The sequence below is a fragment of the Streptomyces sp. A 4/2 genome (assembly GCF_940670765.1).
Classification (GTDB): domain Bacteria; phylum Actinomycetota; class Actinomycetes; order Streptomycetales; family Streptomycetaceae; genus Streptomyces.
The window spans coordinates 1-47,458 of the sequence record NZ_CALNVW010000058.1 but is presented as its reverse complement, the minus strand read 5'-3'; the positions used below and the strand labels follow the sequence as shown (position 1 = coordinate 47,458).

The window sequence follows — 47,458 nt, the reverse complement described above, 5'->3', positions numbered from 1 at the left end:
CCGCCACGCCCAGCAGCTGGATGCCGAGATCACTCTGGTCGGTCTCTCCGAGGAGGTCTCGTTTGTCATGTCCGCAACGGGGTTCCTGGACTTCTTCAGGATCGCCGAGGACCTGGACGCCGAGCTGGAACGCACGGGCCGATGAGCACACAGGACATCCGGGAGCGCATCGACGCCTTTCCGACGCATCGGATCGGCCCGTACCGGGTCAGGGCCGGCCGGCCCTTCCCGTACGGCGCCACCCCGGTGCCCGGCGGAGTCAACTTCTCGGTCTACTCCGACGGCGCGACCACGATGAGCCTGGTGCTCTTCGAAAAGGGCGCCACACGGCCCAGCGCCGAACTGGAGTTCCCACCGGAGTTCCGCATCGGCAGCGTGTACGCCATGACGGTCTTCGAGCTCGACACGGAGAACCTGGAGTACGGGTTCCGCGCCGACGGGCCCTTCGACCCGGAGCGCGGCGACCGCTTCGACGCCGGTCAGGTGCTCAGCGACCCCTACGCGCGGCTGATCTCCGGGCGCGAGGTGTGGGGCCGGGAGCCGGACTGGGACAACGTCTACCACTACCGCGCGCAGGTGCTGAACGACGACTTCGACTGGGACGGCGACCGGCCGCTGCGCATTCCCGCCGAGGATCTCGTGATCTACGAGACGCACGTCCGCGGCTTCACCCGGCACACCTCCTCGAAGGTGTCGGCGCCGGGCACGTACGCCGGAATGCGGGAGAAGATCCCGTACCTGCGCGAGCTGGGCATCAACTGCCTCGAACTGCTCCCCGTGTTCGAGTTCGACGAGCTGGACAACCCGCGCACCGATCCGGTGACCGGTGAGCGGCTGTACAACTACTGGGGCTACAACACGGTCTCGTTCTTCGCCCCCAAGGCGGGCTACGCCGCCACCGGCCCGTTCGGCATGCAGGCCGACGAGTTCAAGTCGCTGGTCAAGGAGTTGCACAAGGCCGGGATCGAAGTCGTGCTCGACGTGGTCTTCAACCACACGGCCGAAGGCAACGAACAGGGCCCGACCATCTCGTTCCGCGGCCTCGACAACGCCACGTACTACATGCTCACGCCACGCGGCGAGTACTACAACTTCAGTGGCACCGGCAACACCGTCAACTGCAACCACCCCGTGGTCCGGGACTTCGTGCTCTCCTGCCTGCGGCACTGGGTCGCCGAGTACCACATCGACGGATTCCGATTCGACCTGGCGGCCATCCTCGACCGGGCCCCGGACGGCACCCCGCTGCCCAACCCACCGCTGCTCGAACAACTGGCGTACGACCCGGTCCTGCGTCACACGAAGCTGATCGCCGAGGCGTGGGACGCGGCCGGGCTCTACCAGGTGGGCAACTTTCCCAACTACGGCCGCTGGTCGGAGTGGAACGGGAAGTACCGCGACGCGGTCCGGCGCTTCGTCAAGGGCGAGCCGGGCCTGGTCGGTGAGCTGGCGACCCGGATGGCCGGCTCGCCGGACCTGTACCAGGGACGGACCTCGTCCGCGTCGGTCAACTTCATCACCGCTCACGACGGTTTCACCCTGGCCGACCTGGTCTCGTACAACGACAAGCACAACGAGGCCAACGGCGAGGACAACAACGACGGGGCCAACGACAACAACAGCTGGAACTGCGGCGAGGAGGGGCCCAGCGCCTCCGCGCACGTCCGTGAGCTGCGCATGCGGCAGATGAAGAATCTGCTGACGATCCTGCTGACGAGTCAGGGCATTCCGATGATCCTGGCCGGCGACGAGGTCGGCCGCACCCAGCTCGGCAACAACAACACCTACTGCCAGGACAACGACCTGTCCTGGTTCGACTGGGAACTCGTCAAGGCCAACGCCGACCTCCTGGATTTCGCACGGGCGCTGATCGCCTTCCGGCACGCGCACCCGGTGCTGCGTTCGAGCGACCACCCGACCGGTACGGACCGGGTCGGCAGCGGCTATCCCGACGTCAGCTGGCACGGGGTGCGCGCATGGGCTCCGGACTGGGCCGGCCACGGCAGGGTGCTCGCGATGATGCGATGCGGCAGGCACGCCAAGGGCGGAAGCGTGGCCGACGACCACGTGTACGTCGCCGTGAACGCGCACTGGGAGTCGCACGACCTGGAGCTGCCGACGCTGCCCGACGGGCAGCGTTGGCACCTTTTCGCAGACACGGGCACTGCCGTTCACCGCCTCGGCGGCGAGCCGGAGCTCGAACACCCCGGGCGCTTCCATCTGGGAGCCCACTCCTCGGTCGTCCTCGTGGGCCGCGCGGCTCACCGGACGACCCCATGACCGGAAGGAGAACCATCGTGGCTTTCGACGTGACGCTGAGGATCAACGACAAGGTCGCCACCATCCAACTCACGGGTGAGCTGGATGCCTCGACGGCGGGCGAGTTCCACGCGACGGTCGGCCGGGCGGCCGGGGAGGGCGCCGTCGAACTGGTCATCCGCGCCGAGCAGCTCGACTACTTGTCCAGCGCGGGCCTGCGGTCCCTGGTCTTCGCCCGCCAGAAGATGGGCGACGAGGTGCGCATCGCCATCGTGGGCGCGTCCGAGCCGGTGGCGCGGACCATCCGGCTCGCCGGATTCGACCACAGCATCGATCTCGTGGACGCCTGAAGGGACGAACCGAGATGACGTTCGAATTCGAGGCCGGGGGCACCGGCAGGGCAGCGGGCATCGTGCAGGCGCCCGAGTGCGGGAAGGCGAACGCACTCTGTGTTCCCGCGACGATCGATTCACTGGAACCGGTGACCGGATTCGTTCTCGGTCTGGGCAAGCAGGCCCGCCTCACGGACAGTTCGCTGTACCGATTCCGCCTCGCCGCCGACGAACTGGTCACGAACATCGTCGTGCACGGATACCGCGGTGAGCCGGGCCAGATCACCGTGGACGGCGGGATCGACCCGGGTGACGTATGGGTCCGCTTCCAGGACGACGCCCCGGCGTTCGACCCGAGACAGGGCATGCGCGAGCCTGCGCTCGACGTGCCGCTCGCGGAGCGGCAGATCGGCGGCCTGGGCGTTTTCCTGGCGTTCACAGCGGTGGACACCTTCGAGTACGAGCTCGTCGCGGGGCGCAATGTGAGCACCCTCGTGATGCGCCGGCCGGCAGTGGAGTAGACGTGACGGAGATCGCGCAGACGAGAGTGCTGATACTGGACGAGCGGCGGGACGTTCCAGCAGGGCTGTCCAAGGCACTGGACGCCGTGGGTGCCGAGACGCACACCTGCACACCGGGCGATGTACTCGCGGCGTCGCGCGGTCGGATGCCGGCGGTGACCGCTCTGCTCGCGAACGCGACGCTGTCGCCCCACACCGTCAGGTCGGTGGCCCGAAGGCTGGCGGACGAGGGGCAGCAGCCCACCGTGGTGGCGTACGCGGAGCACGACCTGCACCTCCTCGACGGCCATGTGCGCGCGGGCTCCGACTATCTGCTGCCGCCGTTCCACCCCGTCCTGGTGGAAGCACGGCTGCGCGACTGCCATCAGCACGCCGAACTCAACCGGAACATGGAGGAGGTCGCCGCACACGCCGAACTGCTCAGCTATGAGCGGGAGTTGGAGATAGGCCGGGAGATCCAGCTGGGGTTCCTGCCGGACTCGCTACCCAGTCCCGACAACTGGGACATCCAGGTGCGCTTCAGACCGGCGCGCACCGTGGCCGGGGACTTCTACGACGTCTTCGAACTGGTCAACCGGCGCCGTCTCGCCCTCGTCGTGGCCGATGTGTGCGACAAGGGGGTCGGCGCGGCCCTGTTCATGGCCCTCATCCGCTCGCTGCTGCGACACACCGCGGAGCAGAGCGGCCTCCAGAACCTCATCGCGGCGGACCTCATGGGAGAGGAGTCCGGCGGAGCCGAGCACACGCGGGCCATCCCGGTCGTCGGCGCGACCCCGCTGCTGAACGCGGTCGTGGGCACCAACAGCTACCTGACCCGCAACCACATCAAGCAGGGCTACTTCGCCACCATGTTCTTCGGCGTCCTGGACCCGGTCACCGGCAACCTCGTCTACATCAACGGTGGGCACAACCCACCCGTCCTCGTGAGCGGAAGCGGCCACGAACCGGTGCTGCTCCAGCCGACGGGGCCGGTCGTGGGCGTCATGCCGGACTGCACCTTCTCGCTGGGCTACGCGCAGATCAGCCCCGGGGACACACTCTTCATCTACACCGACGGGGTCACCGAGGCCCGCTCGGAGACCGGGCACTTCTTCGGGGAGGACTTCCTCGTCCAGCAGCTGACCGAGGCCAGCGTGCGCGGCGAGGAGCTGCTCGACCACATGGACGGCGCGCTCAGCGATTTCGTAGGCCTGGCCGAACAGTCCGACGACATCACGATGCTGGCCGTGCACTGGCAGGCACCGACCGGGGGCGCCGACTGACCGGGCCGATCACCGGCCGACGCGCCAACTCCCAGAAACCGTCAGGTGGAGAATATGTCGCAGATCATCACGGTGCACTCCTACCGAGGGGGCACCGGCAAATCCAGCACGGCCGCCAACCTCGGGTTGCTGCTGGCCTCCTCGGGCCTGCGGGTCGCTCTCGTGGATACCGACATTCAGACGCCTGCTCTGGACGTCATGTTCGACGACGTGGTGGTCCCCGCGCGGCGTTCGCTCACCGACTACCTCATCGGCCACTGCGAGATCGAGGAGGCGGCGTACGCCGTCGACCAGAGCGCCGGGCACGACGGGTTCTTCCTGGTTCCGGCCAGGAGCCAGGCCACGGGGGTCAGTGAAATCATGGGCCTCGGCTACGACGTGGGCCTGCTGCGCGAGGGCTTCGACCGGCTCATCGACACCCTGGCCCTCGACGTTCTGCTGCTCGACACGCACGCGGGGTTCAACAACGAGACCGTGACCGCGATGGCGAGTTCGGACGCGCTCGTCGTCGTGACCCGGGCGGACCGCCTGGACCTCGCGGGTGCCAAGGAGACGATGGCACTGGCGAGCCGGCTCGGGTTCGGAGCCATGAGCATTGCCGTGAACATGGCGCCCGACGGTGCCGTCGGCGACCGGCTGCGCGGCAAGGTCGAGACCGCGTACAACACCCGCATCACCACGGTGCTGCCGTACGCACCCGAGATGGCGTCGCTCGCAGGGGAACGGGTGTTCTCCAAGGCGTATCCGCAGCATCCGCTGGTGTCGGGATACCGCCGGATCATCTCCGAAGTCAGCAACGGGACCACCGCGATCCGGCGCTGACCGACGCGAACCGCTCGCACCACCGAGCACCTAATCATCCGCAACCGCACCCCGGTGCAAGGAGGCACGAGCACTATGGAGGGCAAGCTCATGCAGCGCGATGCGACGTCGCGCCCGACCGCCGCACCACCGACCGGCGGACCGACCGGCCGACAGGGGTCCGGGCCGGGTGTGGGCCGTATCCCTGTCGTGGACGTGTCGCCCCGGGTGGACGGCGCCCGCACCCCCGCCCGCGCCGTACCCGGGGAAGAGTTCGAGGTCTCGGCCACCGTCTTCCTGGAAGGACATGACGCGGTCGGCGCCGGTGTGGTGCTCACCGACCCCCACGGCCATGCGGGCGACCGGATCCCGATGCGCCTCACGGCCCCCGGGACGGACCGCTACACCGCGTGGGTCAGCGCCGCACGGGAGGGCGAGTGGACCTACCGGGTGGAAGCGTGGACGGACCCCTGGGCAACGTGGTGCCAGGTCGCGGAAATCAAGATTCCGGCCGGGTCCGAGTCCGAACTGGTCCTGGAGGAAGGCGCGTTGCTCTTGGAGCAGGCGGCCGGAGCGGCCCCGGCCGACGCCGCGGAGCAGCTGGCCTGGGGAGCCGGGATGCTGCGCGACGAGCGCCTCGACGCGCAGGGGCGGCTCGCCGCGGTCACCGGTTCCCCCGTGACCGCCCTGCTCGCCGCCCACCCGCTGCACAGGCTGCTCACCCGCTCGCCGGAACTGCCGCTGCGGGTGGACCGGGAACGGGCGCTGTACGGCGCGTGGTACGAGTTCTTCCCCCGGTCCGAGGGGGCCGTCGTCACCGGGGCGGTGAACGGTGTGGTGGAGCCACCGCGGCCGGGCACGCTGCGGACCGCGGCCAAGCGGCTGGAAGCCGTGGCGGACATGGGCTTCGACGTGGTCTATCTGCCACCGGTCCACCCGATCGGCACCACCCACCGCAAGGGCGCCGGCAACGCGCTCGAAGCGGGCCCGCACGATCCCGGATCGCCCTGGGCGATCGGATCGGCCGCGGGCGGACACGACGCGATCCACCCGGACCTGGGCACGCTGGAGGACTTCGACCACTTCGTGGCGCGCGCCGGTGAACTGGGCCTCGAAGTGGCCCTGGACTTCGCCCTCCAGTGCTCCCCCGACCATCCGTGGGTCGCACAGCACCCGGAGTGGTTCCGCCACCGGGCCGACGGCTCGATCGCGTTCGCCGAGAACCCGCCGAAGAAGTACCAGGACATCTACCCGATCGACTTCGACACCGATCCGGACGGGCTGCACACGGAGTGCCTGCGCGTGCTGCGGCACTGGATGGACCACGGCGTACGGATCTTCCGCGTCGACAATCCGCACACCAAGCCCGTCGCATTCTGGGAACGGCTGATCGAAGCGGTGCACGCGAGCGACCCCGATGTCCTCTTCCTCGCCGAGGCGTTCACCCGCCCGGCCATGCTGCACGCCCTGGCACGCGCGGGGTTCCACCAGTCGTACACGTACTTCACCTGGCGCAACTCCAAGGACGAGGTGGAGAGCTATCTCTCCGAACTGGCCGGCCTCGGCGGCGAGGAGAGCTCGGCCTACCTGCGGCCCAATCTCTTCGTCAACACACCCGACATCCTCAACGCCTACCTCCAGTACGGCGGCCGGGCGGCCTTCGCGGTTCGTGCGGTACTCGCCGCCATGGCCGGTCCGGCGTGGGGCGTGTACGCCGGGTACGAGCTGTACGAGAACGTGCCCATGGGACCCGGGAGCGAGGAGTACCTGGACTCCGAGAAGTTCCAGCTGCGTCCTCGCGACTGGGCGGGCGCGGAGACCGCGGGCAACTCCCTGACCCCCCTGATCCGCGCGCTCAACGACATCAGGCGCACCCATCCGGCCCTGCACCAGCTGCGCAACCTTCGCTTCCACCGCACCGACAACGACGCGGTGATGTGCTTCTCCAAGCGTGCCGCCGGGGGCGACTGGGTCCTCGTCGTGCTCAATCTCGACCCGCACGAAACGCGCGAGGCGACGGTCACCGTCGATCTGCCCGCCCTCGGCCTGGAGCGCTCGGAGACCTTCGAGGTACGCGACGCCCTGTCCGGCGAGAGCTACCGCTGGGGCCGCGACAACTACGTACGCCTCGATCCGCACCATCGAGTGGCCCACATTCTCACGGACGGGACTTCTCAGTCGTGACGACCACACAGCTTCCAACGGCCCTGCCCGCCACCCGTCTCAAGCGGCTCACCACGGGAGAGCTCAGCGATCCGCACGCGCTGCTCGGCCCGCACCGGTCCGCCGGGGCCACGACCGTGCGGGTGCTGAGGCCGCTCGCCGACCAGGTGTGGCTGACCACGTCGTCGGGCGAGCCGCTGGGCGAGCTGGAGCACCAGGGCGAGGGGGTGTTCGCGGGCAGGCTGGCGGGCACGGCCGTTCCCGACTACCGGGTGCGCGTCCGCTACGGCGCCGACCTCTTCGACTACGACGATCCCTACCGCTTCCTGCCCACCCTCGGTGAACTCGACCTGCACCTGATTCACGAGGGCCGGCACGAGCAGCTGTGGCAGGTGCTCGGAGCGCGGGTGTGCGAGCACGAGTCCGGCTGGGGCACGTCCGCCGGTACGGCGTTCGCCGTGTGGGCCCCGAACGCGCGGGCCGTGCGCGTGGTCGGCGACTTCAACCACTGGGACGGCAGGACCCACCCGATGCGCTCACTCGGCGCGAGCGGGGTGTGGGAGCTGTTCGTCCCCGGCGTCGGCGAGGGCTGCCGGTACAAGTACGAGATCCTCACCCCGGACGGCCGCTGGATTCAGAAGGCGGACCCCTTGGCCGCCTCGGCCGAGGCGGCTCCGGGCACTGCCTCCATCGTCTTCCGCTCCCGTCACGACTGGGGTGACGACGACTGGACGGCCCGGCGCGGCGAACGCATCGCGGACCGGTCCGCGATGAGCGTCTACGAGGTGCACCTGGGATCGTGGCGTCCCGGCCTCGGCTACCGCGAGCTCGCGGTCGAACTGCCCGCCTACGTCAAGGCGTTGGGCTTCACCCATGTCGAGCTCATGCCGGTGGCGGAGCATCCCTTCGGGGGCTCCTGGGGCTATCAGGTGTCCTCGTACTACGCCCCGGCGGCAGGCCTCGGGAGCCCCGACGACTTCCGGGCCCTCGTCGACGCGCTGCACAGGGCGGGCATAGGCGTCATCGTGGACTGGGTCCCCGCCCACTTCCCCAAGGACGAGTGGGCCCTGGCCCGCTTCGACGGGACCACTCTGTACGAACACCCGGATCCGCGCCGCGGGGAGCACCCCGACTGGGGGACGCTCGTCTTCGACTACGGGCGGAACGAGGTGCGCAACTTCCTCGTCGCGAACGCGGTGTACTGGTGCGAGGAGTTCCACATCGACGGCCTGCGCGTCGATGCCGTCGCCTCCATGCTCTACCTCGACTACTCACGCCCCGACGGCGCATGGCTGCCGAACGTGTACGGAGGCCGCGAGAACCTGGAAGCGGTGGAGTTCCTCCAGGAGATGAACGCCACGGTGCCCCGGCGCTGCCCCGGTGTCCTGACCATCGCGGAGGAGTCCACGGCCTGGGACGGCGTCACCCGGCGCACCGACCAGGGCGGGCTCGGCTTCACCCTGAAGTGGAACATGGGCTGGATGCACGACTCGCTGTCGTACATGGCCGAGGACCCGGTGCACCGGCAGTACCGCCACCACTCCATGACGTTCCCGATGGTGTACGCGTACGCGGAGAACTACACCCTGCCGATCAGCCATGACGAAGTCGTGCACGGCAAGGGCTCGCTGCTCACCAAGATGCCCGGGGACCGCTGGCAGCAACTGGCCAACCTGCGTGCCTTCCTCTCCTTCATGTGGGCCTTCCCCGGCAAGCAACTCCTCTTCATGGGCCAGGAGTTCGCCCAGGACACCGAGTGGTCCCACGAGCGCGGCCCCGACTGGTCCGTCCTGCGGCACGACGCGCACGCGGCCGTGCGCGACCTGGTGCGCGACCTCAACCGCACCTACCTCGACGACCCCGCGCTGTGGAGCCTCGACACCCGGCCGGAGGGTTTTCGCTGGATCGACGCGGACGCGGCCGAGGACAACGTCTACTCCTTCGTGCGGTACGGCGAGGGGGGCGAGTCGCTGGTGTGCGTCTTCCACTTCCAGCCCACGGTCCGGCACGACTTCCGCCTGGCGCTGCCGGAGCCGGGGCACTGGACCGAGGTGCTCAACACGGACGCGGCGCAGTACGGCGGCTCCGGGGTCACCAACCCCGGGCGCATCCACGCCGTTCCCGAGGCCCGGCAAGGGCTGCCGGCCAGCGCGAGCGTCGTCCTGCCGCCGCTGGGCGCTGTGTGGTTCCGCAAGCAATGACGCAGCCGAAGGAGACACCATGCCCGCTCCCCGTCTGAGGACCACCCCGTTGCCCGGCATCGGGGTGCAGTACGAGCTCACCACGCGGCGGCACGACACGCTGTCGGTGATCGCGCACCGCGACCGCACCCGCACCCTGAACGTGCACCACGACGACGACCCGGACTCCTGCGGCCTCTCGCTGCCGTTGACCGGGGCCGAGGCCCTGTCCCTCGCCGACGCCCTGCTGCCCAGTCACAACAGCCCGAACCTGCTGCACACCAGCGACTTCGGACTGTTGGCCGAGCAGGTCACCATCACCGGCCCCTCGTACTGGAACGGGCGCACCCTGGGAGAGACGAGGATGCGCACCGACACCGGGGCCTCCATCGTCGCTGTCATGCGCCGGTCCCACGCGATCCCCTCGCCCGGACCCGACTTCCGCCTGCTCTCGGGCGACATCGTGATCGTCATCGGGACGCGGGAAGGCGTGGACGGCGCCCACGAGATCCTCGAGCGGGGCTGATCACGTGCACTCCGCGGTCTTTCTGATCGAGTTCGGGGCGATCGTGCTGGTGCTCGGCCTGCTCGGCCGCTTCGCCGTACGCCTCAGGTTCTCTCCGATCCCGCTCTATCTGCTGGCGGGACTGCTGTTCGGCGCCGGCGGCATCGTCCCGCTGGGCGGCAGCGAGGAGTTCATCGAGGTCGGTGCCGAGATCGGTGTGGTGCTGCTGCTCCTGATGCTCGGTCTGGAGTACACGGCGGGCGATCTCGTCGGTCACCTCAAGACCCAGGCCCCGGCGGGAGCGGTCGACTTCGTGCTCAACGCGGTCCCCGGAGCCGCCGCGGCTCTGCTGCTCGGCTGGGGGCCGGTGGCCGCCGTGGTGCTCGCGGGCGTCACCTGGGTCTCGTCGTCCGGCGTCATCGCGAAGGTGCTCGGCGACCTGGGCCGGCTCGGCAATCGGGAGAGCCCGGTCGTCCTCGGCATCCTCGTGCTCGAAGACCTGGCCATGGCGCTCTACCTGCCGATCCTGACCGCGGTGCTGGCCGGTTCGGGCTGGCTGGCAGGGGGTGTGACCCTGGGCATCGCACTCGCGGCGGTCAGTACTGTCCTGCTCGTCGCGGTGCGCTACGGGCGGGTCATCTCGCGCTTCGTGTCCAGCGACGACCCGGAGAAGCTGTTGCTCGTCGTCCTGGGCACGACGCTGCTCGTCTCCGGTGTGGCCCAGCAGCTGCAGGTGTCGGCGGCGGTGGGGGCGTTCCTCGTGGGTATCGCCCTGTCGGGCGAGGTGGCCGAGAACACCCATCACCTGCTGATGCCGCTACGGGATCTCTTCGCCGCCGTGTTCTTCGTGTTCTTCGGTCTGAGCACCGATCCCAGCACCATCCCGTCGGTGCTGCTGCCCGCACTCGCGTTGGCGGTGCTCACCGCCCTGACGAAGATCGGAACCGGGTACTGGGCCGCGAAGCGCGGAGGCATTGCGGAGCGGGGGCGGTGGCGGGCCGGCGGCGCCCTGGTCGCGCGGGGCGAGTTCTCCATCGTGATCGCCGGGCTCGCGGTCTCCGCCGGTGCCGTGGATCCCTCTCTGGGGCCGTTGGCCACCGCGTACGTTCTGCTCCTCGTCGTCATGGGTCCCCTTGCGGCCCGTTTCACGGAGCCGATCGCCCAGCGGATCTTCCTGTGGCGCGGCAAGGAGTACCCCGCCGCGAGTCCCGGACGGCGGCCCCTGGCACCCCGGCCGGCCGAGCCGGAGCCCACGGGCGCGGCATCCGAATGATGTCGTGACCGGGACCGGCCGCCTCCCGGGGCCGGAGCGAAGGCCTTCCTGCCGAGCGGAACCTCGTCATCACGTACCGAAGTCCGCACGTACCGACGTCCGCGGACGGCCTGCTCTGGAAGAAGGACCAGTTGTGGGTCGTCCCGTTCGACTCGGAGAGCATCAACCGGCTCGCCCCTGTCCTTCGGTTCCCCCTCGGCCTGCCGTTCCCGGTGGCCCGGTTGAGCGGTGTCCGAACGACGAAGCCCGTTGCCGCGGCGCCCTGAGGCGCTGCGGCAACGGGCTTCGGTCCCGAAGGTCAGCCTCCGGTGGAGACGGGTGTGTTGTCGCTCGCGGCAGCCGGCGCGGAGCCGGCCGCCGGGGCCTGGACGCCAGGCACCTTGAGGAACCGGGTGGCCCAGACCACGGGCAGCGCGATGACGGCGAAGACCAGTGCGATCAGCGGGACGTCGTCGATGCCGAAGGCGGTCAGGGCCCAGCCGCCGATCGCGGCGCCGGAGGCGACACCCACGTTCGCGGCGGACGCGCCCAGGGTGGCGGCGAGATCGGCGCCCTCCCCGGCCAGCGAGATGACGCGCAGCTGGAGCGCCGGGGTGACACCGAAACCGACGATGCCCCAGAGCGCCAGGGCCACACCGACCAGCGGCGGGCTGTCGCGGAAGAAGTACAGGCCGAGCAGACCCACGATGAGTACGCCGTTGCCGACGAGCAGGGTCCGCGAGGCGTTGATGTCGGCGAGGCGCCCGCCCGCGAAGGTGCCGACAGCGCTGAACACACCGAAGATCATCAGGAAGACGCTCACCATGGCGCCCTTGATGCCGGTGACGTCCTCCAAGAACGCCGCCAGATACGTGAAGGCGATGAACTGCGATCCCATGAGCAGCACTTCGGAACCCAGCATGGCCAACACCCGGGGGTGGAAGGCGTGCTGGGCCTGGGAGGCCAGGCCGCCCGAACCTCTGCCCCTGACCGACGGCACCCAGATCATGATCACGACGAAGGCGGCGAGGCCGAGGACGGCCACGCCGGCGAACGTGGCCTGCCAGCCGAGGTTCTGGCCCAGCAGGGTACCGAGCGGCACACCGAGCACCGTCGACACAGAGATGCCGCCGAAGACCAGGCCGACGGCCTGACCGCGGTGCTCGGGCGCGACCAGACCCGTGGCGACGGCGGAGGCCGCGCCCAGGAACAGGCCGTGCAGGGCACCGCAGAGTACGCGCGCGACGACCAGCAGGCCGAAGAGCCCGGCGAAGACCGCGGCGAGGTTGCCGAGGACGAAGACGGCGAGCGCTGCGCACAGGAGGGTGTGGCGCGACACCTTGATGGTCGCCGCCGTGACGATCGGGCCGCCGATGGAGATGCCGAGCGCGTAGGCGGTGACCAGCAGGCCCGCCGTGCTCAGTGAGACGTCCAGATCGTCGGCGATGAGATTGAGGACGCCGACGATGACCAGCTCGGCGGTGCCGATGACGAAAGCGCCCAGTCCTAGGGCGCCCAGGGCGAGCTTGTTGCGCGTCTCGCCGGGTGCCGACGCGGTGGCGGTACTCATGGGAGAGCCACTCCTTGGGAAGAGGACGGAAGGAGAAACCGAAGGCGCGGTCAGGCGTACCGGAGGTCGAGCCTGGCAATGCGGCCGTCGCGCAGATCGAACTCGTAGTCGGCCTCGAAACCGCCGACGCCCTGGGGTGCGAAGCGCACGAGCAGCGTCGTGCCGTTGGTCTTCGGGGTGTTCTTCAGAACGGTGAGTCTGCCGCCGATGACCTCGTCGCGGGCCCAGTCCCTGATCGCTGCCCGGCCGTGGAAGCTGCGCCCGGTGTCGTTGACGGTGGCCTGCGGCGCGAAGACGGCCACCAGTGCGTTCACGTCGCGGGAGTCGACGGCGTCGACGTAGCCGCGCACGGCCGGTTCCAGCGCGGTCAGGGCCGCCGGGTCGTGCTCGTCGGGGGTGTCGCGGACGGCTTCCTTCGCCGCGACGCGGACGTGGTCGCCGGTCACGACCGTCACGGCGAGCACGACGACGGCCACCAGGACGGCGGCAACGGCCGCGATGCGGGCCGCGCTCACCAGTCGATCCTTCTGCGGTTGCGGAAGAACCCCCCGGTGGGCCCGGAGTCGGGCAGGCGCGCCAGCCAGCTCACGGTGTCGGCGCCCTCCTCGACACCGGTCGGCGCCCCGCGGCCCCCCATGTCCGTACGGACCCAGCCCGGACAGGCCGCGTTGACCTTGACGCTCGCCGGCACCGCGGCGGACACCACCAGGGTCAGCGCGTTGAGCGCTGCCTTGGAGATGCCGTAGGCAGCCGGGGACGGCACGTTGCCGGTGAGGGCGCCGAGCCCGGAGGAGACGTTCACCACCCGGCCGTAGCCGCGCTGCGCCATGCCGGGGCAGAACGCCTGGCAGGTGCGGAACGCTCCCATGAGGTTCGTGTCCAGGGCTCGGCGCATGGTGTCCTCGTCGAGCGAGAAGTACGAGACGGTCGGGTAGATTCCGGCGTTGTTGACCAGGACGTCGCATTCGATCCCGTCGTCGGCCAGCCGCTGCGCGCATGCCTCGACGCTCTCGGCGTCGGTGACATCCAGCTCCTCCACCCGGATGCGCGGGCTGTCGAGCCCACGCGCAGCCGCTCGACCGCGCGTGAGATCGCGCGCGGCCAGCACGACGTCGAGGCCGGCCCGATCGAGCTGCCGGACGGTCTCGAGACCGATGCCGCGGCTCGCGCCCGTGACGAGGGCGGTGCGGTTGCGTTGCCGGTTCACGTCTTCGGACTCCTCGCTGCGGTCAGACCTTGTAGCGCTGCTTGACGTCCTCGGCGAAGCCGAGGTAATCGCGCAGCGGCCAGACGGTCTCGAACTCCAGGTACTCCCGCATGGGGAGCCGGCCGAGCGCGGTGCGGTCGAGCTCCTCGGCATCCGGTGATTCGATGATGGCTATGACGCGCTTCTGCGCGGCGACCTTCCAGATGCCCACGCAGAAGCCGGAGTCCACCGTCTCCTGGGCGTGGACCGCTTCGTCCTGCTCGAGCTCCCACAGCTCGTCGAGGGTGATGCGCCCTTCGTGCTTCCATTTCATCTGAACGTAGAAAAGCATGCTTCAACTCCGCTTCCGTGGACGGCTGTTGGGAGATGGGGAGTGGGCGGTCAGCGGGCGCCGCGGGAGCGGATCAGTTCACTCAGCGCGTGATCGGCCCCGAAGACCTCGACGGCGAGGTCGAGCGGCGTCTTGCCGTCGTGGCCGAGGAGATCGAGCCGGGCGCCGGCCTCCACGAGCGTGCGCGCGCAGTCCTCGTAGCCGTGCCACAGCGCGTCGTGCAGCGGGCTGTAGCCATTGGTCGCGCCCTGGAAGTCGAGGTCGATACCGTCCTGGCGGACCAGATCGGCGGTGATGCCGGCGTGGCCGTTGTAGACGGCCTTGTGCAGCGGCACCGCGCCGAACGTGGGCTCGACGGCGTTCACGTCCGCCCCGGCCGCGAGCAGCAGGCGCACGATCTCGTCGTGACCGTCGCGGCAGGCCACCAGCAGCGGCGTGTGGCTGTCGTTGAAGCCGCTCAGGTTGGGGGAACGCTCGTCGACCTCGGCGCCGGCAGCGAGCAGCTTGCGCACCCGGTCGGTGTCGCCCTCCGCGGTCGCCGCCATCAGTTCCTGGCCGGCCACCGCGCGCTCGTCGCCCGCCCGACGGGAGTTGAGGTGCTCCTCGGCCTTGAGCAGCCGGTCCTTGCCGAACGTGTTGACGTTCAGTTCGTACGCGAAGTGCTGCTCGAGCGAGAAGCCGTAGTGCGTGTAGACCTGGAGTGCGGTGCCCTGCGTCAGCAAGTACTCGGCGATGTCCGGGTACTTGTACCAGAGCGCGTCCATCAGGGCGGTGTGTCCGGTGGTGGGCGCCACTCCGTCCACGAAGGCACCCGCTTCGACGAGAGCCTTCACCACCTCGAGGCTGCCGCCCTGGCAGGCCTTGTGCAGCGCGGTCGCGCCGGCCCGGGTGTCGGCGGTCAGGACGTCGGCACCGCCGTCGATCAGGGCCTGGACGGTGGGAGCGTCCGCATGCCCGGCCGCGATCATCAGGGCGGTCAGCCCGGTGGCGGACTCGCGGTGGCGCGCGTCGGCGCCGGCTGCCAGCAGTTCGGAGACGCGTGCGGCGTCCCGGGCGCGTACTGCGGTGATCAGCTCGGAGCTCATCAGGCGGCCTCCTGCCCCGAAGCGTCGCCCCGCAGGGCCCGGATGATCTGCGACGGGTCCGTGTAGGACTTCCAGCGGGTGATCTTGCCGTCGCGGACCGTCAGCCACTGGATGAACTCGATCTCGAACTCGACGCCGGTGCCCCGCACGGTGGACATCTCGTGGATGACCCCGGCGGCCTGGTCGCCGTCGACGACCAGGCGCACCAGCTTCTCCAGGCGGACGTCCACGGCCCCGGTGAAGATCTTCAGGGTCTCGAGGACAGCCTCACGGCCGCGGTAACTGCCGATCCACTTCATGTCGTCGTTGTAGCCGGGCACCGGCGTGTAGTTGATCCACTCGACGTCCTCGGCGAGTGTGTCGAGGGCGGTTTCGAAGTCGCCCGATGTCAGTGCGTCGAACCACCGCTGTACGACTTTCCTGGTTTCTTCCGTGGCGTTGCTCATGAAATCTCCTAGAAATGGAAGGAATCCCATGGGAATCCTGAGCGAGATACTCGGGAGCCAGCAAGAAACAGGTGGTCGACTTCCTGAGATCGCCGCTCAGGAATCGGCGGACTGAGCCTGTTCGGCGGCGCGGGCGAACAGATGCTGATTTCCGTCGGCCCAGGTGGCCGTCATCACGATGGCGTTGATCCGCCAGCCGTCAGACGTCCGCTCCAGGTCGATGCGGTAGGTGCCGGCGAGCGTCCACAGCGGACCGCCGTGCTCGTTGGGCATGCGGTGCGTCGCCTGGAACATCGCGGTCGTGACGGCGCTGTCGCCCTGTACGTCGACCAGGAAGTTGCTGAGCAGGTGCTGGGTGGCGGCGAACTGGCCGAGCAGCCCGGACCAGGCACCGATCAGGTCCTTCTTGGACACGGGACCCGGCTCGCCGCCATTGAGGCTGGTGTAGTCGAGCATGATCTCGTCGCTGAAGACATCGTTCAGCGCGTCCCACTCGCGCTGGTCGATGTACCAGCCCATGCGGGTGCAGGTCTCGATGACGTCGAGGCGGTCGGCCACAGAACTCATGGATTTTTCTTCTTTCAGTGATAGAGATGTGCCATTTTCAAGGTCCAGCGATGGTCGCTGAGCAGGGCAGCGCCGATGAGGGCGCCAAGCACTACGACTTCGGCCACTGCCGTCCCGAAGTGCCCCACCGGAATTGCCAGTACGGCGAACAGTGAGGCGGTGAAGTGGAAACGCTGTGGGCCGATCTTCAGGATTCCGTGGAACCAGGCGATACCGCCGAGGTACAGCGCCACACCACAGGCCAGCGCGACGGACGGGGCCATGGCCAGTGGATCGTAGGGGTGCACGATGGTCTTCTTGACGGCCGCCGCGATCAGGATCAGTCCGAGCAGCATCGGTACGTGGGCGTAGAAGAACGCGGCGAGTGCCAGCCGCGAACGTTGCACCGCGTCCTGCCGCTCCAGGGCGAGTTCGGCCCGCGAGGCCTTCTCGGATTCGTCGAAGTACACCCACCACAGACCGGCCGGGATGACGAAGATGAGGACCGCCGTGGTCACGACCGACGGCCCCGCCTGACCGCCGTCGGTGCCGATGCCGAGCGCCAGGAACGAGTCGCCGAGCGCGATGATCATGAGCAGTCCGTGCCGTTCCACGAAGTGGCCCGGCTTCAGCTCGAAGCCCGAGACGCCCGTCAGCACCGGCGCGACGATCTCCAACGCGACGGCCGAGGTCCACAGCGCGTACATGGCCCATCCGTCGAGGAAGCCGGCGCCGATGATGAGGAGCGCGCCCACCGTGTGGAACGGGGCGATGCGCAGCATGTTGCGGGCCGCTCCGGTGCCGCCCAACGCGAAGAGGGCGGCATGCACGGTGACGATCAGCAGGTAGCCGATGCCGAACGCGACGCCGTCCCCGTCGAACGCGTTGGGCGTGGCCAGGCCGATGACCAGAAAGGAGGCCATGCCGAGCAGCAGCAGGACCCGGTGGTGCCTGCGTTGGGGCGGAAGGTGGTTGGTGAGCCACGCGTATCCGCCGTACATCCACCACAGGAGCCAGAAAATCAGAAGTACTTGAATAACTCCGTGCAGCGTCATGTCCCGGCTGAGCACCCGGGCGAGCTGCGTGAAGTTGAATACGAACGCGAGATCGAAGAACAATTCCAGAGTCGTGACCCTGGATTCGCTTTTCGTAGCGGGATCCACGGACAACGCGGCAGGCCCCGCGGATTCCGTTGCCTCGTCCTCGAACAGCGTGCTGTTGTCGTGCGTGGACCTCGAATGCTCCGGGACGCCTTCTACATCTTGCGCGGAAGTCGTTTGAGACATGTCTGCGAAGGTAGCGGCAGCAGTGGTGGTCCGGTCAAAGAGATCAAATAGACATCATGAGGTCGGGGCGCGAAGCCTGTGCGGTCAGCGATCCAGCACCGAGCGGTAGACGGCATGCGCCCGCTCCGCAGCCACGTCCCAGCCGAATTCCTTCTGCGCCCGCGCGAGGCCGGCCGCGCCGAGCCGGGAGGCATGGTCCGGATCGGCGAGGAGCTGATTCATCGCGGCGGCGAGGTCGGAGGCGAAGCGCCGGGGGTCCAGGGGCGTGCCGCTGCCGTCCTGCTCCTGCTCGATGGGCACCAGAAGGCCCGTCTCACCGTCCGCCACGACCTCCGGGATGCCACCCGTCGCAGTGGCCACGACCGCTGTGCCGCAGGCCATGGCCTCCAGGTTCACGATGCCCATCGGTTCGTACAGGGACGGGCAGACGAAGACGGAAGCGTGGGTGAGGAACTGCAGGAGGACGGCCCGATCGAGCATCCCGTCGATACGGACGACTCCGTCCCGCACCCGGCGCAGTTCGTCGACCAGCGCCTCGGTCTCGGCTCCGATCTCGGCCGTGTCGGGTTGCCCGCAGCACAGCACGAGCTGGGCACGGGGATCCAACTCGAAGGCCGCACGCAGCAGCTGCGGCAGACCCTTCTGACGGGTGACGCGGCCGACGAAGAGGACGATGGGCCGATCGGGGTCCACCCCGTGCCGCACCAGCGCGGCCGTGCCGTGGTCGGGGTGGTAGGCCCGGGTGTCGATGCCGTTGTGGACCACGTGGACCCGCTCGGGATCCACATCGGGATATACGCGAAGGATGTCCCGACGCATGCCGTGCGACACGGCGATCAGCGCATCGGCGCTCTCCAGTGCCGAACGCTCCACCAGGGACGACAACGCGTAGCCGCCGCCCAGCTGTTCGGCCTTCCAGGGGCGCAGCGGTTCGAGGCTGTGGGTGGTGGCGACATGGGGGATGCCGTACAGCACCTGCGCGAGCCGGCCCGCCCCGTTGGCGTACCAGGTGTGGCTGTGGACAAGGTCTGCTCCCGCGCACCCCGCGGCCATCTCGACATTCACCCCGAGCGCGCGCAGGGCGGGGTTCTGCTCTCCCGGCAGCACGGGGTCCGGGTAGGCGGTCACGTTCTGCGCGTCGCGCGGCGCACCGAAGCAGCGCACGTGCAGGTCGACAAGACTGCGGAGTTCTGCCGCGAGTTCTGCGGCATGGACACCGGCCCCTCCGTATACCTCCGGAGGGAATTCCTTGGTGAGCAGATCGACGCGTGTTCGGGACGACCGAGCGGGTTGCTGCACATGCATGGCGACTTCCTGAGGTCCGTGGACATTGACAGGACTCCTGCACCGGCCGCTCCGCCCGAACACCCGGGAAACACGGCCGGTCGGGCGGAGCGGCATCCGCGCCGGGCCGTCCCCTCAGACGGTGGAAGGCGTCATGATCACGGGCCAGCTCAACTCCTGAGCAAGCCGTCGGCTGTCCGCGCTACAGGCGATGACGCGCGGATTTCCGACGACGCCGAGCAACCCTGTCCCGGTGCACAGGTCTCCGTAGCCGAAGCAACTGACCGGATCGATGCACAGGCGGGCCATGGCTTCGACGACCGTCGTGCACTTGTCCATGTCGCGGGTAGCCGACGGCGAAAGCCGCAGAAGAATTCCCTCGGCGGGCAGCGTCCGAGGGAACGGCCGCAGAGAGTCCACGACCATGACGACAAGGTCCCCCTTGGCCCGGTGGCCTTCGAGCGCGGCTTGCAGGGCCACGTCCTCGTGCGGAGGGCGTTCTGGATGGGCGAGGTCGAAGAAGGCCGCACGCCGCACCGGTCGGAACATGCCTCACTCCCCTGCCTCGAACCCGCATGCCGTCGCTGTCACTCGCTGTGACCATAGCCAAGGCGGAGGGAAGACCGTGAGACAGGACTTCGTACATTCTGAAGTCGCTGCGCCTCCGCTGTCGTCCCGGCTGGTGCAGAGCAGAAGCTGTGACTTCTTTCACCGGAGATGGCCGCAGTTGTCAAATATCCTGTAAATTTTCCATCACCCCGCCGAGAGCACATCAGCAGGACCGAGGAGACACTGTGGACAGCACTGCCGAAGACGGTGAAGGCACCGGACGGCGGCTGAGGGAGCTCCGTCGTGCTCGTGGTCTCAAACAACAGGACCTCGCCAGCGACGACGTCTCGGTGAGCTACATCTCGCTGATCGAGTCGGGCAAGCGAACTCCTTCGGCGGCTGTCGTGACGCTCCTGGCCGAGCGCCTCGGATGCACCCCCAGCTATCTGCTCACGGGTCAGGACGGCACACGGACACGCGAGTTGGAGCTCAAGGCCGCGTTCGCCGACCTCGCCCTGCACAACGGTGAGAACAGGGAGGCGCTGCAGGCCTTCAGCGAGATCCTCGCCTCCGGTCCCGTCCTGCCCGAGGCCACCGTGCGCCGAGCCCGCCTCGGCCAAGCGCTCGCCCTGGAGCAGCTCGGCAGGCTGGAGGCCGCGGCCCAAGCCCTCACCATGCTGTACGAGGATCCCCGGTGCGTCGCCGGCTCAGCGGAATGGACCCAGCTGGCCACGGCGCTCTGCCGCTGCCACCAGGCCCTCGGCGACCAGGTCCTCAGCGTCGAGATCGGAGAGCGGGCGCTGCGCCGCCTCGACCAGTTCGGCCTCGAGGCCACGGACGACCACATTCAGCTCGGAGCAGTGCTGGTCAGCTGCTACCGGGCCCGCAGCGACCTGGCCAAGGCCCGCCTCGTGGCCGAACGCCTGATCAGGATCGCCGACGGTCACGGAGGCCGGACCGCACAGCGGGAGACCTTCTGGAACGCCGCCCTCGTGGCAAAGTCCCAGGGCCAGATCGACGAGGCCCTGGCTCTGGCAGAACGCGCACGCGCGTTGTTGGCCGAGAGCGATCACGTGCGCCACCACGCACTGCTCTGCGGTGTCTACGGGATGCTGCTGCTCTGCTCCGACCCCGGTGACCCTGAACAAGCCCGTCAGCTGCTCGAACAGTCGCAGGCTCAGCTGGTGGAGGTCGGCACGGCAGCCGAACAGGCGTCGGCCCAGAGCAATCTCGCGGAGGCACACCTGCGGCTGAACCAGGCGGCCGAAGCTCAGGAACATGCGTCCAGGGCGCTGGAGCTGTTGCGCGACGAGCCGCGCCGGGAGTCGGTCGAGGCGCGTGCCGTACTGGCTCACGCCCAGTTCGGCATGGGCGAGAGCCGGCAAGCACAGGAGACGCTCCGCGCTGCGGCGGCGCAGCTTCGCCAACTGCCCCCGGCCCGTCCGTCGGCTGCCGTGTGGCGCCGGATCGCGGACATCTGGCAGCAGTACGGGTACACCGCCGAGTCCATCGCCGCCTACCGGCAGGCGCTGAACGATGCGGGGCTCCCCGGCCTCCCCGCCTCCGCCGACCGGGTCAGCGAAGCTGCTCGCTGAGAGTGTCCTGGGCACCGATGAAGACGCTGGCCATGACGGCCGGTTCGGTGCTGCGGTTGAACCAGGCATGCCGGTTGCCGCGCAGGACGACGCAACTGCCGGGCGTCAGACGGGTCTCGGAGCCGTCTTCCAGCTGGAGCCAGAGCTCCCCCTCCAGGATGATCGACATGTCCACGGTGTCCGTCGCATGGTGCCCCTTGTCGTCCGGGGCCAGAGCCTTGAGCAGCCCGGGGAAGACCTCTTCCACCTCGGCGGAGAGCAAGTCGGGATCGCCCTCCGGGCCGCGTCCGGTCTCCGGGGGCCAGCGCAGTATCACGAAGCGGGTCCCGGTGTCCCCGGGGAAGTAGGGCACGAAGGCTGCTTCAGTGCCGCCGTCGCCTCTCGCGGGGGCATCGTTGCGCCCCCAGACCTGGTAGAACTCGACGCCAGGCAGCGCACCCACGGTCACGGGGGCGACCGGCCCGTTCGCCTCGACCACCGAGGTGCCGTCGGGACGGCAACCCGCGACCAGACGCGAAATCGCGTGGATCATGGTGTCTCCAGTTTCTTCGTGTGCTGAATCTCTTCGCGTACGGAGGAACAAGCCCTCTCGGGCAGCACGGGTGGCAGGATCCGGCGCTCCCTCAGCGCGCGGCGGGGAGCGCGACCGGAGCGAGTTCGCCCAGTGCTTCCTCGACCAGGGCGAGGGAGCCGGCAGGGTCTGCTCGAGGGCCGACGATCCGCGGGTCGAAGTTGAAGTCGAGGAAGACCTCGGTGGCCCCGGCATCGTGCATCTGCTCGATGTCAGAGCGAATCTGAGCAACCGAACCGTGGAAGAGGCTGCGCCCGGAACCGGGTTCGGTGCCGAGGAAGACGGTGGCGCGTACGACGATGCGCAGCCCGTCAGGGGAACGTCCGGCGCGTTCGGCGGCTGCGCGGACCCCGGACGCGGCAGCGGCGACCTCCGGCACGGCGACGAAACCCGGGCTGACCCAGCCCTGGGCCAGGCGCCCCGCACGCGTCCAGGCCTTCTCGGTGGAGCCACCGAGCAGCAGGGGGAAGACCGGTTGGACCGGGCGAGGGCGGACCAGGGTCCGGGGCAGCTCGGTGAACTCGCCCTGGAACTCCGCCTGGTCCTGCTCCCACATCCGGCGGAGCACCTCCACGTACTCCAACGTGCGGGCCACTCGCCGTTCCATCGGCAGGCCGACGGCCCGGAACTCCTCCTCGGACCAGCCCTGAGCCAGCCCGGCGTCGAGCCGTCCGCCCGATACCCGGTCGAGCTGGATGAGCTGCTTGGCCAGAACCGCGGGCGCGAAGAACGGGGCGTTGAGCACCGAGACACCCAGCCGGATCCGCTCGGTGCAGCCGGCCAGGTATCCCAGGGTGATGAGCGGCTCTGCCACGCCGTAGTGGAAGGCCGGCTGGAAGTCGGACGACCATTCGGCATCGTTGCTCTGCATCGGGAAGAGCAGGCGGGTGAAGGTCCACAGGGACTGGTAGCCGAGCTCCTCGGCCTGCCGGGCGATCCGTACCTGGGTGGAGGGTGTCGCCCAGGCTCCGGAAAGCGGGACGCCCACACCAAGAGCGCGGGGGGCGGTCGTGGACATCCCGCTCACCCCTCGTCGGTGGTCGGAAACATGGCCCGACGTGCCTCCAGGGGCACTTGCTCCGCGAACCGGTAGGTGTCGTAGAGCTCCCGGAAGAGCTTTATCCGCCCGTCCACGACCCGGAACAGACCGTGGTAGACGTTCGTGTACTCATGACCGCCCGGCTGCAGGATCCGGCCCGTGTACTCGACCAGTGCCCACTCGGGGTCGGCGAACGGCCGAGTGGTGCTCACCGGGAGCTCGACCGACAGGGCCGCGTCGACCACCCCCGTGTAGAGGCTGCGCAGCGCATCGGCACCTTCCAGCCGGGTCGGGCTGCCCGGGGGTGCGAACGGCATCTCCATCACCACATCGTCGGCCAGGCAGGCGAACGCGGCTTCGAGCCGCCCACTGCCGATCTGGTCCAAGAAGTAGCGCCCTACTGACTGGGCGTCTCGTGGCGGGGCGAGTTGATCCTGCGTCATCGTCGACTCCTTGTTCGGTGATCGACCGAGAATGACTGCGCCGCGGACAGGATGTCAATGTGTCTGTCATATTCGATCAAGCTAAATGACTCATAACTTGACAGTTAGTCAAATCGCTTGGTTATGATGACACGTGGAGCGCATTCAAGCGCGTCGGCAGGACCTTGAAGGGAGACCCATGAACCCCAACGGTGATGTGCGTGTCGAGGGGGTGGCACTCCCCAGCGAAGGTGTCGACCTCGTCGGCGACCTCTACCGACCTGCTTCGCAGCCGGCCGGGGATGCCTCTCCCGCAGTGGTCGTGGTCGGCTCGTGGACCACTGTCAAGGAACAGATGGCCGGGCGGTACGCGGCCGGGCTCGCCGCCCGAGGACTGACCACGCTCGCTTTCGACTTCCGCGGGTACGGCGGATCGAAGGGCGATCCGCAGGACTTCGAATCGCCGGAACGTAAGATCGCGGACATCGTCAGCGCTGTCGACTACCTGAAGTCCCGCCCGGACGTGGACTCTTCCCGGATCGGCGCCCTCGGTATCTGCGCCGGCTCCGGATATGTCGCGGTCGCCGCCTCACGGAATCCGGAGATCCGCTCCGTTGCCATGGTGGCTCCGTGGCTGCACGACCGAACGCTGGTCCCGGACATCTACGGCGGCCCGGAAGGCGTTCGTGAGCGGATGGCCCTGGGCGAGGCAGCCCGGGACAAGTACGAGTCGACGGGTGAGGTCGACTACATCCCCGCGGCAAGCGACACCGACGAACGCGCCGCGATGTACGGGCCGTTCGACTACTACCTGTATGCCGATCGAGGGGCTGTCCCCGAGTGGCGCAACCGGTTCGCCGTCATGAGCTGGCCGCAGTGGCTGACCTTCGACCCCATCTCGGTCGCCGCTCAGTGCACGGCACCCACCTTCATGCTGCACAGCCCGGACGCCGCCATCCCGGACGGCGCCCGTCGCTTCCACGATGGGCTGAGGGCACCCAAGGAACTGCAGTGGACGACCGGCTCCCAGTTTGATTTCTACGACCAGGAATCGACAGTGATGTCGGCACTGGACTCGGTGGAGGCCCACTTCGGAAGGACGCTGTGAGCAGGCGACCTGCCGTCGATTCAGCACGTAGCTCTCCCTCCGGGTCCATGGCGGCTGATACGCGGCCGAGGTTGAGCCCTGACGCCACGGTTCGCGTGGCCTGTCTGGCGTTCTTCGTGATCACGTTGGACACGACGGTGGTCAACGTCGCCCTGCCGAGCATCGGCAAGCAGTGGGACGGCCAGGTGTCGGCGCTGCAGTGGGTGGTGACGGCGTACACCCTGCTCTTCGCGGCGCTGTTGCTGTCGGCGGGAGCGATCTCGGACCGGATCGGCGCGAGCCGCGCTTTCTCGATCGGCCTGTCGGTCTTCACCCTGATGTCCGCGCTGTGCGGGCTTGCGCCCAACCTCGGCGTGCTCATCTTCGCGCGGGCGCTCCAGGGCGCGGGGGCGGCAGTGATGATGCCCGCCTCGCTCGCTCTGGTCCGCCAGGCCTACGACGACCCGGCCAAGCGCGCCCGCGGAATCGCGTGGTGGACGGCGGGCGGCGGCGCGGCGGTCGCTGCGGGCCCGGTCGTCGGTGGCGCACTCACGACCGGGCTCGGCTGGCGCTGGATCTTCTTCATCAACATCCCCGTCGGCATCGTCGCCCTGATCGGAATGCTCCGCGCCCCCCGGTCCTCGCGCGGGCAGGCCCCGATGGACCCGGCAGGCCAGGTGACGGCAGTCCTGGCCCTGGCGGCTCTGGTGTTCGCAGTGATCAACGGAGGCTCCCACGGCTGGACGGACCCAGTCACCATCGTGGGCTTCGCGGTCGCCGTCATCGCCGCAGTCGCGTTCCTGCTGACCGAGTCCCGCCAGCGCAATCCGGCAGTGCCGCTGACCTTGTTCCGCAATCCCGCGGTGGCCGTGTGCACCAGCGCGGGTCTCGCCCTGAACCTGGGCTACTACGGCCTGGTCTTCGTCTTCACGATCTTCTTCCAGGAACACCGTGGTGCCTCGGCCCTGATGGCAGGCCTGATGTTCATTCCGATGACGGCCTTCACCACAGGGGTCAACCTCCTGGCCGGCAAGCTGACCAACCGCCACGGGCCGCGCTTCCCGTTGGTTCTCGGCCAGATCATCCAGACGTTGGGCATCCTGGGCCTGCTCTTCGTCTCCCAGGACACCCCCACTCCTCTGCTCCTGGTGCTGCTTGTCCCGCTGGGCATCGGCGGAGGCCTGGCGATCCCGCCCCTGACGACGGCGATGCTGGAGTCGGTCCCGCACGAGAGGGCCGGTCTGGCTTCCGGAGTCCTCAGCGCGGCCCGCCAGTTCGGCGGGGCCATCGGCGTGGCCCTCCTGGGCGCCCTGATCGCCGACTCGGCCCACTTCATGACAGGCATGCGCATCAGCCTGGTCATCGGGGCCGCGGTCCTGGTGGTCACGACGCTGGGCGTGATCCGCTTCCTGCCCGCCGGCCATCACCACCCGGCCGCCGCGGAGCCCGCTCCGAGGAACGAACCGCAGCCACAGTGATGCCGTCCCGCCACACGGCACGGCACACCACTCATTCAAGGAGGATTTCCATGGACTTCATGATCCATCTCGACGGTTCCCGCGTGTACGACCTGCCGGCCGAGGAACGCGACGAGGTCGTCAAGCGCGAGCACGCACACGCGCATGAACTCATGGCCACGGGCGTGCTCAAGCACATCTGGCGGATGCCCGGTCAGCGCGGCAACGTCGGCATCTGGTCGGCCGCGGATGCGGATGCCCTGGAAGCGGTGTTGGCCTCCCTGCCCATCCGTCCGTATGCGGACCTCCAGGTGACCCCGCTGGCCACCCACCCCCTCACGCTGGAGGTGGCGGACAACCGCGGCTGATACTCCGGCCGCACTTCGCGATCTGACGGATCGTCGGGGTGGCCGGGTCGGGGTCCGTGCGCTCAACGGACCCCGACCCGGATTTCGGACACCGTAGACACTGGATCTTGAGGATCCGGGAGAACGGCCGCAGCACCAGGCTGAAGTGCTCAAGGTCCTGCGCCCAACAGAGACAATACGGAATGTTCGGTTTGTTATCTGGCCGAAAGGGAACCCGCTGTAAAGGGATCTGGCGGACCCGACGAGCTGCCGAGACCTACCGACGGCCTACCGGGGGAAGCTCAGCGAGCAGGCCCGGCGCCCTGCAGGAACAGCTGCCAGATCTGCTTCAGTTGAGAGCCCGCATCGAGGAGTCCGGGCTCCCGCGCTCCGGCCCCGTCACGGACGCTCGCCTCGACGTGTTCGCGGATGTGCGCCTCGGCTCCTGTCATCAGGTAGGCGACGAGAGCCTCAAGGGTCCGGGGGTGCGCGGCCGGGTGGAGTTCCCCGTCCCTCCAGGCCTGTTCCAGCAGTTCACGTACTGCGGGCAGCCAGGCCGAGCCCCAGCAGGCAGCTTCGCCGGGACGCTCTCGCGAGAGCCGCGCGGCCGAGCGCACGGTGACATTCCGCTCCAACAGCGCCGCGAGACCGACGATCAGCTCCATCACCGCGCGCAGCGCCGTGACCTGGGGCGAGACCTGAGACGTGACCACCTGCGCGACCAGCGCGCCGGTGATGGCGCGACCCTGCGCCTGCACCTCGTCGGCCACCTGGCTCTTGGTGGAGAAATGGAAGGTCAGGGCCCCCATGGACACCTCGGCAGTCCTGCAGATCCGGACAAGTGAGGTTCCCTCGTAGCCGTTGCGGTCGAGTTCCTCCGCGGCGGCCTGGACGAGCACTCTGCGCGTACGTGCCGCTCTCTCCTGCTTCACCCTTGACCTCCTCGGGATGTGCGCCGGCGGCCGTGGCTGACAGCAACTGCCTTGACAGCAGCGCGACTTCGGGTCGGTGCAGTCGTCCACGCCGCCCGGCCCCCTCCGCCGACCGGCCCGGTCGGTGAGACCGCAAGGGTGAACCCGCGACCGGACGCGCCACAACGCCGACTTGCCGAAGATGCACCGGCGTGCCCCCCGATGGCTTGAACGTTGCAGGTGGAACCGCCATCCAGGAAAGAAAGAAAGCGATCGTTCTGTATTGTTCTGGGGTGAGTGCGCCGCCGCGGGACCGGAACCAGGAAGGAACCACCATGTCCGCACACGGAACATTTCAGGCAGCTCGGGGCCCCGAACGAATCTCCTCGTACGCCGAGGACCTCTTCGGGCACCTGCCGCGGGCCGACCAGCGCCGGTGGGCCCTCACTTATCTGCGGGGGCTGCTCACCGCACCGGGCAGGAAGTCGGTGCGCCGCCTCGCCCGGGCCGTGTCCGACTCCCCCACCGCGGCGCAGTCGCTGCAGCAGTTCGTCAACTCCAGTCCCTGGGAGTGGGATCCCGTCCGGGCCGCGCTGGCCCGCTGGACCGAACAGCAGACGGGGGCGCAGACGGGGGTGCGAGCCTGGACGGTGGGCCTGTCGGTGCAGCCCAAGCGGGGGCAGCACTCCGTGGGCGTGCACCGTCGTTTCGTACCGGAGAGCGGACGTACCGTCAGTTGCCAGGCAGGCGTGGGTCTCTTCCTCACCGCCGGAGGACTTTCCGCCGGAGGGCATTCGGCTGGAGGACTCTCTGCTGGAGGATTCGCCACCGCAGGATCGGCGATCCCCGTCGACTGGCGTCTGCTCCTGCCCGAGCGTTGGTCCGGGGACGCCCGCCTGCGGCTGCGCACCCGTATTCCCGACTCCGTCAGCGACCGCTCGCTGGGGGCACACATCCTTGAGATGGCCGACTCCCTGGCCGCACGCACCTCATGTGCCGTTCCGCCGCTCGTGGCGAACATCCCCGGCTGCCCGCAGCTCCCCTCGCTCCTCCATGAACTGAGCAGGCGGAGGCAGGAGTTCGTCCTGGCGGTGCCTGACTCGCTCGCCGTCCTGCCCTGCGCCCCGGACGGACGCCCATCCGCTTACGGTCCGGAGCTCACCGCGGTGCCTGCCCGGCACTTCCGCGGCCTGGACCGAAGTCCCGCTGTGCACACCACCACCGTGCGCCCGTCCGGTCCTCTGCCACGCCCGGTGGGCATGCGCTCGGGGCTGGTCCGGCTCGCGGGCGCTCCGGAGCTCCGCAGCCGGACGGCGCCGAGCAGCAGCCGGACAGCCCAGTCAGCCCAGTCCTCTCTCCGCCTGTTCACCGGTACGGCAGCAGCCGGGCGCCCCGCACGGCTGTGGATCACCAACGCGCTGCGCCGCCGCCCGGACGAACTGCTCGCCCTCACCGCGCTGCCCGCCCTCACCGACGGAGCCGTCCGGAGCCTGCGGGACGACTTCGGGCTGCTCAACTTCGAGGGTCGTTCGTTTCCGGGCTGGCACCATCACATGACGCTGATCTCCGCCGCGTACGCTTACAGCCGACTCGCCGCCCCTGCGGAGCAATGCCTCAGGAACAGCGCCTGACCGGAGTTCCCCGGGCCGAGTTCATCGGGCCGGAGTTCATCGGGCCGGAACGCCCGGGGACCGGAATGCGTAGGGACGCGTCACGCGGCGGTCACCCCGCCGTCCACCGCCATGGACGTTCCGGTGACATAGGACGAGCGGTCGCTGCACAACCACGCCGCAGCCTGCGCCACTTCCAGCGGAGCAGCCATCCGCTTCTGTACAGCACGGGCCACGAAGCTCTCCTCCAGCGCCGGTGATTCCGCCAGGACGGTCTGCATCATCTCGGTGAGGGTGCTTCCCACCACGAGGGCGTTGACCCGGATGCCCCGCAGGCCGTATTCCGCCGCAGCGGCCTTTGTCAGACCGATCACCGCATGCTTGGCGGCCACATAGGCGGCCGAGGCGCCGGTGGCCTGCAGTCCGGCGACGCTGGAGGTGTTCACGACCGCTCCCCCGCGGCCGGACTCCAGCATCACGGGTATCTGATGACGGAGGCAGTTCCACACCCCCCTCACGTTGGTGTCCATGGTGCGGTCGTAGACCTCGTCGCCGATCTCGTGCAGTGCGGTCCCGGACGAGGCCCAGCCCGCGTTGTTGAACGCTGTGTCCAGGTGACCGAAGGCCTCGACGCCCGCGCCCACGACGCGCTCGACGTCTTCCGACAGCGCCACGTCTCCTGCCACGGCCAATGCCCGTCCACCCTCGGCCCGGATCTTCTCGGCGAGGTCCCGTAAGCGCTCCTCCCGCCGCGCCATCAGGACCACGGCCGCTCCCTCTTGGGCGAACAACTGGGCCGCGGCTGCGCCGATCCCGCTGGAAGCACCCGTGATCATGGCGACCTTGCCGGTCAACATGGACTGCTCACTGCTCATTGCCCATCCCCTTTTTTTTCAGCCGGACGCCGCTGCCCGGGAGCAGCGGCGTCGTAGTTGGTGCGCTCCCCCACCTCACACAGAGCGCAGGGCGCGCTCTTCAGAGACATGCCGATACCGCCGCACGGCAGAGCGCCGTACAGCCAACCTGGACAAGGGCGTCACGGAGCGACCGGGTCAGATCGCCACGCGGCGCCGGTCGCGGCCTGCGTATCGATCGCCCACAGCAGTTCGTCATCGACGGCCCGCAGCGAACGCACCAGGTGCCGGGCGCCCGCTTCGCGCATCAGCTGTGCCTGGAAGCTGTGCCGGAAGGTGCTGGGGTGGCCGATGAAGGACACGTCGAGCGTCCTGGCGGTCTCGGCCACCCGCGCCACGTCGTCGATGAACAGGGCCTGGTCGTGGCGCAGACCGAAGATCTCGGTGGTGATCTCGTGGATGCCCGGACGGAAGTCGTTGGTGCAGACGTAACCGGGCCCGTCGAACAACGCCGTGTGCTCGCCCAGGAACCTGTCGAAGTGGGCCTTCTCCAGCCCCCCGTAACAAACAGTCCTCAGACCCGCGGCGCGCAAGCGCCGCAGCAGTTCGACCGCTCCGTCGGTGAGCGTGACGGGGTGTGTCTCCAGGTACTGCGCGCGCTCCTCGAAGTACGCCTCGCGCATCTCCGCGACGGTGGCGCGGGAGCCGACCGCGGCGGCGAGGCGCTGGAAGGCGATGTGCTGCGGCTGCGAGAAGATGCCGCGCTCGCTCTCGGCCGTGTAGGTGCCGCCGCGGCTGGTGATGAAGTGGTGGATGACCGGGCTGAAGGTGTCGTTGAGCAGGACGCCGTCGATATTGACCGCGGCAAGTCTGAGGTGATCGAGCTCCATCGTGTCGCCCCCGCGAGTGTCATGTCGTCAAGCGGTTCCGGTGCACCGGTGCTGCTACTGCCGGCGCGCGGTCGGTACCGCGGTCACGGTACAGGCGGCGGCAGACCGCCGCCTCGAAGTGCCCTCTCCCACTGGGGCGGTCGGGACAGCGTGCCGGTGACACTGTGCGCGCCCGGTTCGGCGCCGCGTACCGGGCTCAGGACAGTGCGGCACCCGAGGCATCAACGGCGGCCACCTTCACTCGTTGCGGGTCGAGCGTGGTGTGGGCGACGACGGACGGTACGGCGATTCCCGGCAGCAGTAGCCGCCACATGCGCACCGCTCGCTCCGAAAGGTCCCGGCGTCCGCTCACCACCGCGGCGACCGTCTGCATGCCGGTGCAGGCTTCGACGACGAACTCGGCGACCTCCTGGGGCCCCACCCCCGGCAGGAGTTCACCCTTCTCGACGGCGATATCCAGGCACTGCTTCATGATCTCGATCCAGGCCGTGTAAGGGGCGGCGTCCTGGATACCGAAGGTGGCCTGCTCGCCGGTGAGCCGCACACCTGCCCGCAGCATCGGGTCCACCTGGAGCTGGTGGGCCCAGATCAGTGTGATGTCCACCAGCCGTTGCAGGCCGGTCGAGTCCAGCCACGGCACGATGGTCTGCGGCTGGGCGTTCATCACGGCACGGGCCAGGCCCTCTTTGGACTCGAAGTGGAAGTACATCGCCCCGGCTGTCGCTCCGGCCCGCTTGAGGATCTTCGTGATACTCGCGCCGGCGAAGCCGTACTCGTCGAAGACCTCCGCTGCCGCGTGCAGGATCACCTCGCGGGTCTGTACGGCTCGCTCCTGCTTCGGCTGTCCCATCGCATCTTCTCCCAAAAAATAGAACGATCTCTATGTTATCCGGTCCGAACCGGGAATCGCCACTCCCCCGCTCCAGAAGTCGGACGACCGGACCAATCCGCTCCGGACAGGCCGACACCGCCCGACAGTCGGACAATTTCAGCCTCCACCCGCTCTCGACCCTTTATCAAGGCATGACCCGGCATTCACCTTCTCTTGACCCTAAAAAAAAGAACACTCTTTATGTTTGCCGGTGCGGCTAACGCCGCGCCGCGCCTCAACAGATGTTCCAGGGGGAGCTTCATGTCCATCACAGTGCCAGGACCTGCCCGGATACCGACGCGCGGCACCACCAGGGTTCCGCGCGAGTACGTACACAAGGTGGCCGGGTCCGAAGTCCTGCTCACCGCCTGGCGGCCCAACGGAAGCGACGTCTACGGCGTGGGGGCGCGCTGGCCGCACCAGCACAGCTTCTACGGCCCCTCCCACGGCCTGCACGACCCGCTTCTGCTGGCCGAATCGGTCCGCCAGGCCATTCCGCTGCTGTGCCACACCGCCTTCGACGTGCCCCTGGGGCACCGCCAGGCGTGGAGCCACTTCGCCTACACGCTCAACCCGGCGGCAATGATCGCGGCCAAGGCCCCCTCCCCGGTGGGCATGCGTATCTCCTGCACCGAGGTGGTACGCCGCGGCAGCCGACTGGCCTCGATGAACATGCAAGTGGACCTGATGCGGCACGGAATACAGCTGGGCACGGCCCGGACCAGCTTCTCCAACCAGCCCCCGGCGATCTACCAGCGCCTGCGCAAGCAGTACGCGGATGTGGCCCTGGCCGAGGCTCGGGCGATCCCGCTGGCTCCGCCGATGAACCCGCAGCAGGTGGGCCGCGAACGGTTCGAAGATGTGGTCCTCTCCCCCACGGACAGCCCCAACCTCATGCAGTTGAGGGTCGACCTCACCCATCCTGTGCTGTTCGACCACCCCCTCGACCACGTTCCGGGAATGCTGCTGCTGGAGGCGACGCGCCAGGCAGCACACGCGTTCGCCCATCCGCGGCCGGTGATGGTCGTGGCCATGGACGTCGTCTTCTCCCGCTACGCCGAACTCGACGCCCCCTGCTGGATCCACGTGGACCCGCTCCCCAGCGACTCGGCCGGACGGGTACGAGTACTCATCTCCGCGCTCCAGAACGGCACTTGCATCTACTCCAGCGTCGCCACGCTGGACCATCACCTGCCCACCCTCTGACACGTCGGCCACCGGCACTTCGGCGGCGGGCCGCTGCCGGGTGGTGCTGAGTGGTCCGGCCGGAGTGCTGTCGGAGTGCCGTCGGAGTGCCGTCCTGCGGGGGCGGCTCTCCGACAGCGACCGAAGCGACCGGCGCCTACAGGTCGAAGTCGATGTGTTCCACGTCGGTGAACCGCACCTCCTCCAGGTCTCCGGCGCGGCGGCCGTCGTCCTGGAAGTAGACGTCCTTGAGTGCTTCGGCGGTGATCGTCCGGAGTTGCTGGTCGCCGGCTCCCTGCGCCTGGGCCTCGAAGAGGCGGGCCGCGTACTGCGGGGGCAGGGCCACGGTGAGGTGGCGGATCCGGTCCTGGTCGGTGGTGCCGATCGGGGCGGTGTAGCCGAGGCGGGCGCGGGTGTCGACGACGATGCCGTCGGTGGTGGCCGCCTTCTGCCTGGCCTTCTCCCTGATCTGCGGCTGCCACCGCTTCCTGACCTCGGTCTCCAGGCGCGTGGCGAGATCCGGACGGGGCTTCCTGATCTCGTTCTTCACGTACCGCTCCACGGTCCGCTGGGACACCCGCAGCATCCGGGCAACCGCCTTCGTCCCCTTCAACTGCTTGACCAGGTACCGCATCTGCGCACCCGCCGACTTCGGGATCGGGCGGGTGAACGCCTTCTCCACCGCCTTGTCCAGGCCGTCCCCGAACATGCTCATCGCGGTCTACTCCCCGTCGTCCTTGTTGGTGACGCTGCCGTCCTTGATGTACCGGGCGAGGTTGAGCTCCTGGCCGTACTGCTCCCGTACGCCCTCGCCCCACAGGGTGGTCTGGGTGCCCTCGTGCTTGACCATCCCGGGGCTCACCCCGAGCCGCCAGCCGCCGGGCAGGGGCTTGCCGTCCCGGTACGGGACGAAGTCCAGCGGCCCCGGGCCGTCGGCCGCGTACACGGCGCAGTCCGAGAGGATCGCGACCGGGTACTGACCCGTCGCCGCCGCGTGCTTGAGCACCTTGCGGTGCATGTTGATGCGGGTGCGGGAGATGACCGCGGCCCGGATGTCGGGGCGCCAGGTCGGACGGGACAGCGCCCGCCACGCCTGGCCCGGCTTCCAGCCCTCGCCGCGGGGGCGCTCGCGGAGCTTGCCGATGCCGCCCTTCACGGTGGCCTTCACCGCCGACACGACGATCGCCAGCTGGGGATCGCGCTGCCGGTAGCCGTCCATCGCGGCGAGGAAGTCGGCCGGGGCGAGGTCGCCGGTGACGCCCAGGTCGGCCATCGTCGCCACGTAGGCGTCGCGCAGCCGGTTGTACCAGCCGTCCAGGTAGCGGCCGTTCCGGTACCGGACGTACGCCTCGGTCGGTGCGACGGCGTAGCCGAGCTCCACCGCGTACGCGACCGTCGGCGTCGCGTACCAGGCCGGGCCCTCGGGCCGCTCCCCCTTCGGTGTGAACGGGCTGGGCAGCAGGTCGCCGTGCAGGTCCCGCCACTCCTTGCCGATCAGTACGCGGGACAGGTCGACGTGTCCGAGGTCGACCAGCCAGGCGCCGGGCAGCTTCGGGTCGAACCGCGGGTTCCTGACGTGTGTCGGCGCGCCCAGGCCGACGATCGTGCCGTTCGCTCCGGCGGCGAAGGCCATGTTGACGTCGATGCCCACCAGGTGCCGTTTGAGGCATTCCGCGTCGGTGAGCGGCCTCGCCCAGTCGTACGCCTCCTCCACCAGGACCTCGTCCGGGCCCCGTTTGTGGAACCGGGGCAGGCCGGCGAGGAGCGGGTGGCCGTCGGGGGCCTCGCACGGCGCGGGGTCGACCGGGTCCTTCCCGAGGGAGCCGGGGTTGTACTCGCTGTGCCGCTTGCCGTGGGCGTCCGGCTCGCTCGCGCGGGTCGGCGGGTGCAGGGCGGTCATCAGCTCCAGGCCGGTCACGGCGGTCGAGCCTCGGGGTGTCATCACCCGGGCCGCGTACGTGCCGAGGATCCTGGCGAGTTCGGCCGGGGGGAGCCGGCCGGCGTCGCCCCAGTGCCGGACGTCGAGCGCGTCCCAGGACGGGATGCACAGCTGCACGCACATCCGCTCGGCGCCCTGGGCCGGGCGGTAGATCCTTGCCCAGGGTCCGAAACCGCGCTTCGTGAGCTGCCATTCGGCCCGCGCGAGCTGCTTGATGACCTTGTGGCCTTCCGGCAGCCGACCGGACAGACGCTCTTCCTCGGTGAGGCGGAGCGGCAGGCCGTAGCGCTCGCACGCGGCCTCGGTCAGCACGATCAGGGGGTCGGCGTCCTTGCCCGGACCGCTGAGCTTGGGCGCGCCCAGCTTCGCTTCGGACAGGGTCCATTCGACCAGGGCGGGGACTGACTTGGCGGGGACGTCCAGGACCAGGCCGCCGACGCAGTACGCGAGGACCTTGCCGTCCTCGACGTCGACGACCGCCAGCGGGCCGCTCTCGAAGCGCGGGTCGAAGGCGGCCTGCGCCTCAGCGGGCTTGGCGGTGGTCTTCTTCGCGGCCGGGCGGCGTGACGTCGCCGTCGCCGTCGACGGCGACGGCGACGGCGACGGCGACGGCGACGGGTTGGCGGGGGCCGCGGGGGCCGACGGGTGGGACGGGGCGGTGCGGGTGGGGCTCTGGCGGGCCGGTCGGGTGGGCATGGCCTGGGTGTCCGGCACCGGGGTTGTCCGTGGTTCCGCTGCCGTCCCGGGCACGGGTGCCTCGGGTGCGGTGGGCGTCTCGGGTGTCACCGTGCCCTGTCCGGGTGCGGGCACCGGGTACAGCTCCGCGAGTTTGTCGAGCAGCCGCGCGTACGCCTCGCGCTCCGGGGGCCTCGGCTCCGTCCTGCCGCTCTCCCAGCCGCTGACGGTCGCGCGGCGCACCTTGAGCGCGCCGGCCACCTGGTCCAGGGTCAGGCCGTGTGCGGTACGGAGCCGCTTCCGCTCGGCCGGTGGCGGAAGCGGGGACGCGGATGCGACCAGTGCGTCGACCGCGTCGAACAACTCGGACATGGAGCCTCCTGACCCTCAGCCTATCCCGCACCCCTGTACGGATTGCGTACGTTTACCGTACATATCGCGTACGGGTGGATGTCCGAGGGGGCTCCGGGCCCGACCCGAGGTACTCGCCACTCCCCCGGCCGCGAGGCCCTCACGCTTGTCCGTGAGGGCCTCGCGGAGCCTGTCTACGCCTCCGCAGCAGCAGCGGCAGACAGGGCGTGGTCGCTCCCGATCCGGTCGAGCAGCAGTTCCGCGACAGCCGTGAGATCCGCCGGGGAGAAGATCCGGGCGAGAACATCGACGGCCTGGGCGGGCGACGCGACAAGCGGCAGCTCGCTCAGCGGGGCTTCCTCGTGCTGCTGAGCGGGCACTGCCGGAACGAGTTCCCCGGCAGCCTCCGGGCGCTGCGACCTGACGGCTCCGGCTGCGACGGGCGCTTGCGGCTCGTCCTGGTTTACCGCGGTAAACCGCTGGGCCTGGGACGGCTGCGGCGCCGATCGGTTTACCGCGGTAAACCGCTCCACCGGAGGCGCTTGCCGCTCCGGCTGGTTTACCGCGGTAAACCGCTCCGCCTGAGACGCCTGCGACCCCGGCTGGTTTACCGCGGTAAACCGCTCCGCCGGCTGCTCCGGCGTCCTGGCCTCGTCCGGCTTCTTGGCGGACCTCGGGGCGCGCGGTGCGCTCTGGACGGCCAGTCGGCGCTTCTGTTCGTCCTCCCAGGCGGCGAATTGCTCGGCAGCCGGCAGCCCGGCGAGCTCCCTGCCGATCCGGATCGCGATCTCGCCGGTGCTCACGAAGGCCTGGAGCTCGGGCGTGAGCTTGAGCAGCTTGCGCTGTTGGCTCACCCAGCCCTTCGTCTTTCCGTAGTGGTTCGCGACCCGGTCCGCTCCCCCGAGTTCGGCCACCATGATTTCGATACCGATGGCCCGCTCGATCGGGTCCAGATCCTCACGGTCGTTGTTCTCGGAGAGAACGGCATCGAGGAAGTCGGCCCGGCTGTTGGCCACGTCCTCGTTGTGGACGACGTTGAGTGTCGTGAGCCCGGCCGCGAGGGAGCCGCGGAAGCGGCGCTCGCCGTTGGCGATCACGTACGGCACTGCCCCGACGTGTTCCTCTTCCTCCGGCCAGAGCTTGAGGTAGCCGGGCCGGGAGACGACCACGGCGGGCTGAAGCTGGCGCTTCTTGAGCTTGAGGCCGAAATCCCTGAGGTCCTCGTCCGTACCGAAGTTGCGGCGGGGATTGAAGCGGGTCGGTACCAGCTTCTGCAGCGGAAGTGTCAGCAGCAGCGGGTCGCTCTTGCCCGGGACGTCGTCGACTTTCTGACCGGCGAGCGAGGCGAGGCTCGTCCTGCGTCCTGCGGCCATCACGCGCCACCTCCGTAACCGAGTTCGAGGGCCAGGCGGAAGAAGTCTTCGCGGGCCTCCATGGCGACCCGGTTCTTCGGGTACTGCGTGACGACGCGTCCTTCGACGGACGCCCGGGTGTGGACCTTGTACCGGCGGACGACGGCTTCCGCCCGGGGCCAACCCTGCGCATCGATGTACGCCTTGGTGTCGTCCAGGTCGGCGGTTCCGTCGCGTGGGTCCCAGTTGTTGATGACGACCTTGAAGGGGAGCCCGCTGGGCTCGATCACCTTCTTCACCGTGCGCGCGGTCGGGTCGAAGGCGAGGCCCTCCGGGGGAACCGGCACGATGACATCGTGCGCGTACTTCAGGGCTTCGAGGAGCAGGTTCTCGTCCTGGAGACTGCCCGGGGTGTCGATGAAGACGTGCTGGAGTCCGTTCCTGTTCGCCCTGAGCACGTCGGCGACGACGGCTCCCAGGTTGAGGGTCGTCGTGGTCTTCCCTACGCCACCCTTCTGGTTGGCGATCACGTGGACCCGCGCACCTGTCTCCTGAAGGAGCGACAGGTTCTCCGGGGTCTCGTGCTCCTGGGAGAAGTCGAAAGGTAGATCGGTGATCCGATTCGCCCACCAGACAGTGGATGCCTGGGGGTCGATGGACACGACGTAGACGCTTGCCGGCATGTGATGCTCCGTTTGCTTCCCGTGGGTTCCGGTACTTCGGGCAGAGGGCATCATCGCAGATGAGCGTGGGTTGGTTTGCCCCGGACGCTCATGATTCGACCGGTGATTCGACCGTTCGGGGCCTGTGATGGGGGCTGGGCGCGGTTTACCGCGGTAAACCAGGTCCGGGATGGGGGCTGCGGAGCTCGCCGGTTTACCGCGGTAAACCGTCCGCGGTGAGGGTCGGCGGGGCCTGTCGGTTTACCGCGGTAAACCAGCACTGCGGTGAGAGCGGCTGGGGTTGTCGGTTTACCGCGGTAAACCGGGCCTGCGGTGAGAGCGGCTGGGCCTGTCGGTTTACCGCGGTAAACCGGGCCTGCGGAAGGGCGGCAGGGAGCGCTGGTTTACCGCGGTAAACCAGCGTCGGCGGGGAGGGCCGCAGGTCCCGTCGCGCTGAAGCTTGACGAGTCTCAACGAAGTCTGACGAGCGCCCAGGAACCTGATTCGAGAATCAACGAAGTCACTCGGTGTCAATCTTCCGGGTCCGCGGGGTCGGCTGTCCCGGCCTGCGCGGCGGCTGCCGCCTCCAGCAGGGACCAGCCGTCGATCTCCACCACCCGCCGTACCTCTGGCTGCCACCCGCGTGCCAACGCCACGTCGAGCAGAGCGCGGACGGCGCCGGGTTCGTGAAGGTTCAGGGAGGCACCCCGGACGTATCCCACGTCTCCGGAGCCCAGGGGAAAACCACCCGGGACATACCGGCCAGGGCCCTCGGCGAAGACGACGCACAGTGGGCCGCCGGCGCCGGCCGGCTGTGGGTACAGCCTCAGGGTCTCGCAGCAGGACCGGCTGCCGTCCACCACGCTGTGGCTGTGGCGGAGCGTCCACAAGTACAGGCGCGCATCGGCAACCAGCCGACGGGGACTCCTGGAATGACGGGGCACGGAGCCGAGGGTACGCGGCCCGACCCGAACGTCCCTGGCGGTGAAGGAACTTCGATGTGACGAACAGGACGGCCGTCGACCTCGGTGAGATCGGCCGACCTTCGGCGAGACGGGACAGTGACGCTGGTTTACCGCGGTAAACCAGCGTCACCCCCCGGGGTCCGGTTTACCGCGGTAAACCAGCGTCACTCCGGGGGTCCGGTTTACCGCGGTAAACCGCGCGCTCCGCACTTGGGCATCGACGGCGGCCGGTGTCGCGGACGGGTCCAACTCCGCTGCAGAGTCGCTTGAGTCGCTGAGAGAGGGCCGGTGACGGCAGCTGACGGGTCCGCACGGCGGGGGAGCGACTGGCGGGAAGCGGCCGGGGGAGTGCGGTAGAGCTTCGGTCGCTGGAGAGAAACCCCAGTTCAGCCCGGTTTTCACGGCAGGAAAGCGACTGAAGTGATCCAAGCTCCGGGTATATGGAGTCAGTAGTGGGTGAGTGAGTGTGCGTCATATATAGGGAACGTGAGTCGCTTCAGTCGCTTTGAAGGCGCGGTACTCGGTCTGAGCTGGACACATACCCGAGCTGTCGGCGCAGCGGCTCCCGGGGGTGGGTCGCTGGCCCGTTCTGCTCGGTAGCTGAGGTGTAGCAGGTCGCCGGATCTTTTGTTTTTCCATGACTCCTGGTTCGCGTGTGCCCGCTACTCTGTGCCAGTCGTTCGGTCGCTTCGGTCGCTCACAGGGGGAAGTGCATGGCTTCTGAGCTGTCCGTCCTCGACAGTGAATCGGGCCAACCCGCTTCCCGCGCGCCGGTGATCGCCCGCTGGTGCGCAAGTCGCGGATGGCCTGTTCACCCGCTGGCACCAGGACGCAAGACACCTGCGGGCAACTGTGATGCGTGCCGGGAGCCCGGACACACCTATCAGGGGTGTGCCTGCCTCGCCGCGGGACGCTGGTGCCATGGATTTCGTGCCGCCACCCTCGACTGCGCCAGGATCGAGCAGTGGTGGAGGGCGGCCCCCGGTGCAGGTGTCGGGATCGCCTGCGGTCCCGCGGACCTGGTGGTCGTCGACATCGACGCGCACGCACAGGAACTGCCCGACAGGGACCGGCTGTTACCCGGCATCAGGATCGCCGACGGGATCGATCTGACCGGCCTGGCCGACGGCTTCCACACCATCGGGATCCTGGCCGCGCTCAGGGGCGAGACCAGCCCCGCGGACGACGAGGGGACCCTGCGGGTACGCACCCCGTCCGGAGGTCTGCACGTCTGGTACCGGGCCCACCACGGCCAGAAGTGGCGGTGCTCGACCGGTTCGAGCACCGGGCGCGCGCTGGCCTGGCAGGTCGATGTACGGGCGCACGGCGGGTACATCGTCGCGCCGGGCACCGTGACCGAGGCCGGTGTCTACACCCCCGTGGGCCGCGCGCGTGAGCCCGCGCCGCTGCCCGGCTGGCTGGCCTGCGAACTCGAACGCACCGGGCACCTGCCTTCCCCGCGCCCGCCCGCGCCCCGCCCCGTGCCGCCGCGCGCCCGGCAGGCCGTCATCGCCGCGGGCGGCGGCCGTTCGGCTGCGGGCCGGGTGCTGAGCGGGGCTCTCGCCGAGGTGGCCGGCTGCGCCGCCGTGGCGGAAGGGGCCGCGTTCTCCGAGAAGTTGAACCGTGCCGCGTACATCGCCGGGGGACTGGTGGCTGCCGGTCTCCTCGATGCGGAGGAGGCGGAGCGGTGCCTGTACACAGCGGCCGAGCATGCCCGCTGCGGGCAGGAGCGGCGGTACTCGGCCATCATCCGCTGCGGCCTGGGCGCCGGCCAGTTGCGTCCTCTCCGGCTGGAGGGACGGTCGTGATCACCGGCGACGACAACACGCTGTTCGACGCGCGGGCCGTCGCCGAGCAGATCCTGGTGCAGCCTGCTCCCGGCCCGCCCTGGCACGAGGGGCAGGCCACCGCCGAGGGGCTGCTGCCCGACACCCTCAGCGACCGCGGCAACGCCAAACTGTTCGTCAAGCTCTACTCCAACGACTACCGGCACGTCCCCGGGCTCGGCTGGTTCCGCTGGGACACCACCCGCTGGCAGATCGACGAGGACGACACCGTGGTGTGGGCGGCGGGCGACCTGGCGGAGTCCCTGGCCACCACGGACCCCCGTGGCGTGTTCACCACGGCGGCACTGCATCAGCACCGCCGCCGCGCTCTGAGTACCAGCGGCATGAACGCGATGCTCACGCAGGCCAGGTCCGCGCCCGGCATGGTGCTGAACGCGGCGCGCCTCGACTCGGATCCGTACGCGCTGTGCACCCCGGCCGGCATCGTCGACCTGCGCACCGGGACGATGCGCAGACCCTTGCCGGACAAGGACTTCCACTCCCGCTCCACCACCGCGGCGCCGCAGCTGATGCCCACGCCGCGCTGGGACCGGTTCCTGGCCGACACCTTCGGCGAGGGGCCCGAGGGCGCGGAGATGATCGGCTTCCTGCACCTGCTGCTCGGCTACTCCATCACCGGGGACGTCGGTGCGCAGGTGATGCCGTTCCTCTTCGGCTCCGGCAAGAACGGCAAGTCGGTTCTCCTGGACGTCCTGATCAAACTCATCGGCGACTACGCGGACGCGGCGCCCCCCGGATTCCTGATGGCCCGCCCGTACGAGGGGCACCCCACGGATCTCGCCGAACTGCACGGCCGCCGCGTCATCGTGTGCAGCGAGGTCAAGCCGGGGGACCGGTTCGACGAGGCGCGGGTGAAGCTGCTGACCGGTGGCGACCGGATCAAGGCCCGCCGTATGCGCCAGGACTTCTTCAGCTTCGAGCCGACCCACAAGCTCTGGTTACTGGGCAACCACCGCCCGGAAGTCGGCACCGGTGGTTTCGCGTTCTGGCGGCGCATACGCCTGATCCCGTTCGAGCGCATCGTCTCCGACCACCGGAAGATCGACAATCTGGCCGACCTCCTCGTCACCGAGGAGGGTCCCGGAATCCTCAACTGGCTGATCCAGGGCGCCCGTCGCTATCTGAGCGGGGGGAAGGACCTCACCGGACCTGAGCGCGTCCGCACCGCCACGACCGTATACGCGGAGACGGAAGACCACACTGGACGCTTTCTGAGCGAGTCGTGTCGCTTTGAGCCCGATCTCCGGGCAGAACAAGCCCGGCTCTACGCGGTGTACAGGGCGTGGTGCCAGAATGAGGGGAACCCGGCCATCTCGTCACGCGCCTTCGCGGCCCGGGTCCGCGAAATGGTGGGGCTGGCTTCGCCCAAGCAGATGATCCTGTCCAACCAGCGGAAGTACTACCCGGGCATCGGGCTGGTCGCCGACCAGGAGGCAACATGAGCGCTCTCATCGCAGAGAACGAGATCGTCCACGAAGCCGGTTTCGTGTGGCTGGAGGACACCCGGCACCTCGACTACGTACGCCAGAGCCTCGACCGTCTGCCGACGCGCCGCGGCAAACCGGCCTACCACCGCGACGGACGCATGGTCGGCTACGCACTCCTCGGGGCACAGGCCAAGCCGTCCCGCTCCTCCGGCACCTTTCGGCGCCGCGTGTTCTGGCTGCTGCCGCACGACCGCGACACGGAACCCGCCGGTCTGTACTCAAGTGGGGCCCCCGCCGAGGCCGTTGACCCGCGCACCCTCGCTCCGGGCAGCAAGGGCCTCAAGACCGAACGCTCCGAAGGCGGACTGCCCCTGCGTTAGGACCGGTTCGTTCGGTCCGGTCGGTCCGGTCGATTCCGGTCGATTCCGGTCCGATCAGGCCCGGCTCGCGACGGGCAGAGGTGCTGCCCGGTTCGGGGGTGGGGCCCGCGCTCAGAGGTTGAGCGAGCAGGCCAGCAGTGAACGGAACACCTCGTTGCCGCTCTGTCTGCCGACGACGCTGATACTCATGGTGTTGGACTCGTCCGCGGGCACGACCGTGGCCTCGATCCAGCAGGGCGCGTCGAACTCGGCGTACTGGTGGAAGGACGTGGTCACCGACTCGGCGATCATCCCGGTGGGTGCGATCAGCCCGCACGCCGCCTGCCGCGCCGCCTCCACGAGGACCATGCCGGGGATGTGGTCGCCACTGTGGTCGAACAGGATCGGGTGGAGCGGATCCGGGTTCAGGAGCCAGCGGCCCGGGGTGGCGGTGGGGGAGAGCACCACGTCGGCGGCGCGGGCCCGCCCCACACTGGCCGGGTGTGCGGGGGCAGGACGGGGGCCTGTCGGCTCCGGACCGGCCCCACCGCGCAGTCGGCGGTACGTCCCGGGGGAGATGCAGGTGAACCGGCCGCCGCCGACGGCGACGGTACGGGAGTCGCTCTCCAGCGTCACTTCCATGCTGAACTCCGCCAGCCGGCTGCCCTTCCACCGCAGGTCGGTGCAGACCGCGGTGATGGTCAGGTCGGTGGGGCTGCAGCCGATGGCCATGTGCGCCGGATACGCGGTGAAGTACTGCTCCCACATCAGGAAGCTGTGGCCGAGCGGCACTCCGAATTCCGAGTGGGCGAGCAGCAGCCCCACCTGACGGATCGTTTCGGCAGCCTGCATCGGGTCATGGAGCGTTCCATCGAGGCTGGTGAAGAAGGGGTGGGCACGGGGCCACTGCCCGGCGAGAAGGAAGCAGGTGTCGTCGAGCTTCTCGCAGTGGGTGAGGAACACCTCGGCGTGCGAGGCGCGGTGCACGTACTCCCGCGGAACTGTGGTGGTCAGGCGGGGGAGTTCGTAAGCCTTGACCGGGACGGTGCCGACTGCGGTCTCCCGGGCTGTGCCGGGCATCTCCGCGTGCGTTAGCAGAGTCATTACACGTCTCCTCAAGAGGCCGAGTGATGAAGAGGTGAGCCGAGCTGTGACGCCGTGCCCTCCATAAGATACGTACCCACCGGTTTGATTTTCAAGGCGATTCGACGGTCGGATGCGGCCGATTCGCACAAGCGTGGCAGAGGGAACGGTCGAGGGTGCCGGCGTTCCGACGGAGGGGAGGGTGCTCCAGGAGGCCGCCGTCCAGACGATCGCGTTCCGCTTTACGGTGCGATTCCTTCCGGATCTTCGCTTCAATATGCCTGATTCTGAAGCCATTTGCCCCTCAATGGCTCCGGCGCATGCGCGCGCGCCCCGGAGGGGTCGGGCGGTGCGGATGTGAACGTGGGTGATCGTTCATCGAGAATGACTTGAGAAAACCGGGTACGCGGTTTTATTATCCGATACGCGTCTACCGGGTAACAGGACGTGATCAGCACGGTCGGCCAGTTCTTGCTCCGCCAGGTTTTTTGAGTCCACGACACTCTGGAGACACCGATGCTTCGTCAACAGTGCCCCTACGCCATCGATCCGGCCGGTCAGGACATCCACGGTGAGGCACGCGCTCTCCGGGCACGGGGAGCGGTGACGACGGTGCTGCTGCCGGGCGGCGTCCCGGCCTGGGTCGTCACGGACCAGACCCTCGTCAAGAAGCTCCTCGTCGACCCGCGGATCTCCAAGGACGCCTACCAGCACTGGACCGCGTGGCAGAAGGGCGAGACGGCGGAGACCTGGCCGCTCGCGATCTGGGTCTCGGTGCAGAACATGGTCACGGCGTACGGGGACGAGCACCGACGGCTGCGCCGCCTGGTCGCCAGCGCCTTCACGGCACGGCGCGTCGAGATGATGCGGCCGAGGATCGAGGAGATCACGGCACGGACGCTCGACAGCATCGGCGAGCTGCCACCGACCCGGCCGTGGGACGTGCGCGAGAACTTCGCCCAGGTGATCCAGACCCAGGTGCAGCTCGACCTGTTCGGCATCCCCGAGGAGTCCGCGGAGCCCCTGCGCCGTATCACCGACGGCTTCTTCAAGACGGAGATGTCGCTGGAGGAGGCGCAGCAGAACCAGCTGGACATGTACACCACCATGGCCGAGCTGATCGACTTCAGGCGGCGCCACCCGGCGGACGACGTGACGAGCGCGTTGATCGCGGCGCGGGACGATGTCGACGGTGCCCGGCTCAGTGAGAAGGAACTGATCGACAACCTCATCCTGTTGTTCACGGCGGGGTTCGAGCCCACCGTCAACCTCATCGGCAACGCCGTCTCCTCTCTCCTGCACCACCCCGAACAGCTCGCACACATCAGGGAGGGCCGGGCCGGGTGGGCGGACGCCGTGGAGGAGACCCTCCGGGCGGAGGCCCCCGGCGCCAATCTGATCCTGCGCTACGCGGTGGAGGACGTGGCCGTCGGCGACGTGGTGATCCCTCAGGGCGACGCGATCATGATTTCGTACGCCGGTGCGGGACGGGACACCGCTGTGCACGGAACCGATGCCGACCGCTTCGACGTCCTGCGGCCCACCCGCCGGGAGAACATCTCCTTCGGACACGGCGCGCACTACTGCATCGGGGCGCCGCTGGCCCGCCTGGAGGCGGAGATCGCGCTGCGCGAGCTGTTCGCACGGTTCCCGGACCTGACGATCGCTGCGCCGGATGAACCACTGCGGCCGATCCCGTCGTTCATCGCCAACGGCCTGCGGGAGCTGCCCGTCCTGGCCATGGCGCGGGCCGAACTCGCCGTGTGACCCGGCGTCTGCCCGGACCGGTGCGACCCGGCGCAGCGGTCAGGGGCGCCCCAGGAACTCCCGGTACCAGGGCGCCTGGTCCGGAAGATCTTCCAGGAAGCCCCGCCCCGGGTCACAGCCGAGGCGGTCCCACAGTCCCTCGTCCGCGAACCAGTGGTCCGTGCTCAGCATCGCGAGGTGATGCAGGCCCACCGGGGAGTCCGCCAAGCGGGCCCGCGCCTCGGCGAGGTCGAGCAACGGGCCCTGCGGCAGGCCCACTTGATCCGCCACAGCGGCGGTCAGCTGCGCCCCGGACACCGGGTCCGGGTGGCTGACGTGGTGCGCGCCGGCCAGATCGTCCGCGGTGAGTGCGGCGGCCACGGCTGCCGCGGCCAGGGCGGTGACCGGGACGAGCGACTGAAGGCCGGCGCCCGCCACGTTTCCGCGCAGGGCGCGCAGGAGTTGCACCGTGCCGGGGATCATCCAGCGGTCCCCCTGCCCGTGGACGAGGTGGGGGCGCAGCACCGTGCCCCCTGATTCCAGGACGTGCCGCTCGGCTGCCGCGCGGGTGCGACTGGTGGGGGAGAGGGGAGCGGGCGTCAGCTCGGCCGCCCGTGCGGCGCGGAAGGTGCCCCTGCCGTACACGGAAGCCGTACTGACGTAGACGATGCGGCGCACGCCGCAGCGGACGGCCTCGTCCACCAGGGCCCGGGTGCCCAGGTCGTTGACCCGGTGCAGTTCCTCCTCGGAACCCGTGATGGCGGACGCGCAGTGAATCAGTGCGTCGACGTCCGCGCAGAGGCCGTGCAGCGTCTCGGGCGCGTTGAGATCCGCATGGACGGTTTTCAGCCGGGGCTCACCAGGAGCGGGGGAGCGCCTCTGACGGCGCGCCAGACGCAGCTCCACCTGTGGGTGCCGCGCGGCGGCACGGACGGTGTGCCCACCGACAAAGCCGCTGCTCCCGACGATGAGCAACCGTGTCGCCCTTGTCACACATCCCCCCGCGGAAAGCTTGCACGCTACAAGAACCAGGTCGGTGGCCAGTTGGTAAGATACGGACTACCTGGTTTTGTTTCTAGTGGTCCGGTGGAAAGAGGATCTCTGAGGACTCTGCTCCAGGCACCGACGGCAGGAGGAGCGACTGTGGCACAGCAAGAGCGCGCGATCCGTACGCGCCGCGTCATCCTGGAGGCGGCGGCCTCCGTATTCGACGAATGCGGCTACGACGCGGCCACGGTCGGGGAAATCCTCGCGCGCGCCAAGGTGACCAAGGGGGCCCTGTACTTCCACTTCCCCTCCAAGCAGGCGCTCGCGCAGGGCGTCCTGGAGGAGCAGATGCACATCAGCGCCGTGCCGCCCCGGCCCTGCAAACTGCAGGAGCTGGTCGACACCGCGCTCGCGCTCGCCCACCGGATGCGCCGGGACCCGCTGGTGAGCGCGGGAGCGCGACTGTCCCTGGGGCAGGAGGCGCTCACCCTCTTCGACGGGGGCGCGATCCCGTTGTGGATCCATGCCACCCAGCAGATCATCGAAGAGGCCAAGAAGCAGGGCGAGTTGCTGCCGCACGTGGACCCTGTCGAGACGACCTGGATCATTTCCGCCGCGTGGACCGGCGTCCAGGTCTACTCCCACGCCCTCAGCAACCGGGCCGATCTCGAAACGCGGGTCGTCTCCCTCCTCCAGCACCTGCTGCCCAGCGTCGCGGTGCCCGCAGTGCTGGCCACGCTGGAGATCAGTACGGACCGTGGGGCCCGGGTCATCGCCGAACTGGGCGAACTCGACGCCGACCGCATGGAGGAGCCGCTGGAAGAGGCGGCCGAGATGACCGCAGCCGGCCGTTAGGGCCTTTCGTCTGGATCAGGCCCCCCGCGAGCCCGGCGTGATCCGAACGAAGGGCCCGAGGGCGACCGGGTCCACCTCGCGCGACAGGCCGCTGTCGAAGCTCCGCGACCCGAGGGGAAGCGCGGAGCTTCTCCCTTTGCACTTCAAGGCCTTCTCGACCCCGGTGCGAGCAGTCCTTGAGCGCTCCGCCCGACCGTGGCAGGGAGGCTAGGAGGATGCCGTGAGCAGTGTCGAGGGCACCGAAACTGTCGTCCGCGTGGAGTCGGGGGTGGCCAGTGACGAGGAACTCGCCGCCCTGGTCGCGCTCTTCACGCTTCTTTCGCGCAGCAGGGAGCAGGAGCAGGAGAACGCCAGGGCGGCACAGGACCCGGCGAGCTGGCCGCACAGGGACCGCAGTGCCGCCTTCCAGGCGCCGCACAGCTGGAGATAGCCGGCACGTCTGTTCGGCCATCGGTCAGGGTCCACTCCGGCCGATGGCCGAACGTATCTGCACCCCATATCTACAAACCGCGTGCGCGGTTTGTTAATCTGAGCGGGTGGCCAGGACTCACCGCATCCGCGTCGACGAAAGGACGGGAATTGCCATGGCGATGGATTCCCTCTCGGGCGGAGCAGGACCGACCGAAGTACGCGGCCGGGTGGCCGAGTTGCACGAGATCCGGGCCCGGGCCCTCGCCGGTCCCAGCGAGAAGGCGACCGAGGCGCAGCGCGCCAAGGGCAAGCTGACGGCGCGTGAGCGGATCGGTCTGCTGCTCGACGAAGGGTCGTTCAGGGAGGTCGAGCAGCTGCGCA

At 69.0% G+C, this 47,458-nt stretch carries 46 protein-coding genes; 22 read left to right on the top strand and 24 right to left on the bottom strand.

The annotated features are described in order from the left end of the window. Positions 1-141: 141 nt before the first annotated feature. The 9 genes from glgX (at position 142) to NBY69_RS34865 (ending at position 11,296) form a co-directional block, all read left to right on the top strand. Positions 142-2,280 carry a glycogen debranching protein GlgX gene (gene glgX, locus NBY69_RS34905; protein WP_250306221.1) on the top strand — a complete coding sequence of 713 codons (2,139 nt, stop codon included), beginning with the start codon at positions 142-144 and terminating at the stop codon, positions 2,278-2,280. A gap of 17 nt (positions 2,281-2,297) precedes the next feature. Continuing rightward, a complete protein-coding gene (locus NBY69_RS34900) occupies positions 2,298-2,609 on the top strand; it encodes an anti-sigma factor antagonist (protein WP_250306220.1) in 312 nt (103 codons plus the stop codon). A gap of 14 nt (positions 2,610-2,623) precedes the next feature. Beyond that, complete coding sequence (locus NBY69_RS34895) at positions 2,624-3,112, top strand: anti-sigma regulatory factor (protein ID WP_250306218.1); 489 nt, start codon at positions 2,624-2,626, stop codon at positions 3,110-3,112. Positions 3,113-3,114: 2 nt separating this feature from the next. Continuing rightward, the gene (locus tag NBY69_RS34890) at positions 3,115-4,374 is read left to right on the top strand and encodes a PP2C family protein-serine/threonine phosphatase (protein ID WP_250306217.1); all 1,260 of its coding nucleotides are present in this window, start codon (positions 3,115-3,117) and stop codon (positions 4,372-4,374) included. Positions 4,375-4,428: 54 nt separating this feature from the next. Beyond that, complete coding sequence (locus NBY69_RS34885; RefSeq protein ID WP_250306215.1) at positions 4,429-5,196, top strand: MinD/ParA family protein; 768 nt, start codon at positions 4,429-4,431, stop codon at positions 5,194-5,196. A 75-nt stretch (positions 5,197-5,271) separates the two neighbouring features. After that, positions 5,272-7,359: a maltotransferase domain-containing protein gene (locus tag NBY69_RS34880; protein WP_250306213.1), complete on the top strand. Its 2,088-nt coding sequence runs from the start codon at positions 5,272-5,274 to the stop codon at positions 7,357-7,359. Then, positions 7,356-9,539, top strand: coding sequence for a 1,4-alpha-glucan branching protein GlgB (gene glgB, locus NBY69_RS34875; protein WP_308409518.1), 2,184 nt, complete (start codon positions 7,356-7,358; stop codon positions 9,537-9,539). Before NBY69_RS34880 ends, glgB begins: the two co-directional genes overlap by 4 nt. A gap of 19 nt (positions 9,540-9,558) precedes the next feature. After that, positions 9,559-10,044 carry a cation:proton antiporter regulatory subunit gene (locus tag NBY69_RS34870; RefSeq protein WP_250306211.1) on the top strand — a complete coding sequence of 162 codons (486 nt, stop codon included), beginning with the start codon at positions 9,559-9,561 and terminating at the stop codon, positions 10,042-10,044. A 4-nt stretch (positions 10,045-10,048) separates the two neighbouring features. Continuing rightward, positions 10,049-11,296 carry a cation:proton antiporter gene (locus tag NBY69_RS34865; RefSeq protein WP_250306209.1) on the top strand — a complete coding sequence of 416 codons (1,248 nt, stop codon included), beginning with the start codon at positions 10,049-10,051 and terminating at the stop codon, positions 11,294-11,296. 298 nt (positions 11,297-11,594) lie between these two features. Here NBY69_RS34865 and NBY69_RS34860 read toward each other — a convergent pair whose 3' ends face one another. The 10 genes from NBY69_RS34860 to NBY69_RS34815 all read right to left on the bottom strand — a co-directional run bounded on the left by NBY69_RS34860 (position 11,595) and on the right by NBY69_RS34815 (position 19,579). Beyond that, positions 11,595-12,845 carry an MFS transporter gene (locus NBY69_RS34860; protein WP_250306207.1) on the bottom strand — a complete coding sequence of 417 codons (1,251 nt, stop codon included), beginning with the start codon at positions 12,843-12,845 and terminating at the stop codon, positions 11,595-11,597. A gap of 50 nt (positions 12,846-12,895) precedes the next feature. Beyond that, positions 12,896-13,360: a nuclear transport factor 2 family protein gene (locus NBY69_RS34855; protein WP_250306206.1), complete on the bottom strand. Its 465-nt coding sequence runs from the start codon at positions 13,358-13,360 to the stop codon at positions 12,896-12,898. Continuing rightward, positions 13,357-14,052: an SDR family NAD(P)-dependent oxidoreductase gene (locus tag NBY69_RS34850; protein WP_250306204.1), complete on the bottom strand. Its 696-nt coding sequence runs from the start codon at positions 14,050-14,052 to the stop codon at positions 13,357-13,359. The genes NBY69_RS34855 and NBY69_RS34850 overlap by 4 nt, the downstream gene beginning before the upstream one ends. A gap of 22 nt (positions 14,053-14,074) precedes the next feature. Further along, positions 14,075-14,383, bottom strand: coding sequence for a muconolactone Delta-isomerase family protein (locus NBY69_RS34845; protein WP_250306203.1), 309 nt, complete (start codon positions 14,381-14,383; stop codon positions 14,075-14,077). A 50-nt stretch (positions 14,384-14,433) separates the two neighbouring features. Beyond that, entirely contained in the window at positions 14,434-15,468 is a 1,035-nt protein-coding gene (locus NBY69_RS34840; protein WP_250306202.1) for an ankyrin repeat domain-containing protein, read from the bottom strand. Continuing rightward, positions 15,468-15,914 carry a nuclear transport factor 2 family protein gene (locus NBY69_RS34835; protein WP_250306201.1) on the bottom strand — a complete coding sequence of 149 codons (447 nt, stop codon included), beginning with the start codon at positions 15,912-15,914 and terminating at the stop codon, positions 15,468-15,470. Before NBY69_RS34835 ends, NBY69_RS34840 begins: the two co-directional genes overlap by 1 nt. A 96-nt stretch (positions 15,915-16,010) precedes the next feature. Next, entirely contained in the window at positions 16,011-16,481 is a 471-nt protein-coding gene (locus NBY69_RS34830) for a nuclear transport factor 2 family protein (protein WP_250306200.1), read from the bottom strand. A 14-nt stretch (positions 16,482-16,495) separates the two neighbouring features. Continuing rightward, positions 16,496-17,746 (bottom strand): low temperature requirement protein A, encoded by a 1,251-nt coding sequence (locus NBY69_RS34825; protein ID WP_266646649.1) that lies wholly within the window; start codon positions 17,744-17,746, stop codon positions 16,496-16,498. Between the two features lie 84 nt (positions 17,747-17,830). Further along, positions 17,831-19,051: a glycogen synthase gene (gene glgA, locus NBY69_RS34820; RefSeq protein ID WP_250306196.1), complete on the bottom strand. Its 1,221-nt coding sequence runs from the start codon at positions 19,049-19,051 to the stop codon at positions 17,831-17,833. A 114-nt stretch (positions 19,052-19,165) separates the two neighbouring features. After that, complete coding sequence (locus NBY69_RS34815) at positions 19,166-19,579, bottom strand: hypothetical protein (protein WP_250306195.1); 414 nt, start codon at positions 19,577-19,579, stop codon at positions 19,166-19,168. Between the two features lie 245 nt (positions 19,580-19,824). On the opposite strand from NBY69_RS34815, the gene NBY69_RS34810 reads away from it, so the two are divergent. Next, entirely contained in the window at positions 19,825-21,174 is a 1,350-nt protein-coding gene (locus tag NBY69_RS34810) for a helix-turn-helix domain-containing protein (protein ID WP_250306193.1), read from the top strand. Here NBY69_RS34810 and NBY69_RS34805 read toward each other — a convergent pair. The 3 genes from NBY69_RS34805 to NBY69_RS34795 all read right to left on the bottom strand — a co-directional run bounded on the left by NBY69_RS34805 (position 21,155) and on the right by NBY69_RS34795 (position 23,227). Continuing rightward, complete coding sequence (locus NBY69_RS34805; protein WP_250306192.1) at positions 21,155-21,706, bottom strand: cupin domain-containing protein; 552 nt, start codon at positions 21,704-21,706, stop codon at positions 21,155-21,157. The genes NBY69_RS34810 and NBY69_RS34805 overlap by 20 nt on opposite strands. A gap of 91 nt (positions 21,707-21,797) precedes the next feature. Next, positions 21,798-22,763 carry a TIGR03619 family F420-dependent LLM class oxidoreductase gene (locus NBY69_RS34800; RefSeq protein WP_250306191.1) on the bottom strand — a complete coding sequence of 322 codons (966 nt, stop codon included), beginning with the start codon at positions 22,761-22,763 and terminating at the stop codon, positions 21,798-21,800. Between the two features lie 5 nt (positions 22,764-22,768). Then, a complete protein-coding gene (locus NBY69_RS34795) occupies positions 22,769-23,227 on the bottom strand; it encodes a nuclear transport factor 2 family protein (protein WP_250306190.1) in 459 nt (152 codons plus the stop codon). Between the two features lie 178 nt (positions 23,228-23,405). On the opposite strand from NBY69_RS34795, the gene NBY69_RS34790 reads away from it, so the two are divergent. The 3 genes from NBY69_RS34790 to NBY69_RS34780 all read left to right on the top strand — a co-directional run bounded on the left by NBY69_RS34790 (position 23,406) and on the right by NBY69_RS34780 (position 26,118). Continuing rightward, positions 23,406-24,314: an alpha/beta hydrolase gene (locus NBY69_RS34790; RefSeq protein ID WP_250306189.1), complete on the top strand. Its 909-nt coding sequence runs from the start codon at positions 23,406-23,408 to the stop codon at positions 24,312-24,314. Positions 24,315-24,385: 71 nt separating this feature from the next. Next, positions 24,386-25,771: an MFS transporter gene (locus NBY69_RS34785; protein WP_250306188.1), complete on the top strand. Its 1,386-nt coding sequence runs from the start codon at positions 24,386-24,388 to the stop codon at positions 25,769-25,771. A 50-nt stretch (positions 25,772-25,821) separates the two neighbouring features. Further along, on the top strand, positions 25,822-26,118 hold the full coding sequence (locus NBY69_RS34780) for a muconolactone Delta-isomerase family protein (protein ID WP_250306187.1): 297 nt from the start codon (positions 25,822-25,824) through the stop codon (positions 26,116-26,118). Positions 26,119-26,399: 281 nt separating this feature from the next. On the opposite strand, the gene NBY69_RS34775 is transcribed toward NBY69_RS34780, so the two are convergent. Further along, positions 26,400-27,029 (bottom strand): TetR/AcrR family transcriptional regulator, encoded by a 630-nt coding sequence (locus NBY69_RS34775; RefSeq protein WP_250306186.1) that lies wholly within the window; start codon positions 27,027-27,029, stop codon positions 26,400-26,402. A 314-nt stretch (positions 27,030-27,343) separates the two neighbouring features. On the opposite strand from NBY69_RS34775, the gene NBY69_RS34770 reads away from it, so the two are divergent. Continuing rightward, a complete protein-coding gene (locus NBY69_RS34770) occupies positions 27,344-28,639 on the top strand; it encodes a transposase (RefSeq protein WP_250306184.1) in 1,296 nt (431 codons plus the stop codon). Positions 28,640-28,719: 80 nt separating this feature from the next. On the opposite strand, the gene NBY69_RS34765 is transcribed toward NBY69_RS34770, so the two are convergent. The 3 genes from NBY69_RS34765 to NBY69_RS34755 form a co-directional block, all read right to left on the bottom strand. Then, positions 28,720-29,493 (bottom strand): SDR family NAD(P)-dependent oxidoreductase, encoded by a 774-nt coding sequence (locus NBY69_RS34765; RefSeq protein ID WP_250306183.1) that lies wholly within the window; start codon positions 29,491-29,493, stop codon positions 28,720-28,722. A gap of 161 nt (positions 29,494-29,654) precedes the next feature. Next, the gene (locus NBY69_RS34760; protein ID WP_250306181.1) at positions 29,655-30,362 is read right to left on the bottom strand and encodes an HAD family hydrolase; all 708 of its coding nucleotides are present in this window, start codon (positions 30,360-30,362) and stop codon (positions 29,655-29,657) included. A gap of 196 nt (positions 30,363-30,558) precedes the next feature. Beyond that, positions 30,559-31,212: a ScbR family autoregulator-binding transcription factor gene (locus NBY69_RS34755; protein WP_250306179.1), complete on the bottom strand. Its 654-nt coding sequence runs from the start codon at positions 31,210-31,212 to the stop codon at positions 30,559-30,561. A gap of 282 nt (positions 31,213-31,494) precedes the next feature. On the opposite strand from NBY69_RS34755, the gene NBY69_RS34750 reads away from it, so the two are divergent. Beyond that, positions 31,495-32,439 carry a ScbA/BarX family gamma-butyrolactone biosynthesis protein gene (locus tag NBY69_RS34750; protein WP_250306177.1) on the top strand — a complete coding sequence of 315 codons (945 nt, stop codon included), beginning with the start codon at positions 31,495-31,497 and terminating at the stop codon, positions 32,437-32,439. 136 nt (positions 32,440-32,575) lie between these two features. Here NBY69_RS34750 and NBY69_RS34745 read toward each other — a convergent pair whose 3' ends face one another. From NBY69_RS34745 to NBY69_RS37765, 5 genes are all read right to left on the bottom strand, one after another. After that, positions 32,576-33,133, bottom strand: coding sequence for a telomere-protecting terminal protein Tpg (locus NBY69_RS34745; RefSeq protein ID WP_250306175.1), 558 nt, complete (start codon positions 33,131-33,133; stop codon positions 32,576-32,578). Positions 33,134-33,139: 6 nt separating this feature from the next. Continuing rightward, positions 33,140-35,404: a telomere-associated protein Tap gene (locus NBY69_RS34740; RefSeq protein ID WP_250306174.1), complete on the bottom strand. Its 2,265-nt coding sequence runs from the start codon at positions 35,402-35,404 to the stop codon at positions 33,140-33,142. Between the two features lie 173 nt (positions 35,405-35,577). Next, the gene (locus NBY69_RS34735; protein WP_250306173.1) at positions 35,578-36,756 is read right to left on the bottom strand and encodes a ParB N-terminal domain-containing protein; all 1,179 of its coding nucleotides are present in this window, start codon (positions 36,754-36,756) and stop codon (positions 35,578-35,580) included. Next, positions 36,756-37,418 carry a ParA family protein gene (locus NBY69_RS37770; protein ID WP_326695815.1) on the bottom strand — a complete coding sequence of 221 codons (663 nt, stop codon included), beginning with the start codon at positions 37,416-37,418 and terminating at the stop codon, positions 36,756-36,758. The genes NBY69_RS34735 and NBY69_RS37770 overlap by 1 nt, the downstream gene beginning before the upstream one ends. A 509-nt stretch (positions 37,419-37,927) precedes the next feature. Further along, positions 37,928-38,119 carry a hypothetical protein gene (locus NBY69_RS37765; RefSeq protein WP_374211372.1) on the bottom strand — a complete coding sequence of 64 codons (192 nt, stop codon included), beginning with the start codon at positions 38,117-38,119 and terminating at the stop codon, positions 37,928-37,930. A gap of 956 nt (positions 38,120-39,075) precedes the next feature. Between NBY69_RS37765 and NBY69_RS34720 the strand changes: the two genes are divergently transcribed. Genes NBY69_RS34720 through NBY69_RS34710 form a run of 3 tightly spaced genes read left to right on the top strand, consistent with a single transcriptional unit; the run spans position 39,076 to position 42,016 of the window. Beyond that, the gene (locus tag NBY69_RS34720; protein ID WP_250306171.1) at positions 39,076-40,170 is read left to right on the top strand and encodes a bifunctional DNA primase/polymerase; all 1,095 of its coding nucleotides are present in this window, start codon (positions 39,076-39,078) and stop codon (positions 40,168-40,170) included. After that, positions 40,167-41,651, top strand: coding sequence for a phage/plasmid primase, P4 family (locus tag NBY69_RS34715; RefSeq protein WP_250306169.1), 1,485 nt, complete (start codon positions 40,167-40,169; stop codon positions 41,649-41,651). The genes NBY69_RS34720 and NBY69_RS34715 overlap by 4 nt, the downstream gene beginning before the upstream one ends. Next, a complete protein-coding gene (locus tag NBY69_RS34710; protein ID WP_250306168.1) occupies positions 41,648-42,016 on the top strand; it encodes a DUF6009 family protein in 369 nt (122 codons plus the stop codon). Before NBY69_RS34715 ends, NBY69_RS34710 begins: the two co-directional genes overlap by 4 nt. Positions 42,017-42,127: 111 nt before the next feature. Here NBY69_RS34710 and NBY69_RS34705 read toward each other — a convergent pair whose 3' ends face one another. Beyond that, a complete protein-coding gene (locus tag NBY69_RS34705) occupies positions 42,128-43,099 on the bottom strand; it encodes a ScbA/BarX family gamma-butyrolactone biosynthesis protein (protein WP_250306166.1) in 972 nt (323 codons plus the stop codon). 495 nt (positions 43,100-43,594) lie between these two features. Here NBY69_RS34705 and NBY69_RS34700 point away from each other — a divergent pair, with 495 nt between their 5' ends. Then, positions 43,595-44,845, top strand: coding sequence for a cytochrome P450 (locus tag NBY69_RS34700; protein ID WP_250306165.1), 1,251 nt, complete (start codon positions 43,595-43,597; stop codon positions 44,843-44,845). Between the two features lie 39 nt (positions 44,846-44,884). Here the strand turns inward: NBY69_RS34700 and NBY69_RS34695 are convergent, their stop codons facing one another. Next, positions 44,885-45,817, bottom strand: a complete 933-nt coding sequence (locus NBY69_RS34695; RefSeq protein WP_250306163.1) for an NAD(P)-dependent oxidoreductase — start codon at positions 45,815-45,817, stop codon at positions 44,885-44,887. Positions 45,818-45,967: 150 nt separating this feature from the next. Between NBY69_RS34695 and NBY69_RS34690 the strand changes: the two genes are divergently transcribed. The 3 genes from NBY69_RS34690 to NBY69_RS34680 all read left to right on the top strand — a co-directional run. Beyond that, positions 45,968-46,666 carry a ScbR family autoregulator-binding transcription factor gene (locus NBY69_RS34690; protein ID WP_250306160.1) on the top strand — a complete coding sequence of 233 codons (699 nt, stop codon included), beginning with the start codon at positions 45,968-45,970 and terminating at the stop codon, positions 46,664-46,666. Positions 46,667-46,886: 220 nt separating this feature from the next. Beyond that, positions 46,887-47,096, top strand: a complete 210-nt coding sequence (locus NBY69_RS34685; protein WP_250306158.1) for an acyl-CoA carboxylase subunit epsilon — start codon at positions 46,887-46,889, stop codon at positions 47,094-47,096. Positions 47,097-47,250: 154 nt separating this feature from the next. Further along, the coding region (locus tag NBY69_RS34680; RefSeq protein WP_284350150.1) for a carboxyl transferase domain-containing protein at positions 47,251-47,458 on the top strand (208 nt) is incomplete at its 3' end.

What these genes read in the sequence shown, in the direction of transcription:
- glgX (WP_250306221.1), top strand. Translation starts at nt 142, where the DNA reads ATGAGCACACAGGACATCCGGGAGCGCATCGACGCCTTTCCGACGCAT.
- NBY69_RS34895 (WP_250306218.1), top strand. Translation starts at nt 2,624, where the DNA reads ATGACGTTCGAATTCGAGGCCGGGGGCACCGGCAGGGCAGCGGGCATC.
- NBY69_RS34885 (WP_250306215.1), top strand. Translation starts at nt 4,429, where the DNA reads ATGTCGCAGATCATCACGGTGCACTCCTACCGAGGGGGCACCGGCAAA.
- NBY69_RS34880 (WP_250306213.1), top strand. Translation starts at nt 5,272, where the DNA reads ATGGAGGGCAAGCTCATGCAGCGCGATGCGACGTCGCGCCCGACCGCC.
- NBY69_RS34870 (WP_250306211.1), top strand. Translation starts at nt 9,559, where the DNA reads ATGCCCGCTCCCCGTCTGAGGACCACCCCGTTGCCCGGCATCGGGGTG.
- NBY69_RS34860 (WP_250306207.1), bottom strand. Translation starts at nt 12,845, where the DNA reads ATGAGTACCGCCACCGCGTCGGCACCCGGCGAGACGCGCAACAAGCTC.
- NBY69_RS34845 (WP_250306203.1), bottom strand. Translation starts at nt 14,383, where the DNA reads ATGCTTTTCTACGTTCAGATGAAATGGAAGCACGAAGGGCGCATCACC.
- NBY69_RS34840 (WP_250306202.1), bottom strand. Translation starts at nt 15,468, where the DNA reads ATGAGCTCCGAGCTGATCACCGCAGTACGCGCCCGGGACGCCGCACGC.
- NBY69_RS34835 (WP_250306201.1), bottom strand. Translation starts at nt 15,914, where the DNA reads ATGAGCAACGCCACGGAAGAAACCAGGAAAGTCGTACAGCGGTGGTTC.
- NBY69_RS34830 (WP_250306200.1), bottom strand. Translation starts at nt 16,481, where the DNA reads ATGAGTTCTGTGGCCGACCGCCTCGACGTCATCGAGACCTGCACCCGC.
- NBY69_RS34825 (WP_266646649.1), bottom strand. Translation starts at nt 17,746, where the DNA reads ATGTCTCAAACGACTTCCGCGCAAGATGTAGAAGGCGTCCCGGAGCAT.
- glgA (WP_250306196.1), bottom strand. Translation starts at nt 19,051, where the DNA reads ATGCATGTGCAGCAACCCGCTCGGTCGTCCCGAACACGCGTCGATCTG.
- NBY69_RS34815 (WP_250306195.1), bottom strand. Translation starts at nt 19,579, where the DNA reads ATGTTCCGACCGGTGCGGCGTGCGGCCTTCTTCGACCTCGCCCATCCA.
- NBY69_RS34805 (WP_250306192.1), bottom strand. Translation starts at nt 21,706, where the DNA reads ATGATCCACGCGATTTCGCGTCTGGTCGCGGGTTGCCGTCCCGACGGC.
- NBY69_RS34800 (WP_250306191.1), bottom strand. Translation starts at nt 22,763, where the DNA reads ATGTCCACGACCGCCCCCCGCGCTCTTGGTGTGGGCGTCCCGCTTTCC.
- NBY69_RS34795 (WP_250306190.1), bottom strand. Translation starts at nt 23,227, where the DNA reads ATGACGCAGGATCAACTCGCCCCGCCACGAGACGCCCAGTCAGTAGGG.
- NBY69_RS34790 (WP_250306189.1), top strand. Translation starts at nt 23,406, where the DNA reads ATGAACCCCAACGGTGATGTGCGTGTCGAGGGGGTGGCACTCCCCAGC.
- NBY69_RS34780 (WP_250306187.1), top strand. Translation starts at nt 25,822, where the DNA reads ATGGACTTCATGATCCATCTCGACGGTTCCCGCGTGTACGACCTGCCG.
- NBY69_RS34770 (WP_250306184.1), top strand. Translation starts at nt 27,344, where the DNA reads ATGTCCGCACACGGAACATTTCAGGCAGCTCGGGGCCCCGAACGAATC.
- NBY69_RS34765 (WP_250306183.1), bottom strand. Translation starts at nt 29,493, where the DNA reads ATGAGCAGTGAGCAGTCCATGTTGACCGGCAAGGTCGCCATGATCACG.
- NBY69_RS34760 (WP_250306181.1), bottom strand. Translation starts at nt 30,362, where the DNA reads ATGGAGCTCGATCACCTCAGACTTGCCGCGGTCAATATCGACGGCGTC.
- NBY69_RS34755 (WP_250306179.1), bottom strand. Translation starts at nt 31,212, where the DNA reads ATGGGACAGCCGAAGCAGGAGCGAGCCGTACAGACCCGCGAGGTGATC.
- NBY69_RS34750 (WP_250306177.1), top strand. Translation starts at nt 31,495, where the DNA reads ATGTCCATCACAGTGCCAGGACCTGCCCGGATACCGACGCGCGGCACC.
- NBY69_RS34745 (WP_250306175.1), bottom strand. Translation starts at nt 33,133, where the DNA reads ATGAGCATGTTCGGGGACGGCCTGGACAAGGCGGTGGAGAAGGCGTTC.
- NBY69_RS34740 (WP_250306174.1), bottom strand. Translation starts at nt 35,404, where the DNA reads ATGTCCGAGTTGTTCGACGCGGTCGACGCACTGGTCGCATCCGCGTCC.
- NBY69_RS34735 (WP_250306173.1), bottom strand. Translation starts at nt 36,756, where the DNA reads ATGGCCGCAGGACGCAGGACGAGCCTCGCCTCGCTCGCCGGTCAGAAA.
- NBY69_RS37770 (WP_326695815.1), bottom strand. Translation starts at nt 37,418, where the DNA reads ATGCCGGCAAGCGTCTACGTCGTGTCCATCGACCCCCAGGCATCCACT.
- NBY69_RS34720 (WP_250306171.1), top strand. Translation starts at nt 39,076, where the DNA reads ATGGCTTCTGAGCTGTCCGTCCTCGACAGTGAATCGGGCCAACCCGCT.
- NBY69_RS34710 (WP_250306168.1), top strand. Translation starts at nt 41,648, where the DNA reads ATGAGCGCTCTCATCGCAGAGAACGAGATCGTCCACGAAGCCGGTTTC.
- NBY69_RS34705 (WP_250306166.1), bottom strand. Translation starts at nt 43,099, where the DNA reads ATGACTCTGCTAACGCACGCGGAGATGCCCGGCACAGCCCGGGAGACC.
- NBY69_RS34700 (WP_250306165.1), top strand. Translation starts at nt 43,595, where the DNA reads ATGCTTCGTCAACAGTGCCCCTACGCCATCGATCCGGCCGGTCAGGAC.